The organism is Enterobacter sp. FW301-JW81, from assembly GCF_058788735.1.
In genome coordinates this window covers 1-57,169 of the sequence record NZ_JBYTBA010000011.1, presented here as the reverse complement: position 1 = coordinate 57,169, position 57,169 = coordinate 1, and the positions used below count along the sequence as shown (strand labels likewise).

53 protein-coding genes and 4 tRNA genes (1 of these 57 cut by a window edge) are annotated in these 57,169 nt (G+C 56.6%); 43 read left to right on the top strand and 14 right to left on the bottom strand.

Annotation, left to right across the window (positions count from 1 at the left end; all coding sequences use genetic code 11):
- From wecC to AC3WOK_RS22995, 12 genes are all read left to right on the top strand, one after another.
- On the top strand, window positions 1–805 hold the 3' portion of the coding sequence (gene wecC / locus AC3WOK_RS23050) for a UDP-N-acetyl-D-mannosamine dehydrogenase (RefSeq protein WP_492355157.1). It extends 458 nt beyond the left edge of the window; only the last 805 of its 1,263 coding nucleotides appear in the window; its start codon lies beyond the left edge, outside the window; it ends in the stop codon at window positions 803–805.
- Complete coding sequence (gene rffC / locus AC3WOK_RS23045; RefSeq protein WP_492355156.1) at window positions 802–1,479, top strand: dTDP-4-amino-4,6-dideoxy-D-galactose acyltransferase; 678 nt, start codon at window positions 802–804, stop codon at window positions 1,477–1,479. The genes wecC and rffC overlap by 4 nt, the downstream gene beginning before the upstream one ends.
- Window positions 1,480–1,483: 4 nt before the next feature.
- Window positions 1,484–2,614 carry a dTDP-4-amino-4,6-dideoxygalactose transaminase gene (gene rffA / locus AC3WOK_RS23040; RefSeq protein ID WP_059311522.1) on the top strand — a complete coding sequence of 377 codons (1,131 nt, stop codon included), beginning with the start codon at window positions 1,484–1,486 and terminating at the stop codon, window positions 2,612–2,614.
- Window position 2,615: 1 nt separating this feature from the next.
- A complete protein-coding gene (gene wzxE / locus AC3WOK_RS23035; protein ID WP_063958139.1) occupies window positions 2,616–3,866 on the top strand; it encodes a lipid III flippase WzxE in 1,251 nt (416 codons plus the stop codon).
- Window positions 3,863–4,945: a TDP-N-acetylfucosamine:lipid II N-acetylfucosaminyltransferase gene (locus AC3WOK_RS23030; RefSeq protein ID WP_492355155.1), complete on the top strand. Its 1,083-nt coding sequence runs from the start codon at window positions 3,863–3,865 to the stop codon at window positions 4,943–4,945. The genes wzxE and AC3WOK_RS23030 overlap by 4 nt, the downstream gene beginning before the upstream one ends.
- A complete protein-coding gene (gene wzyE / locus AC3WOK_RS23025) occupies window positions 4,942–6,294 on the top strand; it encodes an ECA oligosaccharide polymerase (RefSeq protein WP_047345468.1) in 1,353 nt (450 codons plus the stop codon). Before AC3WOK_RS23030 ends, wzyE begins: the two co-directional genes overlap by 4 nt.
- Before the next feature lie 12 nt (window positions 6,295–6,306).
- A complete protein-coding gene (gene wecG, locus AC3WOK_RS23020) occupies window positions 6,307–7,047 on the top strand; it encodes a lipopolysaccharide N-acetylmannosaminouronosyltransferase (RefSeq protein WP_063432477.1) in 741 nt (246 codons plus the stop codon).
- 197 nt (window positions 7,048–7,244) lie between these two features.
- A complete protein-coding gene (thrP, locus tag AC3WOK_RS23015; protein ID WP_059311527.1) occupies window positions 7,245–8,630 on the top strand; it encodes a bifunctional threonine/serine APC transporter ThrP in 1,386 nt (461 codons plus the stop codon).
- Between the two features lie 102 nt (window positions 8,631–8,732).
- Window positions 8,733–8,809: transfer RNA gene (locus AC3WOK_RS23010), tRNA-Arg, on the top strand.
- Window positions 8,810–8,873: 64 nt separating this feature from the next.
- Window positions 8,874–8,949: transfer RNA gene (locus AC3WOK_RS23005), tRNA-His, on the top strand.
- A gap of 22 nt (window positions 8,950–8,971) precedes the next feature.
- A tRNA-Leu gene (locus AC3WOK_RS23000) sits at window positions 8,972–9,057 on the top strand.
- 46 nt (window positions 9,058–9,103) lie between these two features.
- A tRNA-Pro gene (locus AC3WOK_RS22995) sits at window positions 9,104–9,180 on the top strand.
- 507 nt (window positions 9,181–9,687) lie between these two features.
- Here the strand turns inward: AC3WOK_RS22995 and AC3WOK_RS22990 are convergent.
- From AC3WOK_RS22990 to hemC, 5 genes are all read right to left on the bottom strand, one after another.
- Entirely contained in the window at window positions 9,688–10,899 is a 1,212-nt protein-coding gene (locus tag AC3WOK_RS22990; protein WP_492355154.1) for an MFS transporter, read from the bottom strand.
- 172 nt (window positions 10,900–11,071) lie between these two features.
- Window positions 11,072–12,271, bottom strand: coding sequence for a protoheme IX biogenesis protein HemY (gene hemY, locus AC3WOK_RS22985; RefSeq protein WP_059311529.1), 1,200 nt, complete (start codon window positions 12,269–12,271; stop codon window positions 11,072–11,074).
- A gap of 2 nt (window positions 12,272–12,273) precedes the next feature.
- Window positions 12,274–13,476 carry a uroporphyrinogen-III C-methyltransferase gene (hemX, locus tag AC3WOK_RS22980; RefSeq protein WP_492355153.1) on the bottom strand — a complete coding sequence of 401 codons (1,203 nt, stop codon included), beginning with the start codon at window positions 13,474–13,476 and terminating at the stop codon, window positions 12,274–12,276.
- Window positions 13,477–13,496: 20 nt separating this feature from the next.
- Window positions 13,497–14,237, bottom strand: a complete 741-nt coding sequence (gene hemD, locus AC3WOK_RS22975; protein WP_492355152.1) for a uroporphyrinogen-III synthase — start codon at window positions 14,235–14,237, stop codon at window positions 13,497–13,499.
- Window positions 14,234–15,175, bottom strand: coding sequence for a hydroxymethylbilane synthase (gene hemC / locus AC3WOK_RS22970; protein ID WP_492355151.1), 942 nt, complete (start codon window positions 15,173–15,175; stop codon window positions 14,234–14,236). The genes hemD and hemC overlap by 4 nt, the downstream gene beginning before the upstream one ends.
- Window positions 15,176–15,524: 349 nt before the next feature.
- On the opposite strand from hemC, the gene cyaA reads away from it, so the two are divergent.
- Window positions 15,525–18,068, top strand: a complete 2,544-nt coding sequence (gene cyaA / locus AC3WOK_RS22965) for a class I adenylate cyclase (RefSeq protein WP_047345460.1) — start codon at window positions 15,525–15,527, stop codon at window positions 18,066–18,068.
- A gap of 91 nt (window positions 18,069–18,159) precedes the next feature.
- Here cyaA and cyaY read toward each other — a convergent pair whose 3' ends face one another.
- On the bottom strand, window positions 18,160–18,480 hold the full coding sequence (cyaY, locus tag AC3WOK_RS22960; protein WP_059311533.1) for an iron donor protein CyaY: 321 nt from the start codon (window positions 18,478–18,480) through the stop codon (window positions 18,160–18,162).
- 135 nt (window positions 18,481–18,615) lie between these two features.
- Between cyaY and lptM the strand changes: the two genes are divergently transcribed.
- The 8 genes from lptM (at window position 18,616) to corA (ending at window position 25,545) form a co-directional block, all read left to right on the top strand.
- Window positions 18,616–18,819 (top strand): LPS translocon maturation chaperone LptM, encoded by a 204-nt coding sequence (gene lptM / locus AC3WOK_RS22955; protein ID WP_013099260.1) that lies wholly within the window; start codon window positions 18,616–18,618, stop codon window positions 18,817–18,819.
- Window positions 18,820–18,854: 35 nt separating this feature from the next.
- Window positions 18,855–19,679 (top strand): diaminopimelate epimerase, encoded by an 825-nt coding sequence (gene dapF / locus AC3WOK_RS22950; RefSeq protein ID WP_008501545.1) that lies wholly within the window; start codon window positions 18,855–18,857, stop codon window positions 19,677–19,679.
- Window positions 19,676–20,383: a DUF484 domain-containing protein gene (locus AC3WOK_RS22945; protein WP_047345458.1), complete on the top strand. Its 708-nt coding sequence runs from the start codon at window positions 19,676–19,678 to the stop codon at window positions 20,381–20,383. Before dapF ends, AC3WOK_RS22945 begins: the two co-directional genes overlap by 4 nt.
- Window positions 20,380–21,282 carry a tyrosine recombinase XerC gene (xerC, locus tag AC3WOK_RS22940; protein WP_059311535.1) on the top strand — a complete coding sequence of 301 codons (903 nt, stop codon included), beginning with the start codon at window positions 20,380–20,382 and terminating at the stop codon, window positions 21,280–21,282. Before AC3WOK_RS22945 ends, xerC begins: the two co-directional genes overlap by 4 nt.
- On the top strand, window positions 21,282–21,998 hold the full coding sequence (gene yigB / locus AC3WOK_RS22935; protein WP_492355150.1) for a 5-amino-6-(5-phospho-D-ribitylamino)uracil phosphatase YigB: 717 nt from the start codon (window positions 21,282–21,284) through the stop codon (window positions 21,996–21,998). The genes xerC and yigB overlap by 1 nt, the downstream gene beginning before the upstream one ends.
- 76 nt (window positions 21,999–22,074) lie before the next feature.
- Window positions 22,075–24,237, top strand: coding sequence for a DNA helicase II (uvrD, locus tag AC3WOK_RS22930; protein WP_059311536.1), 2,163 nt, complete (start codon window positions 22,075–22,077; stop codon window positions 24,235–24,237).
- 149 nt (window positions 24,238–24,386) lie between these two features.
- Complete coding sequence (ysgD, locus tag AC3WOK_RS22925) at window positions 24,387–24,443, top strand: YsgD/CorL family protein (RefSeq protein ID WP_212743980.1); 57 nt, start codon at window positions 24,387–24,389, stop codon at window positions 24,441–24,443.
- 151 nt (window positions 24,444–24,594) lie between these two features.
- Window positions 24,595–25,545, top strand: coding sequence for a magnesium/cobalt transporter CorA (gene corA, locus AC3WOK_RS22920; RefSeq protein WP_008501540.1), 951 nt, complete (start codon window positions 24,595–24,597; stop codon window positions 25,543–25,545).
- 43 nt (window positions 25,546–25,588) lie between these two features.
- Here corA and rarD read toward each other — a convergent pair whose 3' ends face one another.
- Together rarD and yigI are read right to left on the bottom strand one after the other, a co-directional pair.
- Window positions 25,589–26,485: an EamA family transporter RarD gene (rarD, locus tag AC3WOK_RS22915; protein ID WP_047345454.1), complete on the bottom strand. Its 897-nt coding sequence runs from the start codon at window positions 26,483–26,485 to the stop codon at window positions 25,589–25,591.
- Between the two features lie 51 nt (window positions 26,486–26,536).
- Window positions 26,537–27,004 (bottom strand): acyl-CoA thioesterase YigI, encoded by a 468-nt coding sequence (gene yigI, locus AC3WOK_RS22910; RefSeq protein ID WP_008501538.1) that lies wholly within the window; start codon window positions 27,002–27,004, stop codon window positions 26,537–26,539.
- A 163-nt stretch (window positions 27,005–27,167) separates the two neighbouring features.
- Here yigI and pldA point away from each other — a divergent pair, with 163 nt between their 5' ends.
- From pldA to rhtC, 3 genes are all read left to right on the top strand, one after another.
- Window positions 27,168–28,037 (top strand): phospholipase A, encoded by an 870-nt coding sequence (gene pldA / locus AC3WOK_RS22905; protein WP_047345453.1) that lies wholly within the window; start codon window positions 27,168–27,170, stop codon window positions 28,035–28,037.
- A gap of 90 nt (window positions 28,038–28,127) precedes the next feature.
- Window positions 28,128–29,957, top strand: a complete 1,830-nt coding sequence (recQ, locus tag AC3WOK_RS22900) for an ATP-dependent DNA helicase RecQ (protein ID WP_047345452.1) — start codon at window positions 28,128–28,130, stop codon at window positions 29,955–29,957.
- Between the two features lie 61 nt (window positions 29,958–30,018).
- Complete coding sequence (rhtC, locus tag AC3WOK_RS22895; RefSeq protein ID WP_006179256.1) at window positions 30,019–30,639, top strand: threonine export protein RhtC; 621 nt, start codon at window positions 30,019–30,021, stop codon at window positions 30,637–30,639.
- On the opposite strand, the gene rhtB is transcribed toward rhtC, so the two are convergent.
- Window positions 30,636–31,256 (bottom strand): homoserine/homoserine lactone efflux protein, encoded by a 621-nt coding sequence (gene rhtB, locus AC3WOK_RS22890; protein ID WP_063431778.1) that lies wholly within the window; start codon window positions 31,254–31,256, stop codon window positions 30,636–30,638. The two genes, rhtC and rhtB, sit on opposite strands and share 4 nt — an antisense overlap.
- A gap of 109 nt (window positions 31,257–31,365) precedes the next feature.
- On the opposite strand from rhtB, the gene pldB reads away from it, so the two are divergent.
- The 3 genes from pldB (at window position 31,366) to AC3WOK_RS22875 (ending at window position 34,166) form a co-directional block, all read left to right on the top strand.
- Window positions 31,366–32,358, top strand: a complete 993-nt coding sequence (gene pldB, locus AC3WOK_RS22885) for a lysophospholipase L2 (RefSeq protein ID WP_047345450.1) — start codon at window positions 31,366–31,368, stop codon at window positions 32,356–32,358.
- Between the two features lie 25 nt (window positions 32,359–32,383).
- Window positions 32,384–33,184, top strand: coding sequence for a sugar/pyridoxal phosphate phosphatase YigL (yigL, locus tag AC3WOK_RS22880; RefSeq protein WP_063431779.1), 801 nt, complete (start codon window positions 32,384–32,386; stop codon window positions 33,182–33,184).
- An 82-nt stretch (window positions 33,185–33,266) separates the two neighbouring features.
- A complete protein-coding gene (locus tag AC3WOK_RS22875) occupies window positions 33,267–34,166 on the top strand; it encodes a carboxylate/amino acid/amine transporter (protein ID WP_492355149.1) in 900 nt (299 codons plus the stop codon).
- On the opposite strand, the gene metR is transcribed toward AC3WOK_RS22875, so the two are convergent.
- Complete coding sequence (metR, locus tag AC3WOK_RS22870; RefSeq protein ID WP_048339012.1) at window positions 34,054–35,007, bottom strand: HTH-type transcriptional regulator MetR; 954 nt, start codon at window positions 35,005–35,007, stop codon at window positions 34,054–34,056. The genes AC3WOK_RS22875 and metR overlap by 113 nt on opposite strands.
- Window positions 35,008–35,122: 115 nt before the next feature.
- Here metR and metE point away from each other — a divergent pair, with 115 nt between their 5' ends.
- The gene (metE, locus tag AC3WOK_RS22865) at window positions 35,123–37,384 is read left to right on the top strand and encodes a 5-methyltetrahydropteroyltriglutamate--homocysteine S-methyltransferase (protein ID WP_492355148.1); all 2,262 of its coding nucleotides are present in this window, start codon (window positions 35,123–35,125) and stop codon (window positions 37,382–37,384) included.
- Window positions 37,385–37,456: 72 nt separating this feature from the next.
- On the opposite strand, the gene AC3WOK_RS22860 is transcribed toward metE, so the two are convergent.
- Complete coding sequence (locus AC3WOK_RS22860) at window positions 37,457–38,263, bottom strand: dienelactone hydrolase family protein (protein WP_059311542.1); 807 nt, start codon at window positions 38,261–38,263, stop codon at window positions 37,457–37,459.
- A 255-nt stretch (window positions 38,264–38,518) separates the two neighbouring features.
- Here AC3WOK_RS22860 and udp point away from each other — a divergent pair, with 255 nt between their 5' ends.
- The 9 genes from udp (at window position 38,519) to tatD (ending at window position 46,429) form a co-directional block, all read left to right on the top strand.
- Window positions 38,519–39,280 (top strand): uridine phosphorylase, encoded by a 762-nt coding sequence (gene udp, locus AC3WOK_RS22855; protein WP_003860792.1) that lies wholly within the window; start codon window positions 38,519–38,521, stop codon window positions 39,278–39,280.
- A 141-nt stretch (window positions 39,281–39,421) separates the two neighbouring features.
- Entirely contained in the window at window positions 39,422–40,879 is a 1,458-nt protein-coding gene (rmuC, locus tag AC3WOK_RS22850; RefSeq protein ID WP_059311543.1) for a DNA recombination protein RmuC, read from the top strand.
- Window positions 40,880–40,945: 66 nt separating this feature from the next.
- A complete protein-coding gene (gene ubiE / locus AC3WOK_RS22845) occupies window positions 40,946–41,701 on the top strand; it encodes a bifunctional demethylmenaquinone methyltransferase/2-methoxy-6-polyprenyl-1,4-benzoquinol methylase UbiE (RefSeq protein WP_008501525.1) in 756 nt (251 codons plus the stop codon).
- A gap of 13 nt (window positions 41,702–41,714) precedes the next feature.
- Window positions 41,715–42,320, top strand: coding sequence for a ubiquinone biosynthesis protein UbiJ (ubiJ, locus tag AC3WOK_RS22840; protein ID WP_492355147.1), 606 nt, complete (start codon window positions 41,715–41,717; stop codon window positions 42,318–42,320).
- Window positions 42,317–43,957, top strand: a complete 1,641-nt coding sequence (gene ubiB, locus AC3WOK_RS22835; RefSeq protein ID WP_447856487.1) for a ubiquinone biosynthesis regulatory protein kinase UbiB — start codon at window positions 42,317–42,319, stop codon at window positions 43,955–43,957. Before ubiJ ends, ubiB begins: the two co-directional genes overlap by 4 nt.
- Before the next feature lie 74 nt (window positions 43,958–44,031).
- Complete coding sequence (gene tatA, locus AC3WOK_RS22830) at window positions 44,032–44,286, top strand: Sec-independent protein translocase subunit TatA (RefSeq protein WP_047345440.1); 255 nt, start codon at window positions 44,032–44,034, stop codon at window positions 44,284–44,286.
- Between the two features lie 3 nt (window positions 44,287–44,289).
- A complete protein-coding gene (gene tatB, locus AC3WOK_RS22825; protein WP_047345439.1) occupies window positions 44,290–44,832 on the top strand; it encodes a Sec-independent protein translocase protein TatB in 543 nt (180 codons plus the stop codon).
- Between the two features lie 2 nt (window positions 44,833–44,834).
- Complete coding sequence (gene tatC, locus AC3WOK_RS22820; RefSeq protein ID WP_047345438.1) at window positions 44,835–45,605, top strand: Sec-independent protein translocase subunit TatC; 771 nt, start codon at window positions 44,835–44,837, stop codon at window positions 45,603–45,605.
- Window positions 45,606–45,646: 41 nt separating this feature from the next.
- Entirely contained in the window at window positions 45,647–46,429 is a 783-nt protein-coding gene (tatD, locus tag AC3WOK_RS22815; protein WP_059311546.1) for a 3'-5' ssDNA/RNA exonuclease TatD, read from the top strand.
- On the opposite strand, the gene rfaH is transcribed toward tatD, so the two are convergent.
- Window positions 46,426–46,917 (bottom strand): transcription/translation regulatory transformer protein RfaH, encoded by a 492-nt coding sequence (gene rfaH / locus AC3WOK_RS22810; protein ID WP_059311547.1) that lies wholly within the window; start codon window positions 46,915–46,917, stop codon window positions 46,426–46,428. The genes tatD and rfaH overlap by 4 nt on opposite strands.
- Window positions 46,918–47,087: 170 nt before the next feature.
- Here rfaH and ubiD point away from each other — a divergent pair, with 170 nt between their 5' ends.
- On the top strand, window positions 47,088–48,593 hold the full coding sequence (ubiD, locus tag AC3WOK_RS22805) for a 4-hydroxy-3-polyprenylbenzoate decarboxylase (RefSeq protein WP_047345435.1): 1,506 nt from the start codon (window positions 47,088–47,090) through the stop codon (window positions 48,591–48,593).
- A gap of 30 nt (window positions 48,594–48,623) precedes the next feature.
- Window positions 48,624–49,325, top strand: coding sequence for an NAD(P)H-flavin reductase (gene fre / locus AC3WOK_RS22800; protein ID WP_059311548.1), 702 nt, complete (start codon window positions 48,624–48,626; stop codon window positions 49,323–49,325).
- A 161-nt stretch (window positions 49,326–49,486) separates the two neighbouring features.
- On the opposite strand, the gene fadA is transcribed toward fre, so the two are convergent.
- Window positions 49,487–50,650 carry an acetyl-CoA C-acyltransferase FadA gene (gene fadA / locus AC3WOK_RS22795; protein ID WP_059311549.1) on the bottom strand — a complete coding sequence of 388 codons (1,164 nt, stop codon included), beginning with the start codon at window positions 50,648–50,650 and terminating at the stop codon, window positions 49,487–49,489.
- A 9-nt stretch (window positions 50,651–50,659) separates the two neighbouring features.
- On the bottom strand, window positions 50,660–52,849 hold the full coding sequence (gene fadB / locus AC3WOK_RS22790; protein ID WP_059311550.1) for a fatty acid oxidation complex subunit alpha FadB: 2,190 nt from the start codon (window positions 52,847–52,849) through the stop codon (window positions 50,660–50,662).
- Window positions 52,850–53,039: 190 nt separating this feature from the next.
- Between fadB and pepQ the strand changes: the two genes are divergently transcribed.
- From pepQ to hemG, 4 genes are read left to right on the top strand one after another with little or no spacing between them, the layout of a single operon-like run.
- Entirely contained in the window at window positions 53,040–54,371 is a 1,332-nt protein-coding gene (gene pepQ / locus AC3WOK_RS22785) for a Xaa-Pro dipeptidase (protein ID WP_047345432.1), read from the top strand.
- Complete coding sequence (locus AC3WOK_RS22780) at window positions 54,371–54,985, top strand: IMPACT family protein (protein WP_059311551.1); 615 nt, start codon at window positions 54,371–54,373, stop codon at window positions 54,983–54,985. Before pepQ ends, AC3WOK_RS22780 begins: the two co-directional genes overlap by 1 nt.
- A 39-nt stretch (window positions 54,986–55,024) precedes the next feature.
- Window positions 55,025–56,476 (top strand): Trk system potassium transporter TrkH, encoded by a 1,452-nt coding sequence (gene trkH, locus AC3WOK_RS22775; protein WP_023309600.1) that lies wholly within the window; start codon window positions 55,025–55,027, stop codon window positions 56,474–56,476.
- Window positions 56,477–56,486: 10 nt separating this feature from the next.
- On the top strand, window positions 56,487–57,032 hold the full coding sequence (gene hemG / locus AC3WOK_RS22770) for a menaquinone-dependent protoporphyrinogen IX dehydrogenase (protein ID WP_047345430.1): 546 nt from the start codon (window positions 56,487–56,489) through the stop codon (window positions 57,030–57,032).
- The last annotated feature ends 137 nt before the right edge of the window (window positions 57,033–57,169 follow it).

Here is a 57,169-nt window from a genome sequence, read left to right as displayed (position 1 = left end):
TATCGCCTACTGTCCGGAGCGCGTGCTGCCGGGCCAGGTAATGATCGAACTGATCAAAAATGACCGCGTCATTGGCGGCATGACGCCAGCCTGTTCCGAACGTGCCAGCGCGCTGTACAAGATTTTCCTCGAAGGCGAATGCGTGGTGACAAACTCCCGCACCGCTGAGATGTGCAAGCTGACGGAAAACAGCTTCCGCGACGTCAATATCGCCTTCGCGAATGAACTGTCGCTGATCTGCGCCGATCAGGGAATTAACGTCTGGGAGCTGATCGGCCTGGCGAATCGCCATCCGCGCGTAAACATTCTCCAGCCCGGTCCGGGCGTGGGCGGACACTGTATCGCCGTCGACCCGTGGTTTATCGTGGCGCAGAATCCGGCACAGGCTCGTCTGATCCGCACCGCGCGTGAAGTAAACGACAGCAAACCTCACTGGGTGCTCAATCAGGTAAAAACTACGGTGGCGGATTGTCTGGCAGAGAGCGGCAAGCGCGCCAGCGAGCTGAAAATTGCCTGCTTTGGTCTGGCATTTAAACCAAACATTGACGACCTGCGCGAAAGCCCGGCAATGGAAATTGCTGAGATGATTGCCGAATGGCATAAGGGCGAAACGCTGGTGGTCGAGCCAAATATTCATGAAATGCCGGCAAAACTGGCTGAGCACTGCACGCTGACGGCGCTGGACGATGCGCTGGCGACGGCGGATGTGCTGGTGCTGCTGGTGGATCATAAAGAATTTAAAGCGACGTCCGGGGATGCCGTTCGTCAGCAGTATATTGTGGATACCAAAGGCGTCTGGCGTTGAACAGTCTGCATGGGCAGCTCGAGTCTCTGGAGTGGGAGAGTGCCTTTTTCGGCCTGCCGTCGGCTATCGTGCGCCTGCGCGATGATGCGCCGGTACTGACTGAATCTGAGCTGACCGCCTGGCAACGGGTGCAGGCTAAGATCCCGGCGGACCGTGCTGACCTGCTCGACGCGCTCCAGCAGCACGGTTTTCAGCTGGTTGAAGGCGAGGTAGACCTTTCCATTACTCTCACCCGGCACGATGCGTCCGGCGCGGAAATTGCAACGGAACAGGACATCCCCGTGCTCCGTCAGATGGCGGCTCAGGCGTTTGCTCAGAGCCGCTTTCGCACGCCCTGGTACGCCCCTGACGATAGCGGACGTTTTTACGCCCAGTGGGTGGAGAATGCGGTCAAAGGAACCTTTGACCACGTTTGCCTGGTGCTTCGCGCAGGGGATGGTCAGATCCAGGGATTTGTCTCGCTGCGTAAGCTCAACGAGCGCGAGGCGCGTATTGGCTTATTAGCCGGGCGCGGTATGGGCGAGAAACTGATGCAGGCGGCGCTACACTGGGCGCAGCAGCAACAGCTTGTGACGCTGCGGGTGGCGACCCAGGTGGGCAACACCGCCGCGCTTAAACGTTATATTGCGAGTGGTGCCAACATCGACGCCACCGCCTACTGGTTATACAGGTGACAAGATGATTCCATTTAACGCACCACCCGTCGTCGGAACTGAACTGGACTATATGCAGTCTGCCATGGGCAGCGGCAAGCTCTGCGGTGACGGCGGTTTTACCCGTCGCTGTCAGCAGTGGATGGAGCAGCGTTTTCACAGTGCCAAAGTGCTGCTGACTCCGTCCTGTACGGCGTCGCTGGAAATGGCGGCCCTGCTGCTGGATATCCAGCCCGGCGATGAAGTGATTATGCCGAGCTATACCTTCGTCTCCACAGCGAATGCGTTTGTCCTGCGCGGGGCAAAAATCGTCTTTGTGGATATCCGCCCGGATACCATGAACATTGATGAGACGCTGATTGAAGCGGCGATCACCGACAAAACGCGAGCGATTGTACCGGTTCACTACGCGGGCGTGGCCTGTGAAATGGACGCCATCATGGCGATCGCCAAAAAACATAACCTGTTTGTGGTTGAAGATGCCGCGCAGGGTGTGATGTCCACCTACAAGGGACGCGCGCTGGGTACTATCGGCCATATCGGCTGCTTTAGCTTCCACGAAACCAAAAACTACACCGCGGGTGGAGAAGGCGGCGCGACGCTGATTAACGATCGCGCGCTGGTTGAACGTGCGGAAGTGATCCGCGAAAAAGGGACCAACCGCAGCCAGTTCTTCCGTGGCCAGGTAGATAAGTACACCTGGCGCGATATTGGCTCAAGCTATCTGATGGCGGACCTGCAGGCAGCGTACCTGTGGGCGCAGCTGGAAGCGGCGGAGCGTATCAACCTTCAGCGTCTTTCCCTGTGGCAAACGTATTACGATGCGCTTGAGCCTCTGGCAAAAGCCGGGCGTATTGAACTGCCAACCATCCCGGCAGACTGCGTCCATAATGCGCACATGTTCTACATCAAGCTGTGCGATAACGACGACCGCAGCCAGCTGATCGCCTGGCTGAAAGAAGCCGAAATTATGGCGGTGTTCCACTATATCCCGCTGCACTCCAGTCCGGCCGGAGAAGCGTTTGGCACGTTTGCGGGTGAAGATCGCTACACTACCAAAGAAAGTGAGCGTTTGCTTCGCCTGCCGCTGTTCTACAACCTCGCGCCAGTTAACCAGCGTACGGTGATCAATACCCTGCTGAGCTATTTCGGCTGATATGTCTCTGGCAAAAGCATCGGTGTGGACTGCCGCGTCCACACTTGTAAAAATTGGCGCCGGTCTGCTGGTCGTCAAGCTGCTGGCCGTCTCATTTGGCCCCTCCGGCGTGGGGCTGGCGGGTAATTTCCGCCAGCTTGTCACCGTCCTTGGCGTGCTGGCGGGTGCCGGTATCTTCAACGGCGTGACCAAATACGTTTCTCAGTACCGTGATGACGCGGCTCAGCTTCGCAGGGTGGTGGGCACCTCTTCGGCGATGGTCACGGGTTTTTCGACCCTGATGGCGATTGTCTTTCTTCTGGCGGCGGCCCCCATCAGCCAGGGCTTGTTCGGGCACACCCATTATCAGGGGCTGGTGCGTCTGGTTGCGTTGGTTCAGATGGGCATTGCCTGGGCTAACCTGCTGCTGGCGCTGATGAAAGGTTTTCGCGACGCGGCCGGGAACGCCCTTGCGTTAATCCTGGGCAGCGTCATCGGCGTGATTGCCTACTACTTCTGCTATCGCCTCGGTGGCTATGAAGGCGCGCTGCTCGGCCTGGCGCTGGTACCGGCGCTGGTCGTTATTCCCGCGGCGCTGATGCTGATGCGTCGGGGCGTCATCCCGCTGAGCTACCTAAAACCGCAATGGGATAAGGTCCTTGCCAGCCAGCTGGGTAAATTTACCCTGATGGCGCTCATCACCTCCGTTACGCTGCCCGTGGCCTACGTGATGATGCGAAACCTGCTGGCGGCGCATTACAGCTGGGATGAAGTCGGGATCTGGCAGGGTGTGAGCAGCATTTCCGACGCCTACCTCCAGTTTATTACGGCTTCCTTTAGCGTTTATTTGCTGCCAACATTATCGCGTCTGACGTCCAGGCAGGATATTACCCGTGAGATTTTCCGATCTCTGCGCTTTGTGTTGCCGGCTGTTGCGGCTGCCAGCTTTACCGTCTGGCTATTGCGCGATGTCGCCATCTGGCTGCTGTTCTCGGCAAAGTTCACCGCCATGCGCGATCTCTTTGCCTGGCAACTGGTGGGCGATGTGCTGAAAGTGGGGGCTTACGTTTTCGGCTATCTGGTGATCGCGAAAGCGTCCCTGCGGCTGTATATCCTGGCGGAAATTAGCCAGTTTGCGTTGCTGACCTCGTTCTCGCACTGGCTGATACCCGCGCACGGTGCGCTGGGGGCGGCTCAGGCCTACATGGCAACCTATATCGTTTATTTCGCTGCCTGTTGCGGCGTATTTTTATTGTGGCGTAAACGCGCATGACTGCACTGATTCACATCCTGGGATCGGATATCCCACACCATAACCAGACCGTTTTGCGGTTCTTCAACGACGAGCTGGCATCGGGTAATCCTGATGCGCGCGAGTTTATGGTTACAGGTCAGGATAAGGGCCTGAGCGCCGCATTTCCGGCGCTGAAGATGAGCTTCTGGCCGAATAAGGCCGCGCTGGCGAAGGCAGTTATTGCCAAAGCCAAAGCGGATCGTGACCAGCGATTTTTCTTCCACGGGCAGTTTAATACCGGCCTGTGGCTGGGACTCCTCAGCGGGGGGATCAAGCCTTCCCAGTGTAGCTGGCATATCTGGGGCGCCGATCTCTACGAAGTCTCCCGCGGCTGGAAATTCCGTCTTTTCTATCCGCTGCGTCGTATGGCACAGGGAAGGGTGGGCTGCGTTTTTGCTACCCGTGGCGATCTCAACTATTTTGCGAAGCAGCACCCAAACGTGCGCGGCGAACTACTCTATTTCCCGACCCGCATGGATCCGGCGCTGAACGCCATGGCGAATGACTCCACGGTGCGTGAAGGCAAGCTGACGATCCTGGTGGGGAACTCCGGCGATCGCAGTAACGAACATGTCGCGGCGCTCAGGGCGGTGCATCAGCAGTTTGGCGATACGGTAAACGTGGTGGTGCCGATGGGCTATCCCGCCAACAATGACGCCTACATTGATGAGGTTCGCCAGCAGGGGCTCGCCTTATTCAGCGCGGATAACTTGAATATTCTGCGGGATAAGCTGGAATTTGATGAATACCTTACGCTGCTGAGAAAATGCGACCTCGGCTATTTCATCTTTGCCCGTCAGCAGGGCATTGGCACACTGTGCCTGCTGATTCAGGCGGGGATCCCCTGCGTGCTCAACCGCGACAACCCGTTCTGGCAGGATATGGCCGAACAGCATCTTCCGGTGCTGTTCACTACCGATGTGCTCAATGAAGAGGTTGTTCGGGAAGCACAGCGGCAGCTGGCGCTGGTGGATAAAAATTCCATCGACTTCTTTAGCCCGAATTACCTCACGCCGTGGCACCGTGCGCTGCGTATCGCTGCAGGAGACAACGCATGAGCCAGTTGCAATTCAGCGGTTTGCTGGTCGTTTGGCTTCTGAGCGCCCTGTTTATCGCCACGCTCACCTGGTTTGAGTTCCGCCGCGTGCGTTTCAACTTTAACGTTTTCTTCTCGCTATTGTTTCTGCTGACGTTCTTTTTCGGTTTCCCGTTGACCAGCATTCTGGTCTTCCGTTTTGACGTGAGCGTCGCGCCGCCGGAAATTCTCCTCCAGGCGCTTCTGGCGGCGACCTGCTTCTATGCGGTGTACTACGTCACCTATAAAACGCGTCTGCGTTCAGCGCACGCCGACGCGCCGCGCCGGGCGCTTTTTACCATGAACCGGGTGGAGACCCATCTGACGTGGGTGATGCTGATGACGATTGCCCTGGTCAGTGTCGGCATCTTCTTCATGCATAACGGCTTCCTGCTTTTTAAGCTTCACTCCTACAGCCAGATTTTTTCTGCTGAAGTCTCGGGCGTGGCGCTTAAGCGGTTCTTCTACTTCTTCATCCCGGCGATGCTGGTGATCTTCTTCCTGCGCCAGGACAGCAAAGCGTGGCTCTTCTTCCTGGTCAGTACCGTCGCGTTTGGCATCCTGACCTACATGATTGTGGGCGGTACGCGCGCCAACATCATCATCGCCTTTGCCATCTTCCTGTTTATCGGCATCATCCGTGGCTGGATCTCGCTGTGGATGCTGGTTGCGGCAGGGGTGTTTGGCATTGTGGGGATGTTCTGGCTGGCGCTGAAGCGGTATGGAATGAACGTGGCGGGTGATGAGGCGTTTTACACGTTCCTCTACCTCACGCGCGATACGTTCTCGCCGTGGGAAAACCTGGCACTGCTGCTGCAAAACTACGACAAGATTGATTTCCAGGGGCTGGCGCCGATTGTTCGCGACTTCTACGTCTTTATCCCTTCCTGGCTATGGCCGGACCGGCCTGGCGTGGTGCTAAATACGGCGAACTACTTTACCTGGGAAGTGCTGAACAACCATTCCGGTCTGGCAATCTCGCCTACGCTTATCGGTTCACTGGTGGTGATGGGCGGGGCGTGGTTCATTCTGCCTGGAGCGGTTGCCGTGGGGTTGATCATAAAGTGGTTCGACTGGCTTTACCTGCGCGGCAACGAAGAGACCAACCGCTATAAAGCAGCCATTTTGCACAGCTTCTGCTTTGGTGCCATTTTCAATATGATCGTTCTGGCGCGCGAAGGACTGGACTCGTTCGTTTCGCGCGTGGTCTTCTTCATGGTGGTTTTCGGCCTCTGCCTGCTACTGGCCAAACTGTTGTACTGGCTGTTTGACAGCGCAGGGCTTGTGCACAAGCGCGAGCGGCAGGGCAGCACGACGCTGTCGCAAGTCTGAGTAAGGATAGTAATGACTGATAACATTTCTGCACCGCGCTATGCGCTACGTGGTCTGCAGCTTATTGGCTGGCGCAACATGCAGCACGCGCTGGATTTTCTGTTCGCCGACGGCCAGATGAAATCCGGCACGCTGGTCGCCATCAATGCGGAAAAGATGTTGGCCGTAGAAGATAACGCGGAGGTCAAAAGCCTGATCGGCGCGGCTGAATTCAAATACGCGGACGGGATCAGCGTGGTCCGCTCTATCCGTAAAAAGTACCCTGACGCTAATGTTTCCCGCGTGGCGGGTGCCGATCTCTGGGAGCAGCTTATGGCTCGCGCAGGCGCGCAGGGCACGCCAGTGTTCCTGATTGGCGGGAAGCCGGAGATACTGGCCCAGACCGAGGAGAAACTTCGTCGTCAATGGAATGTTAATATTGTCGGCAGCCAGGATGGTTATTTCAAACCTGAAGAACGGCAGGCTCTGTTTGAGCGCGTTCGCGACAGCGGGGCGAAAATTGTCACCGTGGCGATGGGTTCCCCGCGCCAGGAGATCCTGATGCGTGACTGCCGTCAGGTTTGTCCGGACGCTCTCTACATGGGCGTCGGCGGCACGTACGACGTCTTTACCGGCCACGTTAAGCGCGCGCCGAAGGTTTGGCAAAATCTGGGGCTGGAGTGGCTGTACCGCCTGTTATCGCAACCGACGCGCCTTAAACGACAGATCCGACTGCTACGCTACCTCGCCTGGCATTACACCGGGAAAATGTAATCAAAATGTAGCGCGATATGCTATTCGCGCTGCAACTCGCCTGCAAAACTGCTGATAATCTGTGCAATGCATTCATTTTTTTAATGCATCGTTTGCCATTTGGCAGATTTTAAGAAACCATTCGCTCCGTATTTTAGTACCCCTAAAAAACAATACCCGGCCTTAAGCCGGGAAACCGCAAACACAATCGAGGATCTATGGCAGAGAAAAAACCGGAGCTACAGCGTGGGCTGGAAGCTCGTCATATAGAACTGATAGCGCTGGGCGGCACTATCGGCGTGGGCCTGTTTATGGGCTCGGCAAGCACGCTCAAATGGGCAGGCCCTTCCGTATTACTGGCGTACATTATTGCCGGGCTGTTTGTTTTCTTCATCATGCGCTCCATGGGCGAAATGCTCTTCCTGGAGCCGGTAACCGGCTCCTTTGCCGTTTACGCGCATCGCTATATGAGCCCGTTCTTCGGCTATCTGACGGCCTGGTCATATTGGTTCATGTGGATGGCGGTGGGCATCTCGGAGATCACCGCGATAGGGGTCTACGTTCAGTTCTGGTTCCCGGATATGGTCCAGTGGATACCCGCGCTGATTGCCGTGGGGCTGGTGGCCCTGGCAAACCTGGCTGCCGTGCGTCTTTACGGTGAAATCGAGTTCTGGTTCGCAATGATCAAAGTCACCACCATTATCGTGATGATTGTCGTCGGCCTGGGCGTGATTTTCTTCGGCTTTGGCAACGGTGGACACGCTATCGGCTTTGGCAACCTGACCGAAAACGGCGGCTTCTTCGCCGGCGGCTGGAAGGGCTTCCTGACGGCGTTGTGTATCGTTGTGGCCTCGTATCAGGGCGTAGAGCTGATCGGCATTACCGCCGGTGAAGCGAAAAACCCGCAGGTTACGCTGCGTAGCGCGGTGGGCAAAGTGCTGTGGCGTATCCTGATTTTCTACGTGGGCGCGATCTTCGTCATCGTGACTATCTTCCCGTGGAATGAAATTGGCACGACGGGTAGCCCGTTTGTATTAACCTTCGCCAAAATTGGCATCACGGCGGCGGCGGGTATCATCAACTTTGTGGTCCTGACGGCAGCGCTGTCAGGCTGTAACAGCGGGATGTACAGCTGCGGGCGGATGCTTTATGCACTTTCAAAGAATAACCAGCTGCCTTCGGCGATGAGTAAAGTCTCACGTGCAGGCGTGCCGGTGGCTGGTGTGGCGGTCTCCATTGCTATCCTGCTGGTTGGCTCCTGCCTGAATTACATCATCCCTAATCCGCAGCGCGTGTTCGTTTATGTCTATAGCGCCAGCGTACTGCCGGGCATGGTGCCGTGGTTTGTGATCCTCATCAGCCAGCTGCGTTTCCGTCATGCGCATAAAAAGGCGATTGAAAGCCATCCGTTCCGCTCCATTCTGTTCCCCTATGCGAACTATTTGACGATGGCGTTCCTGATTTGCGTATTAATCGGGATGTACTTTAATGAAGATACCCGCATGTCGCTGTTTGTCGGGGTGATCTTCCTGGCGGCCGTGACGGCTGCTTATAAGCTTTTTGGCCTGGGTCGCCGTGCCACCACGCAGAAAGTGGAGGAATAAGCGGCAAAATGTGCAAACCATAACCAAACGCGCATTTTTTTCAAAAAAGCACTAGACAGCGGGGACGGAGGTACGTAATATCCAGCCCCGCAACGGCGCTAAGCGCCCGTAGCTCAGCTGGATAGAGCGCTGCCCTCCGGAGGCAGAGGTCTCAGGTTCGAATCCTGTCGGGCGCACCATTAACCCGGTGCTGGAGCTGCGGTGGTCTGAGAAGTAGTCAGTACCGCGTGAAAGAATACAGTGGTGGCTATAGCTCAGTTGGTAGAGCCCTGGATTGTGATTCCAGTTGTCGTGGGTTCGAATCCCATTAGCCACCCCATTATTTGAAAGAGTTGTGAATTGCGAAGGTGGCGGAATTGGTAGACGCGCTAGCTTCAGGTGTTAGTGTCCTTTGGATGTGGGGGTTCGAGTCCCCCCCCTCGCACCACGACTTTTTAAATGAATTGAACTAAAAATTCAAAAAAGCAGTACATCGGCGAGTAGCGCAGCTTGGTAGCGCAACTGGTTTGGGACCAGTGGGTCGGAGGTTCGAATCCTCTCTCGCCGACCAATTTTGAACCCCGCTTCGGCGGGGTTTTTTGTTTTCTGCCACTTTTTCACACTTGTAGTCATTCCCCGACAGCGTCCTGTTTCATTGTCGCGATTCAGCGACATATAATTATTTGAAAATAAACATATTTATTATCCATGGGTTTTGCTGTCTCCTCCTGGCGACATATTTCTGCATTGACCGATATGTTGTAGCGATTAAGACGGCGCCCAACAGCATAATTTCCTTTTATCTTAAAATGTTGCGTCATGTAAAACTTCTGGATGTCATGTTGGCACGTTACGTGCAATAATATACGCGTAGATGCTCATTCCATCTCTTATGTTCGCCTTAGTGCCTCATAAACTCAGGAATGACGCAGAGCCATTTACGGTGCTTATCGTCCACTGACAGATGTCGCTTCGGCCTCATCAGACACCATGGACATAACGTTGAGTGAAGCACCAAATATGTTGTCTTACAGACCTGTTTTAACGCCTGCTTTTATAGCAGGCGTTTTTTTATGTCTTATTCCCGATACCCACGCATGATCAGGGCGACCAACAGCAGGGCGGCTGACGAGACCGTATAGAGCGCCAGCACTGAGCCAAGCCCAACTGCCACCATCGCTGTAATGCCGGTGAAAAGAGAGGCGCTGAGCGTTTGCCAGCGCCAGGCTTTACCGCTGGCCGACGCGGTTTGCGTGATATGAAAACTGCTCAGTACGCCAAACGTGCCGGCCGCGAAGAGAACGTTCGAGGCTAAGTGCGCGATAAAAACCATCCCCAGCGCACATGCCATCCACCCGGACAATAATGGCAGCATTCCATAAGCGGCCAGAAAGATACCGAGACAAACGATGATTCGCGGCGTGTGACCGGCAAAGCGCGTCAGGCTCTCTTTTTTTAGCAGCATGGGGCCGCAAAGTTGTCCCATGCTCCTTGCGAAAAGCAGAGGCAGAGCAAGGCCCGCCGCATCCTGAGGATGGAGCTGCTGCGCCAGAGCCGGAAGTAGCGCCATAGCCGGTGAGCCGACGGCCGCCAGCGCCGGCAGAATGAGCAGGCTGCGCTTTTGCCGAACGGTCAACGTCCGCCAGCGCAGTGGCGCGGGGGCTGCCTCTTCTCTGGGGAGCGGTAGCAATGGCGCAGAAAACCGGCGTCCAGCCAGCCACAGCAGCAACAGCGACCCGAGAAAGCTGGCGGCATCAATAGCCAGCAAGGTAAACACGGAGGTCTGCTTGAACAGCATCACGCCGAGTCCGGTACCCAATAACACCTGAGAAGCAAAAATCACATTTTCCAGACAGGTCGCAGCAGGCAGCTCTGCTTCGCTAAGTCCGCGCTTAAAGAGCATTGTCAGCGCGGGCCAACTCATCCCGCTGAGCAGCGCTTCGGTGGATTGCACGGCGAGTAGTGAGGCAATGCTGTGATAACCCGCACCGAGAAGAGGGAAGAGCAGGGCGAGCAATCCCAGCCCCTCGGTCAGTATCAGCAGGGATAGCGGAGAATAGCGCGAGCACAGCTTTTCGCCGATCGCGCTGCCGATGAATCCCGGAACCGTAGCGAAAAGAAAAGCGAGGGTTAGCAGGGCGGGCGAGGCCGACCACGCTAACAGTAAACCAAATACCACGACCTGGGTTAAACCATTTCCCAGCGAAGAGAATATAAAAGCACAGGCAAGCAGGCGCAGCCAGCGGTGGCAGCGCAGCGCTTCAATAAGTGCATACAAAAGCGAGTTCATGAAGATTTCCTTTCAAAAACGATTTAATCCACGCTGCAGAAAGTGCGCGTGTGTGAAAAAAGGTTAATGAAAAGACATCGTTACATTGGCGGGTTCGTTTACAGATGTGGGTGTAAAGAATGTAGCAGGAGAAAGGCGATAAAAAAAGGAGGCCGTCTGGCCTCCTTTTTATTTATTGCGGGTTACCGTTATTTTGCAGCGTCAGCAACAGCCCATCGCGGCGCATGGCGGCTGCCTCTTCCGGCTTATGCTGCTTGTCCAGCGTATCGGCAAGCCACGCGTAGTCAAAGGCATCAGGACGCTGCTTCAGCGCCGCGCGGAAGGCGAGGCTCGCCTCCTGCCATTCACCGTGCTTCATCAGCGACTGACCGAGCGTGCTCCACAGCAGCGGGCGGTCGCCGACGTTTTTAATCTGCTGACGCAGCACTTTCTCGACTTGCTCAGGGTTGTTGGTTTTCAGGCGCGGGATCACCATCACCAGACGATCGTCGTACTGGCGCTTCAGGCCGTCGAGAAGGATCTCCTGTGCGGTGTCGTGATCGTCACATTCAATCAGATGTTCCGCCATCGCCACCTGCAGAGGGATCTGCTGGCGCGTTTTACGGCTCTGATTCTTCCACCACGTTTTCAGACCGTCGCTGCCCAGATCGGCGCGCGCCTGATCCATCAGGCCAATCCACGCCAGGCGCTGAAGCTCATCACGATGTTCATCATCACCGACCTCGGCCTTCGCCATCGACGGAATGATGTCCAGCAGCGAGCCCCACGCGCCGGTACGAATATAGGCCTGCTCGGCAAGACGCAGCACTTCCGGATGGCGTGGCGCGACTTCCAGCAGGCGGTCAATACCGTGGCGAGCCGCGTGATCTTCATTGCGCGCCAGCTGCAGACGAACGCGCGTAATTTCCACCGGAATCGGGTCGCCATGCGCCAGCTCTGCCGCCCGCTCCAGGTGCTGATTGGCGCGGGCTTCGTCACCGCGCTGCTGCGCCGCTTCGGCAGCCAGCAGATAGTTCACCACCGGCTGTTCGGCATGATCGGCGTTTTTCGACATCAGCTTTTCAACCTGCTGATAGTCACCCTCTGCAAGCTTAAGCAGCGCCTGTTCGGTCTGTTTGCGGGCGCGGCGACGCTTGCGGCCAACGAACCAGCCGCGCGTATGGGCACCGGTGCGGAAAATACGACGCAGGATCCACTCGAGAGCAAACAGCACCACCACGCCGAGGATCAGAATGATCGCCAGACCCGTTACGCTGGTTTCAATGTTGTAGTTATCGGTCTGGATCAGGACGTAGCCCTGATGACCGGCAAGCATTGGCCCCAGGACGATCCCGGCGATCAGCAGGATAAAGAGTAAGAGGACTTTTAGCATCGTTACTCTCCCTGCGGCGCGCTTTCAGGCGCGGGTGCGGAAGCAGGAGCGGCTGCCGCTCCGCCCGTCTGCTCTGCCGGTACGCCCGGCTGCGCCAGCAGGTTACGCACGCGCGTCTGCATCAGCTTCTCCAGAATCGGCTGGCTTTCCAGCTTATCCGGCACGTTCATGGTGATGTTCTGCTGGCTCAGTTTATCAATGTCTTCGAGGAAGGCGGTGGTCGTCGCATCATCGGTGTTGTAGTAAGCGCGTACCCACGTTGAGACGTTATCCAGCGCCTGCTTGTAGGTCTCTTCCTGATGACGCGGCACGGCCTGTGCCGCTACCAGCAGACGGGAACGAATGTTTTCCCGCAGATAGATATCCTGGTTCGGCGCCAGCAGCGGTACGGCGGTTTCGTCGCGGCGGCGGATGGTGATAAAGCTGTCCATAAAGTTTTGCCAGCTTTTTTGCAGGTTCACGCGCCATTCGCTCAGGGAGGTGGAAAGCTCGGTGCCGTCGGAGTCCATCGGGGAGTCGTCGTCGTTGTTATCCGCCAGCTGCAGGTTATCAATCTGATTCGAAAGCTGGTTCACTTTAAGGATAATGCCGTCGTAGTCCACCTGTGAGACGGCGGAGAGGCTGGCGATGTCTTCGGTGATCGCACGACGTGCGGTGATGAGGCTTGGGTCGTTCATGTCTGCCAGGCTTGCATCAGCGCTTTTCAGCAGCGCGGCGGCAGTGGTGACGTCCTGATCGCTCCAGAGCTTGCGTCCGGCGAGCTTCACCAGGAAATCAGCCTGCGAGAGCAGCCAGGTTTTGGCATCGGTGCCGGAAATCGTGGCGACTTTCTGCTGCACTTCGCCCAGCTGTTTGGTCAGCTCTTCCTGTTTGCTGTTCGCATCGGCAAGCGCGGCGGCCTGCTGTTTAATCACGGTTTCCAGTTCGGTTTTTTGCGTCTCCTGCGCTTTTTGCAGGGCAGTGAGCTGATTCACCAGCGCATCGCTGGTGGACGTCTGGTTAGCACCCTGTTGCTTCACCAAACCGTACAGGCCAACACCTGCTGCCAGCGCAATGGCGATGGCAATCGCGCTCAGCGTGAGGCTCGTTTTGTTGCTGCCGTTTTTCTTCTCAGCGGTTTTCTCAGTCGTCTCTGGCTGTGGCGTTGTCTCCACAGTCTCCCTGGTCTCTTCAACCACGGCGGAGGATTTATCGTGTTCCGTCATTATGGCTTCCCATTTGAGAGTTATTGTAATGCGCGCAGCAGCGCATCGTTGTCAGCGTTATCAGCGATCCGAATATCATGCCAGCCCAGCTCCCGGGCCTGGTTCGCCAGACGCTCACTGACGACCAGAAGCCGACAGTGGAGTAACCAGTTTTCACGATACCATTGCGGCACAAGTGACCAGAGCTGCTGGAGCATTTCACCGCTGGTTACGACCAGGGTCGTAATACCGCGCGTATGCCAGCGCATCGCCTCTTCTGCACCGTCGTAATGTTTTGCACAACGCTGGTAGCACTCGCAGAACGTGACGTTAGCCCCGCGCTCGCGCAGCGTTTCACCCAACAGTTCGCGCCCGCCGTTACCGCGTAAAATCAGCGCACGTTTTCCGGCAATGGTTTGTAATTCAGGTAATTGTAGCAAGACTTCACTGATTTCCCGATCTAACGGGTAACGAACATCCGCGTCGCTTACGGTATGCAGCGCCAGCGCCGTTGTACGGCCAATCGCGAAATAGCGCGGAGCGGTTGGCCAGGACAGCCCCTGCAGCTGCAGCTGCGCGTGGGCAAATTCCACGGCATGTTGCGACAGTGCAAACAGCAGGTCGCCTTCCTGAAGGGTATTCATCTGGTCGGCAAGCGCAGAGAGCTCCCGACCCGGGGAGAATTCAATAAGCGGAAAACTCCAGGCCACCCGCCCCAGTGCGCGCAGACGGCTCACTAATTGCTCTCCTGCGGGAGAAGGGCGGGTGACGAGAATACTCATGCAGGGGGTTCTCCATTATAAACGTCAGCCAGAATCTGGCGGGCACCGTTATCCAGTAACTCTTCTGCCAGCGAAACGCCAAGCTGTTCGGCATCTTGCGCTTTACCGCGACGCTCGCCGCGCACCATCTGCGAACCGTCCGGGGCACCCACCAGCGCGCGCAGCCACAGTTCGCCATTCGTCAATTCAGCATAGCTGCCAATCGGAACCTGGCATCCCCCTTCGAGGCGGGTATTCATAGCACGCTCGGCTTTAACGCGGGTAGCGGTCTCGTCATGGTTCAGCGGGGCAAGCAGTTCGCGGGTACGCGTATCGTCCAGACGGCACTCAATGCCAACGGCACCCTGGCCAACGGCCGGCAGCGACAGCTCTGGCGGTAACGCCACGCGAATGCGTTCCTCTAGCCCCAGACGTTTCAGGCCTGCAACAGCGAGAATAATGGCATCGTAATCGCCGTTATCCAGCTTGCCCAGACGCGTGCCGACGTTCCCGCGCAGCGAGCGAATGATCAGGTCAGGACGACGCTCCGCCAGCTGACACTGACGGCGTAAACTGGACGTGCCAACCACGCTACCCTCAGGCAGCGCATCGAGCGAATCGTAGTGGTTAGAGACAAATGCGTCACGCGGATCTTCGCGCTCGCAGATGGTCACCAGCCCCAGCCCTTCCGGGAACTCGACGGGCACGTCTTTCATCGAATGTACGGCGATATCGGCGCGGTTCTCAAGCAATGCCAGTTCCAGTTCTTTGACAAACAGGCCTTTACCGCCCACTTTCGCCAGCGGCGTATCCAGGATCACGTCACCGCGCGTGACCATTGGCACCAGTTCGACGCGCAATCCACTGTGGCAGGCTTCGAGGCGCTGCTTAACATAATGTGCCTGCCAGAGCGCGAGAGGGCTTTGGCGTGTGGCAATTCTCAAAACATTGTCTAACATGCTTGTTACCGTCATTATCAATCGCTAACCATCCTAACATTGTTGACTCTGGGATGGCAGTTTTACGGTTGATGAAGCGTGAGAGGGACAAGGCGGCGTATTCGTCGGCCATAGCCGTATTCAGGAATTTACACGTACAGAACGGTGCTACACTTGTATGTAGCGCATCTTTCTTTACGGTCAACCGGCAAGGTGTTAAATTGATCACGTTTTAGACCATTTTTTCGTCGGTACCACCATAATGATAAGGGCGAAAAAGGGTAACGGTTATCTTTTTGAAATACTGCGGGCCCGCTGTTATTCGTGTTTTGAATAGCTTGCGCCACCCGGAAACATCAGGCGATACGTCTTGTACCTCTATATTGAGACTCTGAAACAGAGACTGGATGCCATAAATCAACTGCGTGTGGATCGCGCGCTTGCTGCCATGGGCCCTGCTTTCCAGCAGGTATACAGTCTGCTGCCGACATTATTGCACTATCACCATCCGCTAATGCCTGGCTACCTTGACGGTAACGTTCCCCAGGGCATTTGCCTTTTCACGCCTGATGAAACCCAACAGCATTATCTGAACGAGCTTGAGCTCTATCGCGGCATGCCGCCACAGGAGTCCCCGAAAGGTGAACTGCCGATTACCGGCGTTTACTCTATGGGGAGTACCTCATCGGTAGGGCAAAGCTGTTCTTCAGACCTGGATATCTGGGTCTGTCATCAATCCTGGCTCGATAACGAAGAGCGTCAGCTTCTGCAGCGTAAATGCAGCCTGCTGGAAAGCTGGGCGGCGTCGCTTGGCGTGGAAGTGAGCTTCTTCCTGATTGATGAAAACCGTTTCCGCCATAATGAAAGCGGCAGTCTGGGTGGTGAGGACTGCGGCTCGACCCAGCACATCCTGTTGCTGGATGAATTTTACCGTACGGCCGTTCGCCTGGCCGGGAAGCGTATTCTGTGGAATATGGTCCCGTGCGATGAAGAAGAGCATTACGACGATTACGTCATGTCGCTCTATTCGCAGGGCGTACTGACGCCAAACGAATGGCTGGACCTCGGCGGCCTGAGCTCTTTGTCAGCGGAAGAGTACTTTGGCGCAAGCCTCTGGCAGCTTTATAAGAGTATCGACTCGCCGTACAAAGCGGTGCTGAAAACGCTGCTGCTGGAAGCCTATTCCTGGGAATACCCAACACCACGCCTGCTGGCGAAAGATATCAAGCAGCGTCTGCACGATGGGGAGATCGTCTCCTTCGGGCTGGACGCCTACTGCATGATGCTGGAGCGCGTGACCGAATACCTGAAAGCCATTGACGACACCACGCGTCTTGACCTGGTGCGTCGATGTTTCTATCTCAAAGTGTGTGAGAAATTGAGCCGCGAGCGCGCCTGCGTGGGCTGGCGTCGTGAAGTGGTTAGTCAGTTAGTGAAAGAGTGGGGATGGGACGAAGCGCGTCTGTCCATGCTCGACAACCGGGCCAACTGGAAAATCGATCAGGTGCGTGAAGCGCACAACGAACTGCTCGATGCGATGATGCAAAGCTACCGTAACCTGATCCGCTTTGCGCGCCGTAACAACCTCAGCGTTTCCGCCAGCCCGCAGGATATCGGGGTGTTGACCCGTAAGCTGTACGCCGCGTTTGAAGCGCTGCCGGGTAAAGTTACCCTGGTTAACCCGCAGATTTCGCCTGACCTGTCTGAACCGAATCTGACCTTTATCTATGTCCCGCCGGGTCGCGCGAACCGCACCGGGTGGTATCTTTACAACCGTGCGCCAAGCATGGATTCAATTATCAGCCATCAGCCGCTGGAATATAACCGCTATCTGAACAAGCTGGTGGCCTGGGCCTGGTTCAACGGTCTGCTGACTTCGCGTACCCGCCTGTTTATCAAAGGCAACGAGGTGGTTGATCTCGCTAAGCTGCAGGAGATGGTGGCGGATGTTTCACACCACTTCCCGCTGCGTTTGCCTGCGCCAACGCCGAAGGCGCTCTACAGCCCGTGTGAGATTCGTCATCTGGCGATCATTGTTAACCTGGAGTACGACCCGACGGCGGCCTTCCGCAATCAGGTGGTCCATTTTGACTTCCGCAAGCTGGACGTCTTTAGCTTTGGCGAGCAGCAAAATTGCCTGGTGGGCAGCGTGGATCTGCTTTACCGCAACTCGTGGAACGAAGTGCGTACCCTGCACTTCAACGGCGAGCAGGCGATGATCGAAGCGCTGAAAACTATTCTCGGCAAGATGCATCAGGATGCCGCGCCGCCGGACAGCGTGGAAGTGTTCTGCTATAGCCAGCACCTGCGCGGTTTAATCCGTACCCGCGTGCAGCAGCTGGTTTCAGAGTGTATTGAACTGCGTCTCTCCAGCACACGTCAGGAAACCGGACGCTTTAAAGCGCTGCGCGTCTCCGGCCAGACCTGGGGACTGTTCTTCGAACGTCTCAACGTGTCGGTACAGAAGCTGGAAAACGCCATCGAGTTCTACGGCGCGATTTCGCATAACAAGCTGCATGGCCTGTCGGTGCAGGTGGAAACCAACCACGTTAAGCTGCCGCAGGTGGTGGACGGCTTTGCCAGTGAAGGGATTATTCAGTTCTTCTTCGAAGAGTCGGGCGACGATGCCGGTTTTAACATCTACATTCTGGATGAGACCAACCGCGCCGAGGTGTATCACCATTGTGAAGGCAGTAAAGAGGAGCTGGTGCGCGACGTCAGCCGCTTCTACTCCTCTTCCCATGACCGTTTCACCTACGGCTCAAGCTTTATCAACTTTAACCTGCCGCAGTTCTACCAGATTGTGAACGTCGATGGTCGTACGCAGGTGATTCCGTTCCGGACCCAGGCCGTCACGCCTGTCGCGCCTGCAAATCAGGACACCGCGCCACTGCTGCAGCAGTATTTCTCCTGAGCCTTTTCGCCGGGTGGCGCTGACGCTTACCCGGCCTACGGTCCGAGCCGTTATAGGCCCGGTAAGGCGTAGCCGCCACCGGGCAACAAAACTACCTGAAACTCACTTTCTCACCCGCCTGCGCGGTCGCCGCCTGTTCCAGCAGATCCCAGAACGTGACGCCGCTACGGTCGCAAACCCATTCCCCGTCTTTCAGATCGAAATGATAGCCGCCCTGTTTAGCTGCCAGCCATACCTGGTGAAGCGGCTCCTGGCGGTTAATAATAATTTTGCTGCCATTTTCGAAGCTCAGGGTCAGAATACCGCCGTTGATTTCACAATCGATATCGCTGTCGCCGTCCCAGTCGTCAAGACGCTCTTCGATGGTCATCCACAGGTTGTCGGCAAGGCGATGGAATTCACTGTCGTTCATGGTTTTGTTCCTGTTTTTCGTGATGCCGGCAGTATAACCCTAAATAAATCCCGTTGCAGGAAAGCGGCAAACTCTTGCTTTTGTGTCTTCTCCTGCGATGATAGAAACAGATTTGAACTTACGGGCAACTTTATAATGAAAAACGCTTTCCGAACGCTTGCCGTTCTCATCACGCTGTTTAGCCTGACTGGCTGCGGACTGAAGGGACCCCTGTACTTCCCGCCAGCGGATAAAACCGCGCCGCCGCCGACGAAACCTGTGAACAGCGGCATTGAGTCATCTACGCCAGATACTAACGATCGTGGCAACAACGGTGGTCCGACTCAGGTAAATCTCTGACGACAACGTTCTGTACCCGCGCAATGGAGCAAATGATGCAGTTCTCTAAAATGCATGGCCTTGGCAACGATTTTATGGTCGTCGACGCGGTAACGCAGAATGTGTTTTTCTCCCCGGAACTGATCCGTCGCCTGGCGGATCGGCATCTGGGCGTGGGGTTCGATCAGCTGCTGGTGGTTGAGCCACCGTACGATCCCGACCTCGATTTTCACTACCGCATATTTAACGCGGACGGCAGCGAGGTGAATCAGTGCGGCAACGGCGCGCGCTGTTTCGCCCGCTTTGTTCGCCTGAAAGGGCTGACCAACAAGCGTGATATTCGCGTCAGCACGGCCAATGGCCGCATGGTGCTCAGCGTCACCGACGATGAGCTGGTGCGCGTGAACATGGGCGAGCCGAACTTCGAGCCCTCCGTCGTGCCGTTTCGCGCAAACAAAGCGGAAAAGACCTATATTATGCGTGCGGCCGAGCAGACAGTATTGTGCGGCGTCGTCTCCATGGGTAACCCGCACTGCGTGATTCAGGTTGATGATGTGGAAACTGCCGCCGTCGAAACGCTCGGCCCGGTGCTGGAAAGCCACGAACGTTTCCCGGAGCGCGCGAACATCGGTTTTATGCAGGTGGTGAAGCGCGAGCACATCCGCCTGCGGGTTTACGAGCGCGGCGCGGGCGAGACGCAGGCCTGCGGAAGCGGTGCCTGTGCGGCAGTGGCCGTGGGCATCTCTCAGGGGTTACTGGCTGAAGAAGTTCGCGTGGAGTTACCGGGCGGTCGGCTTGATATCGCCTGGAAAGGACCGGGTCATCCACTGTATATGACTGGCCCGGCGGCACATGTCTATGACGGGTTTATCCATCTATGAAACAACCAGGGGAAGAACTGCAGGAAACAGTGACGGAGCTGGACGACAGAGCTGTTGTTGATTATCTGCTGCGCAATCCTGAGTTTTTTATTCGCAATGCACGCGTCGTCGAAGAGATGCGTGTGCCGCATCCGGTTCGCGGAACCGTGTCGCTGGTCGAATGGCACATGGCGCGCTCGCGCAACCACATTAATCAGCTTGAAGAGAACATGACGCTGCTGATGGAACAGGCTAGCACTAACGAAAGCCTGTTCTATCGTTTGCTGCATCTGCAGGCGCGTCTGGCGTCGGCGCACAGTCTCGAAGAATTCCTCAGCCGCTTCCATCGCTGGGCGCGCGAGCTTGGGCTGGCGGGCGCAACGATCCGTCTTTTCCCTGACCGCTGGCGCATTGGCGCACCGTCGGGGTTTACTCATCTGGCAATTAGCCGTCAGGCGTTTGAACCGTTACGCATACAGCGTCTGGGCCATGAGCATCACTACCTGGGGCCATTGAACGGACCTGAACTGCTGGTGGTGTTACCCGAAGCTAAAGCGATAGGCTCGGTAGCGATGTCGCTGATGGGGCGCGATGGCGATCTGGGCGTGATGTTATTTACCAGCCGAGACGCACATCACTATGAGCAAGGGCAAGCCACGCACCTGCTGCAGGAGATTGCCCTGATGCTGCCTGAGCTGCTGGAGCGCTGGATTGAGCGCGTATGACGGACGCACTGCTCGCCACTGACGTCTCGCGCTTTCTGCGCTATCTGGGCGTGGAGCGTCAGCTTAGCCCCATTACCCTGCTCAACTACCAGCGTCAGCTTGATGCCATCATGCAGATTGCCGACGAAATCGGCCTGAAAAGCTGGCAACACTGTGACGCTGCGACGGTTCGCGGGTTTGTCGTGCGTAGCCGTAGAAAAGGATTAGGCCCGGCAAGCCTGGCGCTCAGGCTCTCTGCGCTGCGCAGCTTCTTCGACTGGCTGGTCAGTCAGGGAGGCTTAAAAGCCAACCCGGCAAAGGGGATCGCCACGCCAAAAGCGCCGCGCCATCTGCCTAAAAATATCGACGTCGACGACGTAAACCGCCTGCTGGATATCGACCTAAACGATCCGCTGGCCGTGCGCGACCGCGCGATGCTGGAGGTGATGTACGGTGCCGGGCTGCGTCTTTCAGAGCTGGTTAATCTTGATTTAAAACACCTCGACCTGGACACCGGCGAAGTGTGGGTCATGGGCAAGGGGAGCAAAGAGCGCCGCCTGCCGATTGGCCGCAATGCGGTATCCTGGATTGAGCACTGGCTTGACCTGCGCGGGCTGTTTGGCGCAGAAGAGGATGCGCTGTTCCTGTCGAAACTCGGCAAGCGGATTTCGGCGCGTAACGTGCAGAAGCGATTTGCGGAGTGGGGCATTAAGCAGGGGCTGAACAGCCACGTTCACCCGCACAAGCTGCGTCACTCCTTTGCGACACACATGCTTGAGTCGAGCGGCGATCTGCGCGGCGTGCAGGAGCTGCTTGGCCACGCGAATCTGTCGACCACTCAAATCTATACCCACTTAGACTTCCAACACCTTGCCTCGGTGTATGACGCGGCGCATCCACGCGCCAAACGGGGGAAATAATGCGTTTTTATCGCCCACTCGGTCAGATTTCAGCCCTGACGTTTGACCTTGATGACACCCTATATGACAACCGCGAAGTGATCCTGCGTACCGAGCAGGAGTCGCTGGCGTTTGTCCAGAACTACCATCCGGCGCTGAAGACGATGCAGAACAAGGATTTCCAGACGCTGCGTCAGTCCCTGCGGGAGACCGAGCCGGACATTTACCACGATGTGACCGAATGGCGTCGCCGCGCGGTTGAGCAGGCGATGCTCAACGTGGGTCTGAGCGCGCAGGATGCGGCCATTGGGGCCGAAGCGGCAATGGAAAACTTCGCCAAATGGCGCAGCCGTATCGACGTGCCGCAGGAGACCCACGACACGCTGGCGAAGCTTGCCGAAAAGTGGCCGCTGGTGGCCATCACCAATGGCAATGCCCAGCCTGAGCTGTTTGGCCTCGGCGATTACTTTGAATTTGTGCTGCGTGCCGGCCCCCACGGGCGCTCCAAGCCGTTTAGCGATATGTACCATCTGGCAGCGGAAAAACTGAATCTGTCGCTGGGTGAAATTCTGCACGTGGGGGATGACCTCACCACAGACGTGGCGGGTGCCATTCGCTGCGGCATGCAGGCCTGCTGGATCAAGCCGGAAAACGCAGACCTGATGATCGCCTCCGATAGCCGTCTTCTGCCACACCTGGAAATTTCGCGGTTGGCATCCCTCACGACGCTGATATAATCATCAATTGTTCTGTATAAATTAACAGGGTTTTGGCGAATACTATTCGCCTGCCCGACATGACGTGACGGTGCCAATGGACGTTTCTTACCTGCTCGACAGCCTTAATGACAAACAGCGTGACGCGGTTGCCGCCTCGCGCACCAACATGCTGGTTCTGGCAGGGGCGGGCAGTGGTAAGACGCGCGTTCTGGTTCATCGTATCGCCTGGCTGCAAAGCGTGGAGAACTGCTCCCCGTACTCCATCATGGCGGTCACGTTTACCAACAAGGCGGCGGCGGAGATGCGCCACCGTATCGCCCAGCTGATGGGCACCAGCCAGGGCGGCATGTGGGTTGGCACCTTCCACGGCCTGGCGCACCGCCTGCTGCGCGCGCACCATATGGACGCCAACCTGCCGCAGGATTTCCAGATCCTCGACAGCGAAGACCAGCTCCGTTTGCTGAAGCGCCTGATCAAGGCGATGAACCTCGACGAGAAGCAGTGGCCGCCGCGTCAGGCGATGTGGTACATCAACGGTCAGAAAGACGAGGGGCTGCGCCCGCACCATATTCAGAGCTTCGGCAACCCGGTCGAGCAGACCTGGCAGAACGTTTATAAGGCCTATCAGGAAGCGTGCGATCGCGCCGGTCTGGTGGATTTCGCCGAGCTGCTGCTGCGTGCCCACGAGCTGTGGCTGAATAAGCCCCACATCCTGCAGCACTACCGCGAACGCTTTACCAATATCCTGGTGGACGAATTCCAGGATACCAACAACATCCAGTACGCGTGGATCCGCCTGCTGGCCGGCGATACCGGCAAGGTGATGATCGTGGGCGACGACGACCAGTCTATTTACGGCTGGCGCGGAGCGCAGGTGGAAAACATCCAGCGCTTCCTGACCGATTTCCCTGGCGCTCAGACCATCCGTCTGGAGCAGAACTACCGCTCAACCAGCAATATCCTGAGCGCGGCCAACGCCCTGATTGAAAACAACAACGGGCGTCTGGGGAAAAAGCTGTGGACCGACGGCGTCGACGGCGAACCCATTTCGATTTACTGCGCCTTCAACGAACTCGACGAAGCCCGCTTCGTGGTGAACCGCATCAAAACCTGGCAGGACAACGGCGGCGCGCTTGAGCAGTGTGCCATTCTCTATCGCAGCAACGCCCAGTCGCGCGTGCTGGAAGAGGCGCTGCTGCAGGTGAGCATGCCGTACCGCATTTATGGCGGCATGCGCTTCTTCGAACGTCAGGAAATCAAAGATGCGCTCTCGTATCTGCGCCTGATTGCCAACCGTAACGACGACGCGGCGTTTGAGCGCGTGGTCAACACGCCGACCCGCGGCATTGGTGACCGCACGCTGGACGTGGTGCGTCAGGCCTCTCGCGATCGTCAGCTCACGCTGTGGCAGGCGTGCCGCGAGCTGCTGCAGGAAAAAGCGCTCGCCGGCCGCGCCGCCAGCGCGCTGCAGCGCTTCCTCGAACTGATTGACGCGCTGGCGCAGGAAACGGCCGACATGCCGCTGCACGTGCAGACCGACCGGGTGATTAAAGACTCCGGCTTGAGAACCATGTACGAGCAGGAAAAAGGTGAGAAAGGCCAGACCCGTATTGAGAACTTAGAGGAACTGGTCACGGCAACGCGCCAGTTCAGCTACAACGAAGAAGACGAAGACCTGATGCCGCTGCAGGCATTTCTCTCTCACGCCGCGCTGGAAGCGGGAGAAGGGCAGGCGGATACCTGGCAGGATGCGGTTCAGCTCATGACCCTGCACTCCGCTAAAGGTCTGGAGTTCCCGCAGGTGTTTATCGTGGGTATGGAAGAGGGGATGTTCCCGAGCCAGATGTCGCTGGATGAAGGCGGACGTCTGGAAGAGGAGCGCCGTCTGGCCTATGTGGGCGTGACGCGAGCGATGCAAAAACTCACGCTGACCTACGCCGAAACCCGCCGTCTGTACGGTAAAGAGGTCTATCACCGTCCGTCGCGCTTTATCGGTGAACTGCCGGAAGAGTGCGTGGAAGAGGTGCGTCTGCGTGCGAGCATCAGCCGTCCGGTCAGCCATCAGCGCATGGGCTCGCCGATTGCGGAAACCGACACCGGCTACAAGCTGGGCCAGCGCGTGCGCCATTCGAAGTTTGGCGAAGGTACCATTGTGAATCTGGAAGGCAGCGGCGAGCACAGCCGCCTGCAGGTGGCGTTCCAGGGGCAGGGGATCAAATGGCTGGTGGCGGCCTATGCGAAGCTGGAAACAGTCTAACATTCAGAAAAATATCATTATTTTGTAATAATCTGCTAGCCTTATACATTGAAGGTCAATTAATGCCCTTCAGCGTTCCGTTGCGTGTTGACGCCACAGTTATAGCTGGCGTAACATGCGCGCACGATTACGCTAAGAGGACATTCGCCTTGGACACACCCAGTAGATACTGGCTCAATTCCCTGTCATCCAGGAACAACTCCTAAGGCTATCTCCCCTTGCTGATGGCCTTAGTGGTTGTCAGCGACCTGCACTATTCCCGTCGCGCTGAGTCAGGCTGTTTAATGGTCTGAAACCCAATTTGTTTCTGTGTGCCCACCGAACTGTCCGATATTTTTTGCATTGGGAGTCCCGGTCATGTTGAGCGCATTTCAACTCGAAAATAACCGACTGACTCGGCTTGAAGCCGAAGAGTCACAGCCCCTCATTGATGCCGTATGGGTGGATCTGGTCGAGCCGGACGACGATGAACGCCTGCGCGTACAATCTGAGCTGGGACAAAGCCTGGCGACACGCCCGGAACTGGAAGATATCGAAGCATCTGCACGTTTTTTTGAAGACGAAGACGGTCTGCATATTCACTCCTTCTTCTTCTTTGAAGATGCTGAAGACCACGCGGGTAACTCCACCGTGGCGTTTACCATTCGCGACGGCCGCCTGTTTACCCTGCGCGAGCGCGAACTGCCTGCGTTTCGTCTCTACCGCATGCGCGCCCGCAGCCAGGCGATGGTGGACGGCAACGCCTACGAGCTGCTGCTCGACCTGTTCGAGACCAAAATTGAACAGCTGGCGGACGAAATTGAAAACATCTACAGCGATCTGGAAAAGCTGAGCCGCGTGATCATGGAAGGGCATCAGGGCGATGAGTACGACGAAGCGCTCTCCACGCTGGCGGAGCTGGAAGATATCGGCTGGAAGGTGCGTTTGTGCCTGATGGATACCCAGCGCGCGCTGAACTTCCTGGTGCGCAAGGCGCGTCTGCCGGGCGGCCAGCTGGAGCAGGCGCGGGAGATCCTGCGCGATATCGAATCCCTGCTGCCGCACAACGAATCCCTGTTCCAGAAGGTCAACTTCCTGATGCAGGCGGCGATGGGCTTTATCAACATCGAGCAGAACCGCATCATCAAGATCTTCTCGGTGGTTTCTGTGGTGTTCCTGCCGCCGACGCTGGTGGCCTCCAGCTACGGGATGAACTTTGAGTTTATGCCGGAGCTGAAGTGGAGCTTTGGCTACCCGGGGGCGATAATCTTTATGATCCTCGCCGGGCTGGCGCCGTATCTCTATTTCAAGCGCAGGAACTGGCTGTAAAAATCTGGCGGGTGGCGCTGCGCTTACCCGCCCTACAAAACACCTACATTCCTTTGCGGGCCCTGCGCTGGGTATAAATGGCATCGGCAACGAAAATCGCCAGCGCTACCCAGATAAAGGCAAACGTCACCATCTTATCCGCGCCCGGCACTTCGCCGTAAAACACCACCGCCAGCAGGAACATCAGCGTCGGGCCAATGTACTGGAAGAAGCCCAGCGTGGAGAGACGCAGGCGCGTCGCCGCCCCGGTGAAGCACAGCAGTGGAATGGTGGTCACCACGCCCGCGGCCATCAGCATCAGGTTCAATGACCACGGGTTGCTGCCCATATGGCTGGTGGCGCTGTCGGCGATGCCAAACAGATAAATCGCCGCCACCGGCAGCAGCCACAGGGTTTCAAACAGCATCCCGGTTTGGGCTTCTACCGCAATCTTCTTACGCACCAGGCCGTAGAAGGCAAAGCTGAACGCCAGGCCGAGGGCAATAATCGGCAGCGAGCCGAAGGTCCACAGCTGCACCAGCACGCCGCAGAAGGCCAAAATGACGGCCACCCACTGCATCCGACGGAAGCGCTCGCCGAGGAAAATCATCCCCAGAACGATATTCACCAGCGGGTTAATGAAGTACCCCAGGCTCGCTTCGAGCATGTGATGGTTATTCACAGCCCAGATAAACAGCAGCCAGTTACCGCCAATCAGCACGGCAGAGAGCGCCAGCAGGAAAATCTTCTTCGGGGTTTGCAGCAGCGTTTTGACGCCGGACCACTGACGGCTGAGGCTCATCAGCGCAATCATAAAGAAGAACGACCAGATGACGCGGTGAGTAAGGATCTCATCGGCCGGAACGTAGGCGATAAGCTTGAAATACGCCGGGGCGATACCCCAAATAAAATAAGCGGCAAGGGCGAGTAAAACGCCCTGCCGCGTCTGTTTAGCATCCATCGGGAAAATCCGTTACAAAAAAGTGAATTAATTTTACCCGATTTTGCTGCCTCAACCCACCATATAAGTGGCGGTTGCGCTGGCGATATAAACCTGTTCTTCGTTGTGTAACTCAACGCGCGCCACGGCCACTTTGTTGCCCGCGCGCAGCAGGCTGCTGGTACAGGTGAAGCGATTTCCGCGCCCTGGACGAAGATAGTCAACGCGTAAATCAATGGTGCCCATGCGCGCCAGACGCTGGCGGAGTTCGTCTTCATTAATGGTGTCATGGCGGGTCAGCGTACTGCCTACGCAGACCAGTCCAGCCGCGACGTCCAGCGCAGAGGCAATCACACCGCCGTGCAAAATACTTTGCGCCCAGTTACCCACCATCATCGGCTGGTTGTTGAAACTCAGCTGGGCAAAGTCTTTCTCGTAACGCTCCAGTTCCAGTCCCAGCGCGCGGTTAAACGGCATATGGTAAACAAAAATCTCGCCCACGAGTTTTAACACTTCTTCGGCGGTAAGCATGGCTGACATGAGGCATCACATCCTTATTGTTAATGAAATGTTGATTTTATGCCTCAGCAATAAGGAATTCCACTTTCAGAAACGAGGATGCAGCAGTTGTCGCAGAAGTATGTAGAATGTTCGCCACATAACTATTCAAGTAATTTTACTCTTTTGCAGGAGAACACCACCGATGCGGACGTATCTGGCCTGGTTACTGGCGGCGGTTGCGCTGCCCCTCACAGCATATGCGCAGGAAGCGACGATCAAAGAGGTGCATGATAAACCTGCCGTTCACGGCAGCATTATTGCGAACCTTCTTCAGGAGCATGACAACCCGTTCACGCTCTATCCGTACGACACCAACTACGTGATTTACACCCAGACCAGCGATCTCAACAAAGAGGCGATAAGCTCCTATAACTGGTCTGATAATGCGCGTAAAGATGAGGTGAAGTTCCAGCTCAGCCTCGCCTTCCCGTTCTGGCGCGGCATTCTGGGGCCGAACTCGGTTCTTGGTGCGTCTTACACGCAGAAATCCTGGTGGCAGCTGTCTAACAGCGGGGAGTCCTCGCCGTTCCGTGAAACGAACTACGAGCCTCAGCTGTTCCTCGGTTTTGCAACGGATTATGAATTTGCCGGATGGACGTTGCGTGATGTCGAAGTGGGCTTTAACCATGATTCTAACGGCCGTTCCGACCCGACTTCACGTAGCTGGAACCGCGCCTATACGCGCCTGATGGCGCAGAACGGTAACTGGATGGTGGAGGTGAAGCCGTGGTATGTGGTCGGCAGCACTGATGACAACCCGGACATCACCAAATACATGGGATACTACCAGCTCAAAGTCGGCTATCAGCTGGGCGATGCGGTGCTGAGCGCGAAGGGCCAGTACAACTGGAATACCGGCTACGGCGGCGCGGAAGTGGGCTTAAGCTATCCTGTGACGAAGCACGTTCGCATCTATACGCAGGTATACAGCGGTTACGGCGAGTCGCTTATCGACTACAACTTCAACCAGACCCGCGTCGGCGTGGGCGTGATGCTGAACGATATTCTCTAGGCAGCTCGAATGTTTTTGCGTTAAACGTTGAAGTTTCTCTCTCAGGCGCTGAAAATAGCGCCTGTTTTATTTTTCGCATATGGGGTTAATGTGGCGCAGGCGGAAGTATTGAATCAGGAGTCGCTGGCTAAACAGGTTTTGCATGAAACCTTTGGCTACCAGCAGTTCCGCCCTGGCCAGGAAACCATCATTGAAACGGTGCTGGAAGGTCGCGATTGCCTGGTGGTGATGCCGACCGGCGGCGGTAAATCCCTCTGCTATCAGGTGCCCGCGTTGGTGCTTAACGGCCTGACGGTCGTGGTATCGCCCCTGATTTCTCTGATGAAAGACCAGGTTGACCAGCTGCTCGCCAACGGCGTGGCGGCGGCGTGTCTTAACTCGACGCAAACCCGCGAGCAGCAGCAAGAGGTGATGGCCGGGTGCCGCACCGGGCAGATCCGCCTGCTGTATATCGCGCCGGAACGCCTGATGCTGGATAACTTCCTCGACCATCTCGCGCACTGGAACCCGGTCCTGCTGGCGGTGGATGAAGCGCACTGTATCTCCCAGTGGGGTCACGATTTCCGCCCGGAATATGCTGCGCTCGGCCAACTGCGTCAGCGCTTCCCCGAGCTGCCGTTTATGGCGCTTACCGCCACGGCAGATGACACCACCCGTCTGGATATTGTTCGCCTGCTGGGGCTGAACGACCCCTATATTCAGGTCAGCAGCTTCGACCGCCCCAACATCCGCTACATGCTGATGGAAAAATTCAAGCCGCTGGATCAGCTCTTACGCTACGTGCAGGAGCAGCGCGGCAAGTCCGGCATCATCTACTGCAACAGCCGAGCGAAGGTGGAAGACACTGCCGCGCGTCTGCAAAACCGTGGCTTTAGCGCGGCGGCCTATCATGCCGGGTTAGAGAACCACATCCGTGCCGACGTGCAGGAGAAATTCCAGCGCGATGACCTGCAAATCGTGGTGGCGACGGTAGCGTTCGGCATGGGGATAAACAAGCCCAACGTGCGCTTTGTGGTGCACTTCGACATTCCGCGCAATATCGAATCCTACTATCAGGAAACCGGCCGTGCCGGGCGTGACGGTCTGCCAGCGGAAGCGATGCTGTTTTACGATCCGGCCGATATGGCATGGCTGCGCCGCTGCCTGGAGGAAAAACCGCAGGGACAGCTGCAGGATATCGAACGCCACAAGCTCAACGCGATGGGCGCGTTTGCCGAAGCGCAAACCTGCCGTCGTCTGGTGCTGCTCAACTACTTTGGTGAAGGGCGACAGGAGCCGTGCGGCAACTGCGATATCTGCCTGGATCCGCCGAAACAGTACGATGGCCTGATGGACGCGCGTAAGGCGCTCTCGACTATTTACCGTGTTAACCAGCGCTTCGGGATGGGCTACGTGGTGGAAGTGCTGCGCGGTGCTAATAACCAGCGTATCCGCGATATGGGCCACGACAAGCTGCCCGTCTACGGTATTGGCAAGGACCAGAGCCACGAGCACTGGGTCAGCATTATTCGTCAGCTGATTCACCTCGGCTTTGCCACACAGAACATTGCTCAGCACTCCGCGCTGCAGCTGACCGAAGCGGCGCGTCCGGTCCTGCGCGGTGACGTTGAACTGAAGCTCGCCGTGCCGCGCGTTATCGCCCTGAAGCCGCGGGTGATGCAAAAATCGTACGGCGGCAACTACGACCGCAAGCTGTTTGCCAAACTGCGCAAGCTGCGTAAAGCCATTGCCGATGAAGAGAACATCCCGCCTTACGTGGTGTTCAACGACGCGACGCTGATTGAGATGGCCGAGCAGATGCCGCTCAGCGCCAGCGAAATGCTCAGCGTCAACGGCGTCGGTACGCGCAAGCTGGAGCGCTTCGGGAAGGAGTTTATGGCCCTCATCCGCTCTCATGCCGACGGTGATGATGAGGAGTAGTCAGCCGGGCAAAAAAGTGTCAGGATGATGACTCACTGAATTATTTCCCTGCGAGCGAATTATGTTGATGCTATTTCTCACCGTGGCGTTAGTGCACATCGTTGCGCTGATGAGCCCGGGCCCGGACTTTTTCTTCGTGTCACAAACGGCCGTCAGCCGCTCCCGTAAAGAGGCCATGATGGGCGTGCTCGGTATTACTATGGGCGTCATGGTCTGGGCCGCGGTCGCGCTGCTTGGCCTGAACCTGATTCTGGCGAAGATGGCCTGGCTACATAACATCATTATGGTTGGCGGTGGCCTGTACCTGTGCTGGATGGGCTACCAGATGCTGCGCGGCGCGCTGAAAAAAGAAGAGAAAAAACCGGAAGAGCCAAAGGTTGAGCTGGCAACGGGCGGCCGCAGCTTTGTGAAAGGGCTGCTGACCAACCTGGCAAACCCGAAAGCCATTATCTATTTCGGCTCGGTGTTCTCGCTGTTTGTCGGGGATAACGTCGGCGCGGGCGCGCGCTGGGGTATCTTCCTGCTGATCGTCGTTGAGACCTTTGCGTGGTTCACCGTGGTGGCAAGCCTGTTTGCCTTACCGGCAATGCGCCGTGGCTATCAGCGCATCGCGAAGTGGATTGACGGCTTCGCCGGCGCGCTGTTCGCCGGCTTCGGCATTCATCTCATCATTTCTCGCTAAGCATGACGCGCTGAAGCAAGCAGCGCGCCAACCAGCATAAACAGCGAGCCAAAGACTTTATTCAGGGCCTTCATCTGCTTAGGCCCTTTAATCCACGCCGCAATCCGCTGCGCCAGGGTCGCGTAACCAATCATCACGATGATATCGACGATAATGGTGGTCGCACCCAGCACCACGTACTGCATCACCTGGGGCTGATGTGGCACGATAAACTGCGGGAACAGCGCGGCGAGGAAGACGATGCTTTTTGGGTTGGTGAGGTTGACGAACACCGCGCGCTTAAACAGATGGCCGCGATTTTGCGTCTGAGCGAGCGTATTCAGGTTGATGGAGCCCGCCGCGCGCCACTGCTGAATACCCAGCCAGATCAGATATGCTGCACCGGCCCATTTCAGTATCTCAAAAGCCAGTACCGAGCGGGAGAACAGGGTGCCCAGGCCAATTCCGACCAGGACGATGTGAATGCCCAGCCCGGCCTGCAAACCGGCAATCGACGCTGCCGCACCGCGATAGCCGTGGTTGATGGAGGTGGTCATGGTGTTAATGGCGCCCGAGCCCGGTGAAAGGCTAAGGATGATGGATGTCAGCAGGTAAGCGAACCACCACTCGAAGGTCATTTGAAACTCCCGAATCGTCTGTTTTTATGCCACAATACGCTATTGTTGAGTCATTTTGTGACCGGTTACGAAAAAACGATATTCCTTGGCTTACGTGAGTGGAAACCCGATGTTTCAGCAGAAAAAGGACTGGGAAACACGAGAAAACGCATTTGCTGCTTTCTCCATGGGGCCGCTGACCGATTTCTGGCGCCAGCGTGAGGAAGATGAGTTTACGGGCGTCGGTGATATACCGGTACGCTTTGTGCGTTTTCACGATAAGAAAAATGACCGGGTCATCGTGGTCTGTCCCGGGCGTATCGAGAGCTACATCAAATACGCCGAACTGGCCTATGACCTGTTCCATCTGGGCTTCGATGTGTTGATTATCGATCACCGCGGGCAGGGGCTTTCGGGCCGCTTGTTATCGGATACGCATCGCGGCCATGTGGATAGCTTCAGCGATTACGTCGACGATCTCGCCGCGTTCTGGCAGCAGGAGGTCGAGCCTGGCCCATGGCGGAAGCGCTATATTCTGGCGCACTCAATGGGCGGTGCGATTTCAACGCTGTTTTTACAGCGTCACGAGCACCAGTGCGACGCCATTGCGCTCACCGCGCCGATGTACGGCATCGTCATGCGCTTTCCGGACTGGATGGTGCGCCATATTCTCGACTGGGCTGAGGGCCATCAGCGCATTCGTGAAGGTTACGCCATCGGCACCGGGCGCTGGCGGGCGTTGCCGTTTGCGATGAACGTGCTGACCCACAGCCGACAGCGCTATCGTCGTAACCTGCGTTTTTATGCCGATGAACCGCGCCTGCGCGTGGGTGGCCCGACATATCACTGGGTGCGGGAAGGGATCCTTGCCGGTGAGCAGGTTCTGGCGGGCGTCGCGAATGACGACACGCCAACGCTCCTGATTCAGGCTGAAGAAGAGCGTGTGGTGGATAACCGCATGCATGACCGCTTTTGCGAACTCCGCGCTGCCGCCGGGCACCCTTGTGAAGGGGGAAAACCGTTGGTCATCAACGGCGCGTACCATGAGATCCTTTTTGAAAAGGACGCTATGCGCTCAGTCGCGCTTAACGCCATCGTCGAGTTTTTCGACCGGCATAACTGATTTTCTATTGAGGTTAAATTTCCCTATGTACCAGGTTGTTGCATCTGATTTAGATGGCACGCTGCTTTCTCCCGACCACACCCTGTCGCCTTACGCGAAAGAGACCTTAAAGCTGCTGACCGCCCGGGGCGTGAACTTCGTGTTTGCCACCGGCCGCCACCACGTAGACGTAGGGCAGATCCGCGATAATCTTGAAATCAAATCGTACATGATCACCTCTAACGGTGCGCGCGTGCATGATACCGACGGCAACCTGATCTTTACCCATAACCTGGATCGCGATATTGCCGCCGATCTGTTCGGGGTAGTGCATAACAACCCGAACATCGTCACCAACGTTTACCGCGACGACGACTGGTTCATGAACCGCCACCGCCCGGAAGAGATGCGTTTCTTCAAGGAAGCCGTATTCCAGTACTCGCTGTACGAGCCGGGTCTGCTGGAGCCGGAAGGGATCAGCAAGGTGTTCTTCACCTGCGTAAACCATGAGGAATTGCTGCCGCTGGAGCAGGCGATCAACGCGCGCTGGGGCGATCGCGTCAACGTGAGCTTCTCAACGCTGACCTGTCTGGAAGTGATGGCCGGGGGCGTCTCCAAAGGCCACGCGCTGGAAGCGGTTGCGAAACGTCTGGGATTCGAGCTGAAAGACTGCATCGCCTTTGGTGACGGCATGAACGACGCCGAGATGCTCTCCATGGCGGGCAAGGGCTGCATTATGGAGAACGCGCACCAGCGTCTGAAAGACCTGCATCCGGAGCTGGAAGTGATCGGCACCAACGGCGACAACGCGGTACCGAAATATCTGCGCAAGCTGTTCCTTGAATAAACTTCATTCGGTTATTTATTGCTCAGTTGTCAACTAAAGAGTTCGCTACAATGCCTGTCCTTCTTTCTGAGAGACAAGCATTGTGGCGCTACTCATTATCACCACTATCCTGTGGGCCTTCTCCTTTAGCCTGATTGGCGAATACCTTGCCGGTTCAGTCGACAGCTACTTCTCGGTGCTGATGCGCGTGGGGCTGGCGGCGCTGGTGTTCCTGCCGTTTCTGCGTACGCGCGGGCAATCGTTGAAAACGATCGTGCTGTATATGCTGGTGGGGGCGATGCAGCTCGGCATCATGTATCTGTTTAGCTTCCGGGCTTACGTCTACCTGTCCGTCTCTGAATTCCTGCTGTTCACCGTGCTTACGCCGCTCTATATCACGCTAATCTACGATTTGCTCAGCAAGCGCCGCCTGCGCTGGGGATACCTGCTGAGCGCGGCACTGGCGGTGATCGGCGCGGCGATTATTCGCTATGACAAAGTCAGCGATCACTTCTGGACCGGGCTAATGTTCGTCCAGCTCGCCAACATCAGTTTTGCCATCGGCATGGTGGGCTACAAGCGCCTGATGGAAACCCGTCCGATGCCGCAGCATAACGCATTTGCCTGGTTCTATATGGGGGCCGCGATTATCGCGGTGGCGGCGTGGTTTATGCTCGGTAACCCGCAAAAGCTGCCGACCACCGCCGTGCAGTGGGGCGTTCTGGTCTGGCTGGGCGTTGTGGCATCAGGGCTGGGGTATTTCATGTGGAACTACGGCGCTACTCAGGTAGACGCCGGTACGCTGGGGATCATGAACAACGTGCATGTCCCGGCAGGGCTACTGGTCAACCTCGCCATCTGGCAGCAACAGCCGCACTGGCCGAGCTTCATTATTGGGGGAACGGTGATCCTGGCTTCGCTGTGGGTCCATCGACGCTGGGTCGCTCCGCGCTCCGCACAAACGGAAGATGGTCGCACGCGTGGTTCCGCGCTGAGCGAATAAACGCCTCCGTAATCGGCTGACGCTGCTCGCCATCGCGCACGGCGGCGTACAGCCTGCTCCACAGTCCTTCACCCAGGGTTTTGGTGACCACCAGACCCTGGCGTTCAAAACTCTCCACCACCCAGTGCGGCAATGCCGCGATGCCCATTCTTGCCGCCACCATCTGAATCAACAGCAGGGTGTTATCCACGCTTTTCAGCTGCGGGCTAATGCCTGCCGGCTGCAGGAAGTGACGCCAGATATCCAGACGACTGCGCTGAACCGGGTAAATCAGCAGCGTTTCTGTCGCCAGATCTTCCGGCGTGATGCGCGTTTTAGCTGCCAGCGGATGGTCCGGCGCCAGCACCAGGCGCACTTCATAATCAAACATCGGCGAATAGTGCAGGCCGCTGCGCGGCAGTATGTCGGAGGTCATGACCAGATCCAGCTCGCCCTGCTGGAGCGAGGGCTGCGGGTCGAACGTCACGCCGGATTTAAAGTCCATCTCTACCTGCGGCCACTTCTGGCGGAAGTTCTCAAGCGCGGGGGTCAGCCATTGAATACAGCTGTGGCATTCAATGGCGATACGCAGCTTGGTCTGCTGCGGTTCGTTACACGCCTGCAGCGCGCTGGCGATCTGCGGCAGCACCTGATTCGCCAGCTGCAGCAGGATCTCGCCCTGAGGCGTAAAGCGCAGCGGCTGGCTCTTACGCACAAAAAGACGAAATCCAAGGCGCTGTTCCAGATCGCTGAACTGGTGAGAAAGGGCGGACTGGGTCTGATGCAGCGTGGCTGCCGCCGCCGCGAGCGAGCCGCAGTTCCGCAACGCTTGTAGCGTTTTCAGGTGTTTTATCTCGATCATGAAAGTCCTTCACTTCGCCATGAACATTTTGCGCTTGAGGAATATACAGTACCTGCCAATTATAGATGTGTAAACATCTGGACGTCTAAATAACGAATTTCACAAGGGGCATACCATGACAATCCGCAATCACACTCTCGGTTTCCCTCGCGTTGGCCTGCGTCGCGAGCTGAAAAAAGCGCAAGAAAGCTACTGGGCGGGTAACGCCACCCGTGAAGAACTGCTGGCGGTGGGACGCGAGCTGCGCGCCCGTCACTGGGATCAGCAAAAACAGGCGGGCATTGACCTGCTGCCGGTGGGCGATTTCGCCTGGTACGACCATGTTCTGACGACCAGCCTGCTGCTTGGCAACGTGCCGGCTCGTCATCAGAACAAAGATGGATCGGTAGATATCGATACCCTGTTCCGCATCGGCCGTGGCCGTGCGCCGACGGGTGAGCCAGCGGCAGCGGCGGAAATGACCAAGTGGTTTAACACCAACTATCACTATATGGTGCCGGAATTCGTAAAAGGCCAGCAGTTCAGGCTGACCTGGACGCAGCTTCTGGATGAAGTGGACGAAGCGCTGGCGCTGGGCCACCAGGTGAAACCGGTGCTGCTTGGGCCGGTAACGTACCTGTGGCTGGGTAAAGTCAAGGGCGAGCAGTTTGACCGGCTCAGCCTGCTGAAGGATATTCTGCCGGTCTACAAACAGGTGCTGATTGAGCTGGGCAAGCGCGGCATTCAGTGGGTGCAAATCGACGAACCTGCGCTGGTGCTTGAACTGCCGCAGGAGTGGCTCGATGCCTTCAAACCGGCGTATGACGCGCTTAGCGGTCAGGTAAAACTTCTGCTGACCACCTATTTCGAAGGCGTGACGCCGAACCTGAAGACCATTACCGCGCTGCCGGTTCAGGGCCTGCACGTTGACCTCGTACACGGTAAGGACGATGTCGCGGAGCTGCACAAGCGCTTGCCAGCGGACTGGCTGCTCTCCGCTGGCCTGATCAACGGCCGTAACGTCTGGCGCGCCGATCTCACCGAGAAATACGCCCAGATTAAGGACATCGTCGGTAAGCGTGAGCTTTGGGTAGCATCTTCCTGTTCGCTGCTGCATAGCCCGATCGATCTGAGCGTGGAAACGCGTCTGGATGCCGAAGTAAAAAGCTGGTTTGCCTTCGCGCTGCAAAAATGTGAAGAGCTGGTCCTGCTGCGCGACGCGCTCAACAGTGGCGACACGGCGGCTATTGCCAAATGGAGCGCACCGATTCAGGCGCGTCGTCACTCGGCTCGTGTCCATAACCCGGCGGTGGAAAAACGCCTGGCGGCCATCACCGCCCAGGACAGCCAGCGTCAGAGCCCGTATGAGGTGCGCGCCGAAGCGCAGCGCGCCCGCTTCAACTTGCCCGCGTGGCCGACCACTACAATTGGTTCCTTCCCGCAGACCACCGAGATCCGCGGCCTGCGTCTGGACTTCAAAAAGGGCAATCTGGATGCGAATCACTACCGCACCGGTATCGCTGAACACATCAAACAGGCGATTATCGAGCAGGAACGTCTGGGTCTGGACGTGCTGGTGCACGGTGAGGCCGAGCGTAACGACATGGTGGAATACTTCGGTGAACATCTGGACGGTTTCGTGTTTACCCAGAACGGCTGGGTGCAGAGCTACGGCTCCCGCTGCGTGAAGCCACCGGTGGTCATTGGTGACGTCAGCCGTCCGGAAGCGATCACCGTGGAGTGGGCGAAATACGCGCAGTCCCTGACGGACAAGCCGGTGAAAGGCATGCTCACCGGTCCGGTAACAATTCTTTGCTGGTCCTTCCCGCGTGAAGACGTGACCCGTGAAACCATCGCGAAGCAAATTGCGCTGGCGCTGCGTGACGAAGTGGCCGATCTCGAAGCCGCAGGCATTGGCATCATCCAGATTGACGAACCGGCGCTGCGCGAAGGCTTGCCGCTGCGCCGCAGCGACTGGGATGCGTATTTACAGTGGGGCGTGGAAGCGTTCCGCATCAACGCCGCGGTCGCGAAGGACGACACCCAGATCCACACCCACATGTGTTACTGCGAATTTAACGACATCATGGATTCGATTGCCGCGCTGGACGCTGACGTGATCACCATCGAGACCTCGCGTTCAGACATGGAGCTGCTGGAGTCGTTTGAAGAGTTCGACTATCCGAATGAGATTGGGCCGGGCGTGTACGACATTCACTCCCCGAACGTGCCTAGCGTGGAGTGGATTGAAGCCCTGCTGAAAAAAGCGGCTCAGCGCATTCCGGCAGAGCGCCTGTGGGTAAACCCGGACTGCGGACTGAAAACCCGCGGCTGGCCGGAAACCCGCGCGGCGCTGGCCAACATGGTGAAAGCGGCGCAGAACTTGCGTCAGGCGTAACGGATCTGCATTGCCGGGTGGCACCCGGCCTACCTGAAGGCCCGGTAAGGCGTAACTGCCACCGGGCTTTTTTTACGCTTTTTTCCCGCCGTACTGGTTAAACCACGCCAGCATCCGCTGCCAGCCATCTTTGGCTGATTCTGCATGATAGCTCGGACGATAATCGGCGTTAAACGCATGTCCGGCATCCGGGTACACCACAATCTCCGCCTTCGCATTGGCCGCGCGGAGCGCATGGCGCATGGTCTCTACCGAATCCAGCGAAATACCGGTGTCCTGACCGCCGTACAGCCCTAACACCGGGGCATTTAACTCAGTGGCGATATCCACGGGATGTTTCGGTGAATTCAGCGTCTTTTCACCCACCAGTTTACCGTACCAGGCGACAGCGGCTTTGAGCTGCGGGTTATGTGCGGCATACAGCCAGCTAATGCGACCGCCCCAGCAGAAACCGGTGACCAGCAGACGGTGTGGATCGCCCCCGTTGCGCGCCGCCCAGCTGGCAACGTGGTCGAGATCGGCCAGCACCTGTGCGTCAGGAACCTTGCTGACCAGGTTGCTGAGCAGCGTGGGAATATCGCTGTAGTCGTTCGGATCGCCCTGACGGAAGTAGAGCTCTGGAGCAACGGCCAGATACCCTTCCAGCGCCAGCCGGCGGCAGAGGTCGCGAATGTGTTCGTGAACGCCAAAAATCTCCTGAATCACAATCACGATGGGCAGCGGGCCGTCTGCCGATTTTGGCCGTGCGTGATAAGCTGGCATATTCTCCCCCTGCGAGGGAATGGAGGTCTCACCCGCCGTAATTTCCGCTTCTGGCGTCGACACGATGGTTGAAGCATGTGGGGCCGCAGCAGGTGCAAAACCGGTTTTTTCAGTCATGGCATTCTCCGTACCAATGAGTTAGCGCAAAGGTAAATATAGACACCAGGTTAACAACTCACAGTGCCTTAAACGGTCTATCTTTTGTGCAGCACATGACGATATAACTTGTTAATGTGATGTAAATCACTTTTTTATGGAAATTTAATGCAATCATTTTCATTCATGGTGAGTTGCGTCACGAAATTATCCTTACTGCTTCTGTAAAGTACCGTTTTACTTCTTCTGACTAACCGACCCACAGAGGAGTCACCTATGTCTAAGTCTGATGTTTTTCATCTCGGCCTCACCAAAAACGATTTACAAGGGGCTACGCTCGCAATCGTCCCTGGCGACCCTGAGCGTGTGGAAAAGATCGCCGCGCTGATGGATAAGCCGGTCAAGCTGGCAGCCCATCGCGAATTCACCACCTGGCGTGCAGAGCTGGATGGTAAAGCCGTGATCGTGTGTTCTACCGGTATCGGTGGACCGTCTACTTCAATTGCTGTTGAAGAACTGGCGCAGCTGGGCATTCGTACTTTCCTGCGTATCGGTACCACCGGCGCTATTCAGCCGCACATCAACGTGGGCGACGTGCTGGTCACGACCGCGTCCGTACGTCTGGACGGAGCAAGCCTGCACTTTGCGCCGATGGAATTCCCGGCAGTAGCAGACTTTGAATGTACTACTGCGCTGGTTGAAGCCGCGAAATCCGTGGGCGCGACTACCCACGTGGGCGTAACCGCCTCTTCCGATACCTTCTACCCGGGCCAGGAGCGTTACGACACCTTCTCCGGCCGCGTCGTTAGCCGTTTCAAAGGCTCAATGGAAGAGTGGCAGTCCATGGGCGTGATGAACTACGAAATGGAATCTGCAACGCTGCTGACCATGTGCGCAAGCCAGGGTCTGCGTGCCGGTATGGTGGCGGGCGTTATCGTCAACCGTACCCAGCAGGAAATCCCGAACGCCGAAACCATGAAGCAGACTGAAAGTCATGCGGTGAAAATCGTGGTTGAAGCCGCGCGTCGCCTGATCTAGTCCTCTCCTTTCGAAATCAAAGGCCGACACGTTCGGCCTTTGATTTTTTGCGTAGCGCCTCGCAGGAAAACCCTTTCAAACTGGACGTTTATACAGCACAATCCTATTTTGTGCGGGTAATACGTTGATGCAGGGGGCATTGTGGATATCTCAGTCCTGGTATATGCGGTGATTGCGCTGGCGGGTGTGGCAATAGGCTGGCTCATTTCCAGCTATCAGCATGCGCAGCAGAAGGCCGATCAATTGGCAGAGCGCGAAGAGATAGTCGCCGATTTAAGCGCGGCAAAGCAGCAGCTTGCGCTGAGCGAACACTGGCGTGATGAGTGTGAGCTGCTCAACAACGAGCTGCGTAATCTGCGCGATATCAACACCTCGCTGGAGGCCGATCTCCGCGAAGTGACCACCCGCCTTGAATCCACGCAACTGCATGCGGAAGACAAAATCCGCCAGATGATCAACAGCGAGCAGCGCCTCAGCGAACAGTTTGAGAACCTCGCCAACCGTATTTTCGAGCACAGCAACCGTCGCGTTGACGAACAGAACCGCCAGAGTCTGAACAGCCTGCTGACGCCGCTGCGCGAACAGCTGGACGGTTTTCGCCGCCAGGTGCAGGACAGCTTTGGTCAGGAAGCCCGCGAGCGCCACACGCTGGCGCATGAGATTCGCAATCTTCAGCAACTGAATGCGCAAATGGCGCAGGAAGCGGTCAACCTGACCCGTGCCCTTAAAGGTGATAACAAAACCCAGGGCAATTGGGGAGAAGTGGTACTGACCCGCGTACTGGAAGCCTCTGGCCTGCGGGAAGGCTATGAATACGAAACGCAGGTGAGTATCGAAAACGATGCCCGCTCGCGTATGCAGCCGGATGTAATAGTGCGGCTGCCGCAGGGTAAAGATGTGGTGATTGACGCCAAAATGACGCTGGTGGCGTATGAGCGCTACTTTAATGCGGAAGATGACTATACGCGTGAGTCTGCCCTGCAGGAGCACATTGCCTCGGTGCGTAACCACATTCGCCTGCTCGGCAGAAAAGATTATCAGCAACTGCCAGGCCTGCGCTCGCTGGACTATGTTCTGATGTTTATCCCGGTTGAGCCCGCGTTTCTGCTGGCACTCGACAGACAGCCTGAGCTGATCACCGAAGCGCTCAAAAACAACATTATGCTGGTCAGCCCTACCACGCTGCTGGTGGCCTTGCGCACTATTGCCAACCTCTGGCGCTATGAGCACCAGAGCCGCAACGCGCAGCAGATTGCCGAACGCGCCAGCAAGCTGTACGACAAAATGCGCCTCTTCGTGGACGACATGTCTTCGGTCGGGCAGAGCCTGGACCGTGCGCAGGATAACTACCGTCAGGCGATGAAAAAACTCGCCTCCGGCCGTGGCAATCTTCTGGTGCAGGCAGAAGCATTCCGCAGCCTGGGAGTAGAGGTTAAACGCGAGATTAATCCGGAATTGGTCGAACAGGCCATCGCCCAGGACGAAGAGTTTCGCCTGCGTGAAGGTGCGGACGAACAAAAGACAAACAGTGAAGACAACACCTTAGCGGCGGATTTATCACCCGAAGAGCCTCCCGCGCGTTTCTTTCGCGGTGGTTGAAACGTAGGGCAATTGCGCCCAATCTGTTACACTTCACGAACATTTTACTGATAAGCAGGCTCTGAGATGGTTGACGATTCACAAGACACAACGCACTTTGGCTTTCAGACTGTCGCCAAAGCGCAGAAAGCTGACATGGTGGCCCACGTATTTCATTCCGTGGCGGCGAAGTACGATGTGATGAATGACCTGATGTCGTTCGGTATTCATCGCTTGTGGAAGCGCTTCACCATTGACTGTAGCGGCGTGCGTCGTGGACAAACTGTGCTGGATTTAGCCGGCGGTACGGGCGATTTAACCGCGAAATTCTCCCGTCTGGTGGGCGAAACCGGTCGCGTTGTTCTCGCAGATATCAATGACTCCATGCTGAAAATGGGACGCGAAAAGCTGCGTAACATCGGCGTGGTGGGAAATGTGGAATATGTGCAGGCAAACGCTGAAGCGCTGCCGTTCCCGGACAACACCTTCGACTGCATCACTATCTCCTTCGGTCTGCGTAACGTTACCGATAAAGAAAAAGCGCTGCGTTCCATGTATCGCGTGCTGAAGCCGGGTGGACGCCTGCTGGTGCTCGAGTTCTCTAAACCCATTATTGAGCCGCTGAGCAAAGCTTACGACGCCTATTCCTTCCACGTGCTGCCGCGCATCGGCGAGCTGGTGGCCAACGACGCGGAAAGCTATCGCTATCTGGCGGAGTCTATCCGTATGCACCCGGATCAGGACACATTAAAAGCCATGATGCAGGACGCGGAATTTGAGAACGTTGAATATTTCAACCTGACGGCGGGTGTCGTCGCGCTGCATCGCGGTTACAAATTCTGAGTGGAGGTGTCCCGTGCCCTTTAAACCCTTAGTCTCCGCAGGCATCGAGAATGTACTGAACGCTTTTCTGTATCGCGCTCCGGCGCTGAAAGCCGCACGTCAGCGGCTGAACGGGAAGGTATTACGTATTGTTTTAAAAGAGTTCTCGACGCCGCTTGTGCTGGTCTTCAGCGAACGCCAGCTTGACGTTCTGGGGGAGTGGGAAGGTGAAGCCGACTGCTCGGTCATCACTCACATCAGCGTGCTGCCAAAACTGCGCGATCGCCAGCAATTAACGGCGCTTATCCGCAGCGGTGAGCTGGAAGTGGAAGGCGATATCCAGGTCGTGCAGAACTTCGTTGCGCTCACCGATCTGGCTGAGTTTGACCCGGCAGAACTGCTCGCACCCTTTATCGGCGACATTGCCGCCGAGGGCATCGGGAAAGTCCTTCATGGCGGCGCATCCTTTGCGCGCAAAAGCTTTCAACGTCAGCAACGCTATGCGGCGGAAGTGCTGACGGAGGAGTGGCGAATGGCGCCCGGATCGCTGGAAGTTGCGTGGTTTGCGGAAGAAACCGCTGCTGTTGAACGTGCGGTTGATGCGTTAACCAAACGGCTGGAAAAACTGGAGGGCAAATGACGCCTGGTGAAATTCGGCGCCTCTATTTCATTATTCGCACCTTTTTGAGCTACGGGCTCGACGAGCTTATCCCCAAAATGCGTATCACGCTGCCGCTTCGTATCTGGCGGCGGATGCTGTTCTGGATGCCCAATCGTCATAAAGGTCAGCCGCTGGGCGAGCGTCTGCGCCTGGCGCTACAGGAGCTGGGTCCGGTGTGGATTAAGTTCGGGCAGATGCTCTCGACCCGTCGCGATCTCTTCCCGCCTCTGATTGCTGATGAGCTCGCGATGCTGCAGGATCGCGTCGCACCGTTTGACGGCGCGCGCGCGAAAAAGCAAATTGAAGAGGCGATGGGAAATATTCCCGTCGAGACCTGGTTTGACGATTTCGACATTCAGCCACTGGCGTCGGCCTCTATTGCGCAGGTGCACACCGCGCGTCTGAAAGAAAACGGCAAAGAAGTCGTTATTAAAGTCATTCGTCCGGACATCCTGCCCGTCATCAAAGCAGACATGAAGCTGATTTATCGTCTGGCGCGCTGGGTGCCGCGTCTGCTGCCGGACGGGCGCCGTCTGCGTCCGATGGAAGTGGTGCGGGAATATGAAAAAACGCTGATTGACGAGCTTAACCTCCTGCGCGAGTCGGCAAACGCCATTCAGCTGCGTCGCAACTTTGAAAACAGCCCGATGCTTTATGTACCTGAAGTCTATTCTGACTACTGCAGCCAGAACATGATGGTAATGGAGCGCATCTACGGTATTCCCGTCTCCGATGTGGTGGCCCTGGAAAAACAGGGAACGAACATGAAGCTGTTGGCCGAACGTGGCGTACAGGTCTTCTTTACCCAGGTATTCCGCGACAGCTTCTTCCACGCGGACATGCACCCGGGCAATATCTTCGTGAGCTACGAGCACCCTGAAGATCCGAAGTATATTGGTATCGACTGCGGGATTGTGGGGTCGCTGAATAAAGAAGATAAACGCTATCTGGCTGAGAACTTCATCGCTTTCTTCAACCGCGACTACCGTAAGGTGGCCGAGCTGCACGTCGATTCCGGCTGGGTGCCGCCGGACACCAACGTCGAAGAATTCGAGTTTGCGATCCGAACCGTTTGCGAACCGATTTTTGAAAAACCGCTGGCGGAAATCTCCTTCGGGCACGTGCTGTTAAACCTGTTCAACACCGCTCGCCGCTTTAATATGGAAGTCCAGCCGCAGCTAGTTTTACTTCAGAAAACATTACTTTACGTTGAGGGTGTAGGCCGACAGCTCTATCCTCAGTTAGACTTGTGGAAGACCGCGAAACCTTTCCTTGAATCCTGGATTAAGGATCAGGTTGGCATTCCGGCGCTGGTGCGCTCGCTGAAGGAGAAAGGCCCGTTCTGGATAGAGAAAATGCCTGAAATTCCTGAACTGGTTTATGACAGTTTGCGTCAGAGCAAAAACCTTCAGCACAGTATGGATAAAATCGCCCGCGAGCTTCAGTCCAGCCGCGTTCGTCAGGGTCAGTCACGCTATCTCTTTGGGATTGGCGCAACGCTGCTGCTGAGCGGTACGCTGCTGCTGATCAACCGTCCGGACTGGCAGATGATGCCCGCCTGGCTGATGGCAGGCGGGGCCGTGGTCTGGCTGGCCGGCTGGCGAAAAACGCGCTGAGTTCATCGCCTTCGACGGGTCGCATACGTATAATGCGACCTGACTAATTAATCATCTATCCCTGAGGAACATGTATGGGTGGTATCAGTATCTGGCAATTGTTGATCATTGCCGTCATCGTCGTGCTGCTGTTTGGCACCAAAAAGCTCGGTTCTATTGGTTCCGATCTGGGCGCGTCTATCAAAGGCTTCAAGAAAGCGATGAGCGATGATGAGAGTAAGCAGGATAAAACCAGCCAGGACGCTGACTTTACTGCTAAATCCATCTCCGACAAGCAAGAAGAAGCCAAAAAGGAAGACGCTAAAAGCCACGATAAAGAGCAGGTGTAAGCCGTGTTCGACATTGGTTTTAGTGAGCTGCTGCTGGTCTTTGTGATTGGTCTGATCGTGTTGGGGCCGCAGCGTCTGCCGGTGGCAGTGAAAACTGTTGCGGGCTGGGTGCGTGCGCTGAGATCGCTGGCATCGACCGTTCAGAATGAGCTGGCGCAGGAGCTTAAGCTGCAGGAATTTCAGGAAAGCCTGAAAAAGGTTGAGAAGGCGAGCATGGATAACCTGACGCCGGAACTGAAAGCCTCAATGGATGAACTGCGTGAAGCGGCGGAATCCATGAAGCGCTCCTACAGCGTTAACGATCCTGAAAAAGCGAGCGATGAAGCGAACACCATCCATAACCCGGTGGTGAAGGGCAGCGAGGAGCAGCGTGAGGGCGTAACGCCAGCCAGCGCTGAACATCAGGCTGCTGCGCCGGAACAGACGCCGCAGGAAACTGAAGTGAAAAAACAGGCGCAGCCGGAAGACCCCGCGATAAAAGTGGCAGAGGCGAAGCCCGCCGCACCTGTTTCCGAATCATCCCCCTCGTCGAGTGATAAAGCGTAAACATGGCTGTAGATGATACTCAACCGCTCATTACGCACCTCATTGAGCTGCGTAAGCGCCTGTTAAACTGCATTATTGCGGTTCTCGTTATTTTTCTATGCCTGGTCTATTTCGCCAACGATATCTACCAGGTTGTCTCTGCACCGTTGATCAAGCAGATGCCGCTGGGCGCAACGATGATTGCGACGGACGTGGCCTCTCCGTTCTTTACCCCCATCAAGCTTACCTTTTGGGTATCGCTGATTGCCTCTGCGCCGGTCATTCTGTATCAGGTCTGGGCATTTGTGGCGCCGGCCTTGTACAAGCATGAACGCAAGCTGGTGATCCCGCTGCTGGTCTCCAGCTCCCTGCTGTTCTATATCGGCATGGCGTTTGCCTATTTTGTTGTCTTCCCGCTGGCCTTCGGCTTCCTCACGCACACCGCGCCGGAAGGGGTTCAGGTGTCGACGGATATCGCCAGCTACCTCAGTTTTGTCATGGCGCTGTTTATGGCGTTCGGCGTGGCATTTGAAGTGCCGGTGGCCATTGTGCTGCTTTGCTGGGTAGGGGTAACCACGCCGGATGACCTGCGTAAGAAGCGTCCGTATATCCTGGTAGGCGCATTTGTGGTCGGTATGCTGCTGACGCCGCCAGATGTGTTCTCGCAAACGCTGCTGGCCATACCGATGTACTGCCTGTTTGAAGTCGGCGTATTCTTCTCGCGTTTCTACGTGGGTAAAGGACGTCGAACGGATGATGAAGACGATACGTCCGACAAGACTACTGAAGAGTAAAACCAGCCGCCCGTCAGGGCGGTTGTTATATGGGGATTAGCATGTTTGATATCGGACTCAACCTGACCAGCCCGCAGTTTGCGAAAGATCGCGATGAGGTGGTTGCGCGTGCGTTTGCGGCTGGGGTGAAAGGACTGCTGCTGACGGGGACCAACCTGCATGAAAGCGAGCAGGCGCAGCAGCTGGCGCAACGCTACGATCGCTGTTGGTCTACCGCTGGCGTGCATCCTCATGACAGCAGCCAGTGGACCCCGGACAGTAGCGAAACCCTGCACAGGCTGGCGAAGATGCCAGACGTTGTGGCTATCGGTGAATGCGGTCTCGATTTCAACCGTAACTTTTCTACGCCTGAAGAGCAGGAAAAGGCGTTCACTGCCCAGCTTGCACTGGCGGCAGAGCTTGAAATGCCCGTATTTATGCACTGCCGCGACGCGCATGAGCGTTTCCTGGCGCTGCTGGATCCGTGGCTGAATAAACTGCCCGGCGCGGTGCTGCACTGCTTCACCGGTTCTCGCCAGGAGGCGCTGGATTGCCTGAAGCGAGGGCTTTATCTGGGCATTACCGGCTGGGTTTGCGATGAGCGCCGCGGGCTTGAGCTTCGGGAACTGTTACCCGCGATCCCGGCTGACCGGCTGCTTTTTGAAACCGATGCGCCTTATCTGCTGCCGCGCGATATGAAACCCAAACCGGCATCGCGGCGAAATGAGCCCGCCTGGCTGGGGCACATTGTTGAGAGCGTAGCGAAGTGGCGCGGAGAGGATCCGCACTGGCTTTCCGCGCAGACGGATGACAACGTGCGTAATTTGTTCGGGATAGGTTTTTAAACTTTGCGGAAGTCGGTGTTTTTAACGCTCTGAAGCACCTGCTTGTTCAGCAGATTGAGCAACAGCATGGAGCGGGCTTCACCGTCCGGCTCGGCAAAAATTGCCTGCAGGCCTTCAAAAGCGCCTTCCGTAATGACAACGCAATCGCCCGTGTAAGGCGTTTCCGGGTCGGTGATCCCTTCAGGCTGTTGGTAAACTGACAGCTGGTGAATAACCGTCGACGGAACCGTTGCCGGATGGGCACCAAAACGAACAAAGTGGCTGACGCCGCGCGTGGCGCTGATGGTGGTGGTGTGGATCACCTCCGGGTCGAACTCCACGAACAGGTAGTTCGGGAATAACGGCTCACTCACGGTTGTGCGCTTCCCGCGCTGCATCTTTTCAAGCGTGATCACGGGCGTCAGGCAATTCACAGACTGACGTTCAAGATGTTCCTGCGCGCGCTGAAGTTGCCCGCGTTTGCAATACAGTAAATACCAGGCCTGCATAATCACTCTTTCCCTTAGTTCGGGGCGCAAGCATATCAAAACCCTGGCGGGATCGCTAAGTTGATTATAATGGGGGAAAACGCAACAGAACGCATAAGTTCACGCTTGTTTAACAAAATTACAGCATCAAGCAGTCTTACGCCGTATAATGAAGCGCTTACAGAGAGGCCATGATTAACTGCATGAAATACCACGATCTCCGCGACTTCCTGACGCTGCTGGAAAAGCAGGGTGAACTCAAACGCATTACACTTCCTGTTGATCCTTATCTGGAGATGACAGAAATAGCTGACCGCACCCTGCGTGCCGGTGGCCCCGCATTACTGTTTGAAAATCCGAAAGGTTACTCAATGCCGGTGCTGTGCAACCTGTTTGGGACACCGCGTCGTGTCGCACTGGGGATGGGGCAGGAGGACGTCACGGCGCTGCGCGAAGTGGGTAAACTGCTGGCGTTTCTGAAAGAGCCGGAGCCACCGAAAGGCTTCCGCGATCTGTTCGACAAACTGCCGCAGTTTAAGCAGGTGCTGAACATGCCTACCAAACGCCTGCGCGGCGCGCCGTGCCAGCAGAAAGTGCTGGAAGGCGATGCGGTTGATTTGACTAAAATCCCTATTATGCAGTGCTGGCCTGAAGATGCCGCTCCGCTGATCACCTGGGGGCTCACCGTGACGCGCGGCCCGCACAAAGAGCGCCAGAATCTGGGTATTTACCGCCAGCAGTTGATTGGCAAGAATAAGCTCATCATGCGCTGGCTGTCGCATCGCGGCGGCGCGCTGGATTTCCAGGAGTGGTGCGCTGCGCATCCTGGTGAACGTTTCCCGGTTTCAGTTGCGCTAGGTGCCGATCCGGCCACCATTCTCGGGGCGGTAACGCCCGTACCCGATACGCTCTCTGAATATGCGTTTGCAGGCCTGCTGCGCGGGACCAAAACGGAAGTCGTGAAGTGTATCTCTAACGATCTTGAAGTTCCGGCCAGTGCCGAAATTGTGCTGGAAGGTTACATTGAGCAGGGTGAACTGGCACCGGAAGGTCCCTACGGTGACCACACCGGCTATTACAACGAAGTGGATAACTTCCCGGTGTTTACCGTGACGCACATTACGCAGCGTGAAGATGCGATTTATCACTCCACGTATACCGGACGTCCACCGGACGAACCCGCGGTACTGGGCGTGGCGCTGAATGAAGTGTTTGTGCCGATCCTGCAAAAACAGTTCCCGGAAATCGTAGATTTCTATCTGCCGCCTGAAGGATGCTCGTATCGCATGGCGGTGGTCACGATGAAGAAACAGTATCCTGGCCACGCTAAACGCGTAATGATGGGCGTATGGTCTTTCCTGCGCCAGTTTATGTATACCAAATTTGTTATTGTCTGCGATGATGACGTTAACGCCCGCGACTGGAATGACGTCATTTGGGCCATTACCACCCGAATGGACCCGGCGCGTGATACGGTGTTAGTCGAAAACACGCCGATAGATTACCTGGATTTTGCCTCGCCGGTTTCCGGCCTTGGCTCAAAAATGGGACTGGATGCCACAAATAAATGGCCCGGCGAAACCGACCGTGAATGGGGTCGCCCGATCAAAAAAGATCCTGCCGTGACCGCGCGAATTGACGCGATCTGGGACGAACTGGCCATAATGAGTAACGGTAAGCCTGAATCTGACCGTTAAGCCCTATAGACTTCCCGACAGAGAGAGCGAATGACAACCTTAAGCTGTAAAGTGACCTCGGTAGATGCCATCACCGACACCGTATATCGCGTCCGTTTAGTGCCAGAAGCGCCATTCTCTTTCCGCGCTGGTCAGTACTTAATGGTTGTGATGGATGAGCGTGATAAGCGTCCTTTCTCTATGGCCTCAACGCCAGCGGAGCAGGATTTTATTGAGCTTCATATTGGTGCGTCAGAGCTTAACCTGTATGCGATGGCGGTGATGGATCGGATCCTGAAGGAACGCGAAATCGTGGTGGATATTCCACACGGTGAGGCGTGGCTACGCGATGACGAAGACCGTCCACTGATCCTGATCGCTGGCGGCACTGGCTTCTCGTATGTGCGCTCTATTCTTTTGACCGCCCTGGCGCGTAATCCGGACCGTGATATCACCATTTACTGGGGTGGCCGCGAAGAGAAACATCTGTATGACCTCTCTGAGCTGGAAGCGCTGAGCGTAACCCATCCTAACCTGCGCATTGAGCCGGTGGTTGAGCAGCCGGAAGAGGGCTGGCGTGGGCGTAGCGGAACGGTGCTGACGGCGGTACTGCAGGATCATGGCACGCTGGCAGGGCACGACATCTATATCGCTGGCCGTTTTGAGATGGCGAAAATTGCCCGCGACCTGTTCTGTAACGAACGTGACGCGCGTGAAGACCGTCTGTTCGGCGATGCGTTTGCCTTCATTTAAATAAAAAACCCGCCCCTGACAGGCGGGAAGAACGGCAACTAAACTCTTTCTCAACGCCCGTGAAGCCAATGGCGGTGAGATACCTCTCGTAGGCCGGGAAAGCGCAGCGCCTCCCGGCAAAAGCCCGATGGCGCGATGCTTATCGGGCCTACGTTATAGCCTTACACTCTCTCAAACACTGTCGCGATACCCTGACCCAGCCCGATACACATCGTTGCCAGACCAAACTGGGCATCTTTGCGTTCCATCAGGTTAATCAGCGTGGTGCTGATACGCGCCCCGGAGCAGCCCAGCGGGTGACCGAGGGCGATCGCTCCGCCGTTGAGGTTAATCTTCTCGTCGATCTGCTCCATCAGCCCCAGATCTTTAATGCACGGCAGGATCTGCGCGGCGAACGCTTCGTTCATCTCAAACAGGTCGATGTCGCTGGCGGTTAATCCCGCTTTTTTCAGCGCCAGCTTCGACGCCGGAACCGGGCCGTAGCCCATGATCGAAGGGTCGCAGCCCACGACCGCCATCGAACGCACGCGGGCGCGAGGCGTTAACCCCAGCTCGCGAGCGCGGCTTTCGCTCATCACCAGCATCGCGGCGGCACCGTCGGACAGCGCCGACGAGGTACCTGCCGTGACCGTCCCGGTGACCGGATCAAACGCAGGGCGCAGGGTGGAAAGCGCTTCTACGGTGGTTTCCGGGCGGATCACTTCGTCGTAGCTGAACTGCTTCAGAACGCCGTCAGCATCGTGGCCGCCGGTAGGGATGATCTCGTTTTTAAAGGCGCCGGACTGCGTTGCAGCCCATGCGCGAGCGTGAGAGCGGGCGGCGAAGGTATCCTGCATTTCACGGCTAATGCCATGGAGGCGGGAGAGCATCTCAGCGGTGAGGCCCATCATCCCTGCCGCTTTCGCCACGTTACGGCTCATGCCCGGGTGGAAATCAACCCCGTGGCTCATCGGCACGTGGCCCATGTGCTCCACGCCGCCGACCAGGCAGGCCTGCGCATCGCCGGTCATGATCATGCGCGCCGCATCGTGCAGCGCCTGCATGGATGAACCACACAGACGGTTAACGGTAACGGCCGGAACCGAATGCGGGATCTCCGCGAGCAGCGACGCGTTACGGGCAATGTTGAAGCCCTGCTCCAGGGTCTGCTGCACGCAACCCCAGTAAATATCGTCGAGCGCAGCAGGATCCAGCGCCGGATTACGCGCCAGCAGGCTACGCATCAGATGCGCGGAGAGATCTTCCGCACGCACGTTACGGAATGCACCGCCTTTTGAACGGCCCATCGGGGTGCGAATCGCATCAACAATGACAACCTTTTCCATTGTGACTCCTTAAGCCGTTTTCAGCTCGCCAACCGGACGGGCTGGCTCAACTGCTGGATAGTAGGGTTCGTTATGGCGCGCTTTGTTGCGCAGCCCTTCCGGCACCTCATAAAGCGGGCCGAGGTGCTGATACTGCTGAGCCATATCGAGATAGCGGGCGCTGCCGAGGGTGTCCAGCCAGCGGAACGCGCCGCCGTGGAACGGAGGGAAGCCCAGGCCGTACACCAGCGCCATGTCGGCTTCTGCCGGGCTGGCGATGATGCCTTCTTCGAGGCAACGCACCACTTCGTTGATCATCGGGATCATCATGCGGGCAATGATTTCATCGTCGGTGAAGTCGCGCTTCGGCTGACTGAAGTCGGCCAGCAGGCCATCCACCACGGCATCTTCTTCTTTCTTCGGTTTGCCTTTGCTGTCTTCTTTATAGCGCCAGAAGCCCAGGCCGTTTTTCTGACCGAAGCGGTTGGCGTCGAACAGGGCGTCAATCGCGTCGCGATAATCTTTCTGCATGCGCTGCGGGAAGCCCGCCGCCATAACAGCCTGAGCGTGGTGGGCGGTATCAATGCCGACCACATCCAGCAGATACGCCGGACCCATCGGCCAGCCGAACTGTTTTTCCATCACTTTGTCGATTTTGCGGAAGTCCGCGCCGTCGCGCAGCAGCTGGCTGAAACCGGCGAAGTAAGGGAACAGGACGCGGTTGACGAAGAAGCCCGGGCAGTCGTTCACCACGATCGGCGTTTTACCCATCTTGCTCGCCCACGCCACCACTTTAGCAATGGTTTCGTCAGAGGTTTTTTCCCCGCGGATCACCTCGACCAGCGGCATACGGTGTACCGGGTTGAAGAAGTGCATCCCGCAGAAGTTTTCCGGACGCTTCAGCACGCTCGCCAGTTCGCTGATTGGAATGGTCGAGGTGTTAGACGCCAGCACCGTGCCAGGACGCACCTTGTCTTCCGTTTCCGCCAGCACCGCTTTTTTGACTTTCGGGTTTTCAACTACGGCTTCAACGACTACGTCCACGCGGTCGAAACCGGTGTATTCCAGCGTTGGCTGGATCGTTGAGATCACTCCGGAGAGCTTAAGTCCGTCAATTTTGCCGCGTTCCAGCTGTTTATTCAGCAGCTTGGCCGCTTCGGTCATGCCCAGCGTCAGGGATTTCTCGCTGATGTCTTTCATCACTACCGGCACGCCTTTCCAGGCCGACTGGTAGGCGATGCCGCCACCCATAATGCCGGCGCCGAGTACCGCCGCGTGTTTTGGCGTCTCAACGTTTTTGGTCAGCTGTTTGGCTTTTCCTTTCACGAACTGATCGTTGAGGAAGATACCGACCAGCGCGCGAGCTTCATTGGTGTGCGCCAGCGGAACAAAGCTCTGGTTTTCAAGCTTCAGCGCGTCGTCGCGACCAAGGCGGGCGGCTGCTTCGATGGTTTTTACCGCGGTGATGGGCGCAGGATAGTGTTTACCTGCCGTCTGCATCACCATGCCTTTGGCGATGGTGAAGCTCATGGTGGCTTCAATCTTGCTGAGTTTTAACGGTTCCAGCTTCGGCTGGCGTTTCGCTTTCCAGTCGAGATCGCCGTTAATCGCCTGACGTAAAATGGCGACAGCGCCTTCAACAAGCTTCTCTGGTTTAACGACGCCGTCGACCAGGCCGATTTTCTGCGCCTGTTCTGCACCGACGTCTTTACCTGCGGCAATGATCTCAAGTGCGCTGTCGGCACCCAGCATGCGCGGCATACGCACGGAGCCGCCAAAGCCCGGCATGATACCCAGCTTCGTTTCCGGCAGGCCAATGCGCAGGTCCGGCGTCGCCAGACGGTAATCCGTGGCTAACACGCATTCGCAGCCACCGCCCAGCGCGTAGCCGTTAACGGCGGAAATGGTCGGGACGGGCAGATCTTCCAGACGGTTAAAGACGCTGTTCGCAAAGTGCAGCCACTGGCTCAGCTGTTCTTCAGGCACCAGGAAGAGCGAGAGGAATTCGGTGATATCGGCACCGACAATAAAGGCCGCTTTGTTCGAGCGCAGCAGCAGCCCTTTTAATTCAGGTTGTTTTTCAAGTATATCCAGCGCCTGGCCAAGACTGGCCACCGTCGCGGTATCAAGCTTGTTCACTGAGCCGGGGGCATCGAACACCAGTTCGGCAATGCCATCTTCCAGCCAGTTGAGGTACAGGGTGTCGCCTTTGTAAAGCATGTCAGTCTCCTGAATCCATCAAGTGGATCTGGTCATACCAGATGAGTCGGAGTGTGGGATTTATGTTAATAAAATGCAAATTACTCATTAAGAAATTGCTGCATTGATCACGGTCGGTGGAAATCACGCAGCAGGAGTGAGGTGTGCTAAGATGCGATGACTTGAGGTCAAAAAAACGAAAGGAAGAATGATGGACTCACTGGCTTCGCTTTATAAAAATCATATCGTTACCCTACAGGAACGTACCCGCGATGTACTGGCCCGCTTTAAGCTGGATGCGCTGTTGATCCACTCTGGCGAGCTGATGAATACCTTTCTCGACGATCACGCTTACCCGTTTAAGGTGAACCCGCAGTTTAAAGCCTGGGTGCCGGTGACTCAGGTTCCAAATTGCTGGCTGCTGGTCGATGGCGTGAATAAGCCGAAACTGTGGTTCTACCTGCCGGTTGATTACTGGCACAACGTTGAGCCGCTGCCGACCTCTTTCTGGACGGAAGAAGTGGATGTCATTGCGTTGCCAAAAGCCGACGGCATTGGCAGCCAGCTGCCAGCCGCGCGCGGCAACATCGCCTATATTGGCCCTGTTCCGGAGCGTGCGCTGGGCCTCGATATTCCGGCAGACAAACTGAACCCGAAAGGGGTGCTGGATTACCTGCACTATTACCGCGCGTATAAAACCGACTACGAACTTTACTGCATGCGTGAAGCGCAAAAAACGGCGGTGAATGGCCACCGCGCCGCGCACGAAGCGTTCCAGTCGGGTATGAGCGAGTTCGACATCAACCTGGCTTACCTGACCGCGACAGGCCATCGCGATACCGACGTGCCGTACAGCAATATTGTTGCGCTAAACGAGCATGCTTCCGTCCTGCATTACACCAAACTCGATCACCATGTACCGTCTGAGATGCGCAGCTTCCTGCTTGACGCAGGTGCCGAGTACAACGGTTACGCGGCAGACCTTACCCGTACCTGGGCGGCGAATGCGGATACCGATTTCGCGCAGCTTATTAAAGACGTGAACGATGAACAGCTGGCGCTTATTGGCACCATGAAAGCGGGCACCAGCTATGTGGATTACCACATCCAGTTCCATCAGCGCATCGCGAAGCTGCTGCGTAAGCATCAGATTGTGAAAGACATGAGCGAAGAGGCGATGGTCGAGAACGATCTGACCGGGCCATTCATGCCGCACGGTATTGGTCACCCGCTGGGCCTGCAGGTTCACGACGTTGCGGGCTTTATGCAGGATGATACCGGTACGCATCTGGCGGCACCGTCTAAATATCCTTACCTGCGCTGCACCCGTATTCTTGAGCCGCGTATGGTGCTAACGATTGAACCGGGGATCTACTTTATCGAATCCCTGCTGGCGCCGTGGCGTGAAGGTCAGTTCAGCAAGCACTTCAACTGGGAAAAAATTGACGCGCTTAAGCCGTTTGGCGGGATTCGCATCGAAGATAACGTTGTGGTGCACGAAAACGGTATCGAGAACATGACGCGAGACCAGAAGCTGGCCTGATGGAAAGCTGGCTGATACCGGCTGAACCGGTCACCTTTGTTGAGGAAATCAAGAAAAGCCGCTTTATTACGCTGCTGGCGCATACCGATGGCGTAGAGGCGGCAAAGGCGTTTGTCGAGTCCGTCCGGGCTGAGCATCCTGACGCACGCCACCACTGCGTGGCGTGGGTGGCTGGGCCGCCGGACGATTCGCAGCAATTGGGGTTTTCCGACGACGGTGAACCGGCAGGAACGGCCGGTAAACCCATGCTCTCCCAGCTGATGGGCAGCGGTGTGGGTGAAATTACCGCCGTGGTGGTGCGCTACTACGGCGGCATTTTATTAGGTACGGGTGGGCTGGTTAAAGCGTATGGCGGAGGGGTTCAGCAGGCGTTGAATATACTCATAACGACCCGCAAAACGCCGCTCACCGAATATACTTTACTGTGTGATTACTCCCAGTTATCCGGCATCGAAACGTTGCTGAAGCAGTTTAACGGCGTCATCGCACACAGTGAATATCAGGCAATGGTGCAATTACGCGTGGCGCTTCCTCAGGCGGAACTGGCTGCTTTTTCAGCAAAACTGGCTGATTTTAGTCGTGGTTCGTTGCAATTGCTGCCGATTGAAGAATAATCCCCACCTCACTTTTGAATACCAAAGGAAGCGGCAGAGATGCATTTTCGTGCCATAACCCGAATCGTTGGACTGCTGGTCATACTCTTTTCCGGGACGATGATTCTCCCTGGACTGGTGGCGCTTATCTACCGGGATGGCGCGGGGCGGGCATTTACCCAGACCTTCTTTGTCGCGCTGGCGATTGGCTCGCTGCTGTGGTGGCCAAACCGTCGTCAGAAAGGTGAGCTGAAATCTCGCGAGGGCTTTCTGATTGTGGTCCTGTTCTGGACGGTACTGGGAAGTGTCGGTTCGCTGCCCTTTATCTTCTCTGAACAGCCTAACCTGAGCATCACGGATGCCTTTTTTGAATCGTTCTCGGGTTTAACGACGACCGGGGCGACGACGCTGGTGGGCCTGGATTCGCTACCGCACGCGATTCTCTTTTATCGCCAGATGCTGCAGTGGTTCGGTGGTATGGGGATCATCGTCCTGGCCGTGGCCATCCTGCCTATTCTGGGCGTCGGTGGTATGCAGCTCTATCGCGCCGAAATGCCCGGACCGCTGAAAGACAACAAAATGCGGCCTCGCATTGCCGAGACGGCGAAAACCCTGTGGCTGATTTATGTCTTGCTGACGGTCGCCTGTGCGCTGGCGCTGTGGTTCGCCGGGATGCCTGCTTTTGATGCTATAGGGCACAGCTTTGCGACGATTGCCATCGGCGGGTTCTCCACCCACGATGCCAGCGTGGGCTACTTCGACAGCCCAACGATCAATACCATCATTGCGATTTTCCTGCTGATCTCCGGCTGTAACTATGGTCTGCACTTCTCTTTACTGAGCGGGCGCAGCCTGAAGGTGTACTGGCGCGATCCGGAGTTCCGCATGTTTATTGGTGTCCAGCTTACGCTGGTCATCATCTGTACCCTGGTGCTGTGGTTCCACGACGTTTATAACTCGGCGCTGACGACCCTAAACCAGGCGTTCTTCCAGGTGGTATCGATGGCGACGACCGCCGGGTTTACCACGGACAGCATTGCGCGCTGGCCGCTGTTCTTGCCGGTGCTCCTGCTGTGTTCCGCGTTTATCGGCGGCTGTGCGGGCTCCACGGGCGGTGGCCTGAAGGTGATTCGTATTCTGCTGCTGTTCAAGCAGGGCAACCGTGAGCTAAAACGTCTGGTTCACCCGAACGCGGTCTACAGCATCAAACTGGGTAACCGCGCGCTGCCGGAACGTATCCTCGAAGCGGTGTGGGGGTTCTTCTCTGCGTATGCGCTGGTCTTTATCGTCAGTATGCTGGCGATTATCGCGACGGGGGTGGATGATTTCTCCGCCTTTGCGTCCGTCGTAGCAACATTGAACAACCTCGGGCCTGGTCTGGGGGTTGTGGCGGATAACTTTGCCAGCATGAACCCGGTCGCGAAATGGATCCTCATCGCCAATATGCTGTTTGGTCGTCTTGAGGTCTTTACGCTGCTGGTGCTGTTCACCCCTACATTCTGGCGCGAGTAAGGAGCCGTTGATGAAAACACTGATTCTTTTCTCTACCCGAGACGGGCAGACGCGTGAAATTGCCGCGTATCTGGCATCGGAATTAAAAGAGCTGGGTATTTACTCGGATGTGGTAAACCTGAATCGCGCAGAGCAGATTGCCTGGCAGGATTACGACCGCGTGGTGATTGGCGCGTCAATTCGTTACGGGCATTTCCATCCGGCGCTGGACCGCTTTGTGAAAAAGCACACGGCGGTGCTCAGCAAATTGCCCGGTGCGTTTTACTCGGTCAATCTGGTCGCGCGTAAAGCAGAGAAGCGTACGCCGCAGACCAACAGCTACACGCGCAAGTTTTTACTCAGCTCGCCGTGGCAGCCAGACCTGTGCGCCGTTTTTGCCGGCGCGCTGCGCTACCCTCGCTATCGCTGGTATGACCGCTTCATGATCCGCCTGATTATGAAGATGACGGGGGGCGAAACCGATACGCGTAAAGAAGTGGTTTATACCGACTGGTCGCAGGTGGCCAGTTTCGCTCGGGAAATCGCGCATTTAACGGGCAATTCGCGACTTAAATAAGCGTTAAGTTTGAAAAGTGAGCGAACGAAAAGTTTTTTGTATTTTGTGCTTGTCACTTAAGAATAACTCCCTATAATGCGCCTCCACTGACACGGAACAACGGCACACACGCCGCCGGGTCAGCAGAGAAAAGCGAA

Bases quoted from the DNA above. Each gene is read 5' to 3' on its own strand.
- fadB (WP_059311550.1), bottom strand. From the start codon at position 52,849: ATGCTTTACAAAGGCGACACCCTGTACCTCAACTGGCTGGAAGATGGC.
- cyaY (WP_059311533.1), bottom strand. From the start codon at position 18,480: ATGAACGACAGTGAATTCCATCGCCTTGCCGACAACCTGTGGATGACC.
- yigB (WP_492355150.1), top strand. From the start codon at position 21,282: ATGCGTTTTTATCGCCCACTCGGTCAGATTTCAGCCCTGACGTTTGAC.
- hemY (WP_059311529.1), bottom strand. From the start codon at position 12,271: ATGCTAAAAGTCCTCTTACTCTTTATCCTGCTGATCGCCGGGATCGTC.
- ubiD (WP_047345435.1), top strand. From the start codon at position 47,088: ATGATTAACTGCATGAAATACCACGATCTCCGCGACTTCCTGACGCTG.
- thrP (WP_059311527.1), top strand. From the start codon at position 7,245: ATGGCAGAGAAAAAACCGGAGCTACAGCGTGGGCTGGAAGCTCGTCAT.
- fadA (WP_059311549.1), bottom strand. From the start codon at position 50,650: ATGGAAAAGGTTGTCATTGTTGATGCGATTCGCACCCCGATGGGCCGT.
- xerC (WP_059311535.1), top strand. From the start codon at position 20,380: ATGACGGACGCACTGCTCGCCACTGACGTCTCGCGCTTTCTGCGCTAT.
- wecG (WP_063432477.1), top strand. From the start codon at position 6,307: ATGACTGATAACATTTCTGCACCGCGCTATGCGCTACGTGGTCTGCAG.
- yigL (WP_063431779.1), top strand. From the start codon at position 32,384: ATGTACCAGGTTGTTGCATCTGATTTAGATGGCACGCTGCTTTCTCCC.
- lptM (WP_013099260.1), top strand. From the start codon at position 18,616: ATGAAAAACGCTTTCCGAACGCTTGCCGTTCTCATCACGCTGTTTAGC.
- rarD (WP_047345454.1), bottom strand. From the start codon at position 26,485: ATGGATGCTAAACAGACGCGGCAGGGCGTTTTACTCGCCCTTGCCGCT.
- wzxE (WP_063958139.1), top strand. From the start codon at position 2,616: ATGTCTCTGGCAAAAGCATCGGTGTGGACTGCCGCGTCCACACTTGTA.
- hemX (WP_492355153.1), bottom strand. From the start codon at position 13,476: ATGACGGAACACGATAAATCCTCCGCCGTGGTTGAAGAGACCAGGGAG.
- trkH (WP_023309600.1), top strand. From the start codon at position 55,025: ATGCATTTTCGTGCCATAACCCGAATCGTTGGACTGCTGGTCATACTC.
- dapF (WP_008501545.1), top strand. From the start codon at position 18,855: ATGCAGTTCTCTAAAATGCATGGCCTTGGCAACGATTTTATGGTCGTC.
- AC3WOK_RS22990 (WP_492355154.1), bottom strand. From the start codon at position 10,899: ATGAACTCGCTTTTGTATGCACTTATTGAAGCGCTGCGCTGCCACCGC.
- ubiB (WP_447856487.1), top strand. From the start codon at position 42,317: ATGACGCCTGGTGAAATTCGGCGCCTCTATTTCATTATTCGCACCTTT.
- hemG (WP_047345430.1), top strand. From the start codon at position 56,487: ATGAAAACACTGATTCTTTTCTCTACCCGAGACGGGCAGACGCGTGAA.
- hemD (WP_492355152.1), bottom strand. From the start codon at position 14,237: ATGAGTATTCTCGTCACCCGCCCTTCTCCCGCAGGAGAGCAATTAGTG.
- tatD (WP_059311546.1), top strand. From the start codon at position 45,647: ATGTTTGATATCGGACTCAACCTGACCAGCCCGCAGTTTGCGAAAGAT.
- rhtB (WP_063431778.1), bottom strand. From the start codon at position 31,256: ATGACCTTCGAGTGGTGGTTCGCTTACCTGCTGACATCCATCATCCTT.
- AC3WOK_RS23030 (WP_492355155.1), top strand. From the start codon at position 3,863: ATGACTGCACTGATTCACATCCTGGGATCGGATATCCCACACCATAAC.
- ubiE (WP_008501525.1), top strand. From the start codon at position 40,946: ATGGTTGACGATTCACAAGACACAACGCACTTTGGCTTTCAGACTGTC.
- AC3WOK_RS22780 (WP_059311551.1), top strand. From the start codon at position 54,371: ATGGAAAGCTGGCTGATACCGGCTGAACCGGTCACCTTTGTTGAGGAA.
- AC3WOK_RS22860 (WP_059311542.1), bottom strand. From the start codon at position 38,263: ATGACTGAAAAAACCGGTTTTGCACCTGCTGCGGCCCCACATGCTTCA.
- metR (WP_048339012.1), bottom strand. From the start codon at position 35,007: ATGATCGAGATAAAACACCTGAAAACGCTACAAGCGTTGCGGAACTGC.
- udp (WP_003860792.1), top strand. From the start codon at position 38,519: ATGTCTAAGTCTGATGTTTTTCATCTCGGCCTCACCAAAAACGATTTA.
- rhtC (WP_006179256.1), top strand. From the start codon at position 30,019: ATGTTGATGCTATTTCTCACCGTGGCGTTAGTGCACATCGTTGCGCTG.
- pldB (WP_047345450.1), top strand. From the start codon at position 31,366: ATGTTTCAGCAGAAAAAGGACTGGGAAACACGAGAAAACGCATTTGCT.
- wzyE (WP_047345468.1), top strand. From the start codon at position 4,942: ATGAGCCAGTTGCAATTCAGCGGTTTGCTGGTCGTTTGGCTTCTGAGC.
- AC3WOK_RS22945 (WP_047345458.1), top strand. From the start codon at position 19,676: ATGAAACAACCAGGGGAAGAACTGCAGGAAACAGTGACGGAGCTGGAC.
- corA (WP_008501540.1), top strand. From the start codon at position 24,595: ATGTTGAGCGCATTTCAACTCGAAAATAACCGACTGACTCGGCTTGAA.
- hemC (WP_492355151.1), bottom strand. From the start codon at position 15,175: ATGTTAGACAATGTTTTGAGAATTGCCACACGCCAAAGCCCTCTCGCG.
- tatC (WP_047345438.1), top strand. From the start codon at position 44,835: ATGGCTGTAGATGATACTCAACCGCTCATTACGCACCTCATTGAGCTG.
- pepQ (WP_047345432.1), top strand. From the start codon at position 53,040: ATGGACTCACTGGCTTCGCTTTATAAAAATCATATCGTTACCCTACAG.
- uvrD (WP_059311536.1), top strand. From the start codon at position 22,075: ATGGACGTTTCTTACCTGCTCGACAGCCTTAATGACAAACAGCGTGAC.
- yigI (WP_008501538.1), bottom strand. From the start codon at position 27,004: ATGTCAGCCATGCTTACCGCCGAAGAAGTGTTAAAACTCGTGGGCGAG.
- tatA (WP_047345440.1), top strand. From the start codon at position 44,032: ATGGGTGGTATCAGTATCTGGCAATTGTTGATCATTGCCGTCATCGTC.
- rfaH (WP_059311547.1), bottom strand. From the start codon at position 46,917: ATGCAGGCCTGGTATTTACTGTATTGCAAACGCGGGCAACTTCAGCGC.
- metE (WP_492355148.1), top strand. From the start codon at position 35,123: ATGACAATCCGCAATCACACTCTCGGTTTCCCTCGCGTTGGCCTGCGT.
- pldA (WP_047345453.1), top strand. From the start codon at position 27,168: ATGCGGACGTATCTGGCCTGGTTACTGGCGGCGGTTGCGCTGCCCCTC.
- fre (WP_059311548.1), top strand. From the start codon at position 48,624: ATGACAACCTTAAGCTGTAAAGTGACCTCGGTAGATGCCATCACCGAC.
- rffA (WP_059311522.1), top strand. From the start codon at position 1,484: ATGATTCCATTTAACGCACCACCCGTCGTCGGAACTGAACTGGACTAT.